34 protein-coding genes, 3 tRNA genes and 1 riboswitch are annotated in these 42,300 nt (G+C 47.1%); of the genes, 6 read left to right on the plus strand and 31 right to left on the minus strand.

Annotated features, from left to right (window positions below; translation table 11 throughout):
* From ACN08Z_RS07430 to ACN08Z_RS07510, 17 genes are all read right to left on the minus strand, one after another.
* A partial coding sequence (locus ACN08Z_RS07430) for a lipoate--protein ligase family protein (RefSeq protein ID WP_419103904.1) occupies positions 1 to 702 on the minus strand: 702 nt, incomplete at its 3' end.
* A 200-nt stretch (positions 703 to 902) separates the two neighbouring features.
* Positions 903 to 1,901, minus strand: a complete 999-nt coding sequence (nrdF, locus tag ACN08Z_RS07435; protein WP_419101638.1) for a class 1b ribonucleoside-diphosphate reductase subunit beta — start codon at positions 1,899 to 1,901, stop codon at positions 903 to 905.
* A gap of 106 nt (positions 1,902 to 2,007) precedes the next feature.
* Positions 2,008 to 4,161, minus strand: a complete 2,154-nt coding sequence (nrdE, locus tag ACN08Z_RS07440; RefSeq protein WP_419101639.1) for a class 1b ribonucleoside-diphosphate reductase subunit alpha — start codon at positions 4,159 to 4,161, stop codon at positions 2,008 to 2,010.
* A complete protein-coding gene (gene nrdI, locus ACN08Z_RS07445) occupies positions 4,158 to 4,625 on the minus strand; it encodes a class Ib ribonucleoside-diphosphate reductase assembly flavoprotein NrdI (RefSeq protein ID WP_419101332.1) in 468 nt (155 codons plus the stop codon). The genes nrdE and nrdI overlap by 4 nt, the downstream gene beginning before the upstream one ends.
* A gap of 70 nt (positions 4,626 to 4,695) precedes the next feature.
* The gene (nrdH, locus tag ACN08Z_RS07450) at positions 4,696 to 4,920 is read right to left on the minus strand and encodes a glutaredoxin-like protein NrdH (protein ID WP_419101333.1); all 225 of its coding nucleotides are present in this window, start codon (positions 4,918 to 4,920) and stop codon (positions 4,696 to 4,698) included.
* Positions 4,921 to 5,476: 556 nt separating this feature from the next.
* Positions 5,477 to 6,565, minus strand: a complete 1,089-nt coding sequence (locus ACN08Z_RS07455) for an App1 family protein (RefSeq protein ID WP_419103905.1) — start codon at positions 6,563 to 6,565, stop codon at positions 5,477 to 5,479.
* 83 nt (positions 6,566 to 6,648) lie between these two features.
* Positions 6,649 to 7,095, minus strand: a complete 447-nt coding sequence (locus ACN08Z_RS07460) for a hypothetical protein (protein WP_419103906.1) — start codon at positions 7,093 to 7,095, stop codon at positions 6,649 to 6,651.
* A 242-nt stretch (positions 7,096 to 7,337) separates the two neighbouring features.
* Positions 7,338 to 7,413: transfer RNA gene (locus tag ACN08Z_RS07465), tRNA-Ala, on the minus strand.
* A gap of 186 nt (positions 7,414 to 7,599) precedes the next feature.
* On the minus strand, positions 7,600 to 8,034 hold the full coding sequence (rsfS, locus tag ACN08Z_RS07470; protein WP_419103907.1) for a ribosome silencing factor: 435 nt from the start codon (positions 8,032 to 8,034) through the stop codon (positions 7,600 to 7,602).
* A gap of 64 nt (positions 8,035 to 8,098) precedes the next feature.
* On the minus strand, positions 8,099 to 9,349 hold the full coding sequence (locus tag ACN08Z_RS07475; protein ID WP_419103908.1) for a hypothetical protein: 1,251 nt from the start codon (positions 9,347 to 9,349) through the stop codon (positions 8,099 to 8,101).
* 242 nt (positions 9,350 to 9,591) lie between these two features.
* Positions 9,592 to 10,293, minus strand: coding sequence for a nicotinate-nucleotide adenylyltransferase (gene nadD / locus ACN08Z_RS07480; RefSeq protein ID WP_419103909.1), 702 nt, complete (start codon positions 10,291 to 10,293; stop codon positions 9,592 to 9,594).
* Positions 10,294 to 10,348: 55 nt separating this feature from the next.
* Positions 10,349 to 10,582, minus strand: a complete 234-nt coding sequence (locus ACN08Z_RS07485) for a hypothetical protein (RefSeq protein ID WP_419103910.1) — start codon at positions 10,580 to 10,582, stop codon at positions 10,349 to 10,351.
* 172 nt (positions 10,583 to 10,754) lie between these two features.
* Positions 10,755 to 12,308 carry a GTPase ObgE gene (gene obgE / locus ACN08Z_RS07490; protein WP_419103911.1) on the minus strand — a complete coding sequence of 518 codons (1,554 nt, stop codon included), beginning with the start codon at positions 12,306 to 12,308 and terminating at the stop codon, positions 10,755 to 10,757.
* Positions 12,309 to 12,482: 174 nt separating this feature from the next.
* Positions 12,483 to 12,740: a 50S ribosomal protein L27 gene (rpmA, locus tag ACN08Z_RS07495; RefSeq protein WP_419101340.1), complete on the minus strand. Its 258-nt coding sequence runs from the start codon at positions 12,738 to 12,740 to the stop codon at positions 12,483 to 12,485.
* A 51-nt stretch (positions 12,741 to 12,791) separates the two neighbouring features.
* Positions 12,792 to 13,103 carry a 50S ribosomal protein L21 gene (gene rplU / locus ACN08Z_RS07500; protein WP_419101641.1) on the minus strand — a complete coding sequence of 104 codons (312 nt, stop codon included), beginning with the start codon at positions 13,101 to 13,103 and terminating at the stop codon, positions 12,792 to 12,794.
* Positions 13,104 to 13,340: 237 nt separating this feature from the next.
* Complete coding sequence (locus ACN08Z_RS07505; RefSeq protein WP_419103912.1) at positions 13,341 to 14,942, minus strand: bifunctional hydroxymethylpyrimidine kinase/phosphomethylpyrimidine kinase; 1,602 nt, start codon at positions 14,940 to 14,942, stop codon at positions 13,341 to 13,343.
* A riboswitch (TPP riboswitch) is annotated at positions 14,936 to 15,030 on the minus strand. (Overlaps the previous gene by 7 nt.)
* A 168-nt stretch (positions 15,031 to 15,198) precedes the next feature.
* Positions 15,199 to 18,201: an Rne/Rng family ribonuclease gene (locus ACN08Z_RS07510; RefSeq protein WP_419103913.1), complete on the minus strand. Its 3,003-nt coding sequence runs from the start codon at positions 18,199 to 18,201 to the stop codon at positions 15,199 to 15,201.
* A 461-nt stretch (positions 18,202 to 18,662) separates the two neighbouring features.
* Here ACN08Z_RS07510 and ACN08Z_RS07515 point away from each other — a divergent pair, with 461 nt between their 5' ends.
* Positions 18,663 to 19,307: a vitamin K epoxide reductase family protein gene (locus ACN08Z_RS07515; RefSeq protein ID WP_419103914.1), complete on the plus strand. Its 645-nt coding sequence runs from the start codon at positions 18,663 to 18,665 to the stop codon at positions 19,305 to 19,307.
* Between the two features lie 93 nt (positions 19,308 to 19,400).
* Here ACN08Z_RS07515 and ndk read toward each other — a convergent pair whose 3' ends face one another.
* The 5 genes from ndk to ACN08Z_RS07540 all read right to left on the minus strand — a co-directional run bounded on the left by ndk (position 19,401) and on the right by ACN08Z_RS07540 (position 26,391).
* On the minus strand, positions 19,401 to 19,817 hold the full coding sequence (gene ndk / locus ACN08Z_RS07520; RefSeq protein ID WP_419103915.1) for a nucleoside-diphosphate kinase: 417 nt from the start codon (positions 19,815 to 19,817) through the stop codon (positions 19,401 to 19,403).
* A gap of 50 nt (positions 19,818 to 19,867) precedes the next feature.
* Positions 19,868 to 20,308 (minus strand): DUF4233 domain-containing protein, encoded by a 441-nt coding sequence (locus tag ACN08Z_RS07525; RefSeq protein ID WP_419103916.1) that lies wholly within the window; start codon positions 20,306 to 20,308, stop codon positions 19,868 to 19,870.
* Positions 20,308 to 21,732, minus strand: a complete 1,425-nt coding sequence (locus ACN08Z_RS07530; RefSeq protein WP_419103917.1) for a bifunctional folylpolyglutamate synthase/dihydrofolate synthase — start codon at positions 21,730 to 21,732, stop codon at positions 20,308 to 20,310. Before ACN08Z_RS07530 ends, ACN08Z_RS07525 begins: the two co-directional genes overlap by 1 nt.
* 14 nt (positions 21,733 to 21,746) lie before the next feature.
* Entirely contained in the window at positions 21,747 to 25,037 is a 3,291-nt protein-coding gene (ileS, locus tag ACN08Z_RS07535) for an isoleucine--tRNA ligase (RefSeq protein WP_419103918.1), read from the minus strand.
* A gap of 550 nt (positions 25,038 to 25,587) precedes the next feature.
* Complete coding sequence (locus ACN08Z_RS07540; protein ID WP_419103919.1) at positions 25,588 to 26,391, minus strand: SDR family oxidoreductase; 804 nt, start codon at positions 26,389 to 26,391, stop codon at positions 25,588 to 25,590.
* Positions 26,392 to 26,534: 143 nt separating this feature from the next.
* Here ACN08Z_RS07540 and valS point away from each other — a divergent pair, with 143 nt between their 5' ends.
* Positions 26,535 to 29,162 carry a valine--tRNA ligase gene (gene valS, locus ACN08Z_RS07545; RefSeq protein WP_419103920.1) on the plus strand — a complete coding sequence of 876 codons (2,628 nt, stop codon included), beginning with the start codon at positions 26,535 to 26,537 and terminating at the stop codon, positions 29,160 to 29,162.
* Between the two features lie 123 nt (positions 29,163 to 29,285).
* Entirely contained in the window at positions 29,286 to 30,689 is a 1,404-nt protein-coding gene (locus ACN08Z_RS07550) for an LssY C-terminal domain-containing protein (RefSeq protein ID WP_419103921.1), read from the plus strand.
* A gap of 69 nt (positions 30,690 to 30,758) precedes the next feature.
* Here the strand turns inward: ACN08Z_RS07550 and ACN08Z_RS07555 are convergent, their stop codons facing one another.
* The 6 genes from ACN08Z_RS07555 to ACN08Z_RS07580 all read right to left on the minus strand — a co-directional run bounded on the left by ACN08Z_RS07555 (position 30,759) and on the right by ACN08Z_RS07580 (position 36,077).
* Positions 30,759 to 31,385, minus strand: coding sequence for a DsbA family protein (locus ACN08Z_RS07555; RefSeq protein ID WP_419103931.1), 627 nt, complete (start codon positions 31,383 to 31,385; stop codon positions 30,759 to 30,761).
* An 82-nt stretch (positions 31,386 to 31,467) separates the two neighbouring features.
* Positions 31,468 to 32,757 (minus strand): ATP-dependent Clp protease ATP-binding subunit ClpX, encoded by a 1,290-nt coding sequence (clpX, locus tag ACN08Z_RS07560; RefSeq protein ID WP_419103922.1) that lies wholly within the window; start codon positions 32,755 to 32,757, stop codon positions 31,468 to 31,470.
* A gap of 244 nt (positions 32,758 to 33,001) precedes the next feature.
* Positions 33,002 to 33,679, minus strand: a complete 678-nt coding sequence (locus ACN08Z_RS07565; protein ID WP_419103923.1) for an ATP-dependent Clp protease proteolytic subunit — start codon at positions 33,677 to 33,679, stop codon at positions 33,002 to 33,004.
* 32 nt (positions 33,680 to 33,711) lie between these two features.
* Positions 33,712 to 34,344 carry an ATP-dependent Clp protease proteolytic subunit gene (locus tag ACN08Z_RS07570; protein ID WP_419103924.1) on the minus strand — a complete coding sequence of 211 codons (633 nt, stop codon included), beginning with the start codon at positions 34,342 to 34,344 and terminating at the stop codon, positions 33,712 to 33,714.
* Positions 34,345 to 34,575: 231 nt separating this feature from the next.
* The gene (gene tig / locus ACN08Z_RS07575) at positions 34,576 to 35,874 is read right to left on the minus strand and encodes a trigger factor (protein WP_419103925.1); all 1,299 of its coding nucleotides are present in this window, start codon (positions 35,872 to 35,874) and stop codon (positions 34,576 to 34,578) included.
* 128 nt (positions 35,875 to 36,002) lie between these two features.
* Positions 36,003 to 36,077, minus strand: a tRNA-Pro gene (locus ACN08Z_RS07580).
* Between the two features lie 273 nt (positions 36,078 to 36,350).
* On the opposite strand from ACN08Z_RS07580, the gene ACN08Z_RS07585 reads away from it, so the two are divergent.
* Positions 36,351 to 36,424, plus strand: a tRNA-Gly gene (locus tag ACN08Z_RS07585).
* 157 nt (positions 36,425 to 36,581) lie between these two features.
* On the opposite strand, the gene ACN08Z_RS07590 is transcribed toward ACN08Z_RS07585, so the two are convergent.
* On the minus strand, positions 36,582 to 37,460 hold the full coding sequence (locus tag ACN08Z_RS07590) for an Fpg/Nei family DNA glycosylase (RefSeq protein WP_419103926.1): 879 nt from the start codon (positions 37,458 to 37,460) through the stop codon (positions 36,582 to 36,584).
* 29 nt (positions 37,461 to 37,489) lie between these two features.
* Positions 37,490 to 37,978 (minus strand): ribose-5-phosphate isomerase, encoded by a 489-nt coding sequence (locus tag ACN08Z_RS07595; RefSeq protein WP_419103927.1) that lies wholly within the window; start codon positions 37,976 to 37,978, stop codon positions 37,490 to 37,492.
* A gap of 237 nt (positions 37,979 to 38,215) precedes the next feature.
* Here ACN08Z_RS07595 and pepN point away from each other — a divergent pair, with 237 nt between their 5' ends.
* A complete protein-coding gene (pepN, locus tag ACN08Z_RS07600; protein ID WP_419103928.1) occupies positions 38,216 to 40,762 on the plus strand; it encodes an aminopeptidase N in 2,547 nt (848 codons plus the stop codon).
* Between the two features lie 133 nt (positions 40,763 to 40,895).
* The gene (locus ACN08Z_RS07605; RefSeq protein WP_419103929.1) at positions 40,896 to 41,294 is read left to right on the plus strand and encodes a globin; all 399 of its coding nucleotides are present in this window, start codon (positions 40,896 to 40,898) and stop codon (positions 41,292 to 41,294) included.
* Positions 41,295 to 41,379: 85 nt separating this feature from the next.
* On the opposite strand, the gene ACN08Z_RS07610 is transcribed toward ACN08Z_RS07605, so the two are convergent.
* The gene (locus ACN08Z_RS07610; RefSeq protein WP_419103930.1) at positions 41,380 to 42,102 is read right to left on the minus strand and encodes a transcriptional regulator; all 723 of its coding nucleotides are present in this window, start codon (positions 42,100 to 42,102) and stop codon (positions 41,380 to 41,382) included.
* Positions 42,103 to 42,300 lie beyond the last annotated feature (198 nt).

A 42,300-nucleotide genomic window follows, 5' to 3' on the forward strand; every position in this document is an offset into this window, starting at 1 on the left:
ACGGGATTCAATAATGCTTTCTGTCCAGAACTTCTCGTACCCTTCAAGGACAGCGTCCTCAACATCTTCAACCTTGATTTGAGGAATAACATCGCTCAACGCCCCGACAGTATTCGGCTCTAAAGGTATCGCTAAATGCCGGTAGACTTCTGCGGTAACTTTTCTCAACGGAGCAGAATCTTCTACCACGATCCCTGTGCTAAACCACCATGCGCCAGAAACAACGCGCTGAGCTGTACCAACAATTTTGAGACGCTCTCCTTCTCCAGCATGGATAAACACTGAATATTCTCCAGGGCAATACTCCCCCGGTAACTCACCCACTTCTGCACAAAACCCTAAGGATGAAAGCACCTGAACAAAAAATTGTGCAAAAAACTCAAAACGACGATTGTTCCCACTAATAGCATCAGCAGAAGGAGCAAAATGATCAATAACTAACGAGCCCGCATGATAAGCAGCAGCATGACCGCCCACAGGTCGCACCTGCGGTAAAAACCCTAAACGGCGAGAGGCTTCAGCTGCATCCTCAAAAGAAGGATTATGTTTGTCTCGTCGCCCAAACGCCATATTGGGGGCAGGACGATACAAACGAAGCGTTTGTTCCTCTTGACCTCGAGCCACACGGCGCAAGAACTCCACAGACTCTGAGAACGGATGAATATGTTCTCCGGGGTGTTCGGTATCTAAAATAATATGCATGACAAAGCCCTCTTAACCTAGTACACCAGCAATCATCTCTTTCTATCATCGCTGATAGAAAGAGAACATGCATTGAGACATAACACAACAGATACGGTGTCTCTCTCCCCCCCCCATATATTAAGAAAAGTGGTGCGCCCTCTGCCCTTACCGGACAGAAAGCGCACCACCATCAACTTTTAAATGTTATTCAGAACGGTTTAGAAATCCCAGTCATCGTCTTCGGTGTTAACAGCTTTACCAATAACGTATGAAGAACCAGAACCAGAGAAGAAGTCATGGTTTTCATCAGCATTAGGAGACAGCGCCGAAAGGATAGCAGGAGAAACATTTGTTACCGATGCAGGGAACATTGCTTCGTACCCAAGGTTCATCAGCGCTTTATTAGCGTTGTAGTGCAAGAATTTCTTAACATCTTCGCTCAAGCCCACAGAATCGTAGAGAGAATGAGTGTATTGAACTTCGTTCTCGTACAGTTCATAGAGCAAGTCAAAGGTGTAGTCCTTGAGTTCTTGCTGACGTTCAGGAGTTTCTTTTTCTAGACCGCGCTGGAACTTGTAACCAATGTAGTATCCGTGAACAGCTTCATCACGAATAATCAGACGAATCAAATCAGCAGTGTTCGTGAGTTTCGCGTGAGAAGACCAGTACATCGGAAGGTAGAAACCAGAGTAGAACAAGAAAGATTCTAGCAATGTAGAAGCAACTTTCTTCTTCAAGGGGTCTTCGCCTTGATAGTAGTCCATCACAATATTTGCTTTTTTCTGCAAGTGTTCGTTCTCTGCAGACCAGCGGAATACCTCATCAATCTGCTTCGTTGAAGCAAGAGTGGAGAAAATTGAAGAATATGATTTCGCGTGGACAGATTCCATGAACGCGATGTTGGTGTATACAGCTTCTTCGTGGGAAGTCACAGCATCAGGTAGCAAAGAAACTGCACCAACAGTACCTTGAATGGTATCGAGCAAAGTCAAGCCTGTGAAGACTCGCATGGTGAGCTGTTGTTCTTCAGGAGTGAGCGTCTTCCACGACTGAACGTCGTTAGACAGTGGGACTTTCTCAGGCAACCAGAAATTAGCGGTTAGGCGATCCCACACTTCGAGGTCTTTTTCGTCTTCAATACGGTTCCAGTTAATAGCTTCAACGTGGTGAATCAGTTTCACCTTTTCGCTCATCATCATTGTGTTCTCCTTATCGATGAACTGTTCTTCACAATCTCATGTGATGTATGTGTTGTTGCTCTGGTGTGGGGCAGTTCGAGTGCTACTACCCCACACCATCATAGTTTATGCGCGCACAGCGACATTAGAGCATGCAGGAAACGCAACCTTCAACTTCTGTTCCTTCAAGAGCCATCTGTCGGATACGTGAGTAGTAGATGGTCTTAATGCCTTTACGCCATGCGTAGATTTGTGCCTTGTTCACGTCACGAGTGGTAGCTGTATCACGGAAGAACAGTGTTAACGAGAGACCCTGATCAACGTGTTGTGTTGCCACAGCATAGGTGTCAATAATCTTTTCGTACCCAATCTCGTATGCGTCCTCATAGTATTCGATATTCTCGTTTGAAAGGTAAGGAGCTGGGTAATAGACGCGCCCAAGCTTACCTTCTTTACGAATCTCGATTTTTGATGCGATGGGGTGGATAGAAGATGTTGAACCGTTGATATATGAGATAGAACCTGTAGGCGGAACAGCCTGAAGATTCTGGTTGTACATACCGTATTGTGCAACATCAGCTGCAAGAGCTTTCCAGTCCTCTTGGGTGGGGATGCTGTGTCCTGCAAAAAGTTCACGCACGCGTTCAGTTGCAGGTTCCCATTCTTGTTGGATGTACTTCTGGAAGAACTCTCCGCTAGCATATTTTGATTTCTCAAAGCCAACGAAGGTTTCTTGGCGTTCACGCGCAATTTCCATTGAGGCTCGAATCGCGTGGTATGTGACCGTATAGAAGTAGATATTGGTGAAGTCTAGAGCTTCTTCTGAACCATATTTGATGCGTTCACGACCAAGATAACCGTGCAAGTTCATCTGGCCAAGTCCCACGGCATGGCTCATCGAGTTACCGCGTTCAATAGAGGGCACGGAACGAATATCTGAAAGGTCAGATACTGCGGTAAGAGAACGAATTGCCGCGTTAACGGTTGAGCCGATGTCTTTGCCGTCCATCGTCAACGCAATGTTGAGAGAGCCAAGGTTACAAGAGATGTCTTTACCAATGGTCTCGTATCCTAGGTCAGCATTGTAATAGGACGGTTCTGATACCTGAAGAATCTCTGAGCAGAGGTTCGACATGATGACTTTACCGTCAATGGGATTTGCACGGTTAACGGTGTCTTCATACATGACATAGGGGTATCCGGATTCGAACTGTACTTCTGCGAGAGTTTGGAAGAATTCACGGGCGTTAATCTTGGTTTTCTTAATGCGGGCGTCATCGACCATCTCGTAGTACTTTTCGGTGACAGAAATATCAGAAAGTGGTTTGCCGTATACTCGTTCAACGTCGTACGGGGAGAAGAGGTACATGTCCTCGTTCTTCTTTGCCAGCTCAAAAGTGATATCGGGGATAACAACACCGAGAGAGAGCGTCTTAATACGAATTTTTTCGTCCGCGTTTTCACGCTTGGTGTCAAGGAACGAGTAGATGTCGGGGTGGTGAGCGTGCAGGTATACTGCACCAGCACCTTGACGAGCACCTAGCTGGTTTGCGTAGGAGAAAGAATCCTCAAGAAGTTTCATCACGGGGATGACACCAGAGGACTGGTTCTCAATCTTTTTGATAGGTGCGCCAGCTTCACGAAGGTTTGTCAAGGCGAAAGCAACACCGCCGCCACGTTTAGATAGTTGCAAAGCGGAGTTGATGGAACGTCCGATGGATTCCATATTGTCTTCAACACGAAGGAGGAAGCAAGAGACGAGTTCGCCACGCTGTTTTTTACCTGCGTTTAAGAAGGTTGGGGTTGCTGGTTGGAATCGTCCGGAGATGATTTCTTCAACAATTTTGACGGCTAGTTCTTCGTTACCTTCAGCAAGGAGCAATGAGACCATCACTACGCGGTCTTCGAAGCGTTCTAGGTAGCGCTGACCGTCAAAGGTTTTGAGAGCGTATGAGGTATAAAACTTGAATGCACCCAAGAAGGTAGGAAACCGAAACTTTTTGGAGTACGCCAATTTAGAAAGAGATTTAATGAACTCGAAGTCATACATCTCAAAGATGCGCTCTTCATAGTATTGGTGTTTGACGAGGTAATCCATTTTTTCTTCCAAGTCGTGGAAGAAAACGGTGTTGTTATTGACGTGCTGGAGAAAGTATTGGCGTGCGGCTTGACGATCAGCGTCAAACTGAATTTGTCCGTCTTCATCATAAAGGTTGAGAAGAGCGTTGAGTTCGTGGTATCCAAGTCCGCGGAACTTTTCTGGCACGGTGGGGTCTTCGTGTCCAGGTTCGTGGCTCATGCCGGGCACAGGGAGTTTTGAATCCAAAATTTTTCCAATCCTTCTTGAACGTTGGTGACGTCTTCGGGTGTTCCCATCAACTCAAATTTATAGAGGACAGGAACCTGACATTTTGCTGACACAATATCTGCGGCGACGCAGTAGAGTGAACCAAAGTTGGTGTTTCCGGCTCCTATGACTCCGCGCATTAGAGCACGGTTCTCGGGAACGTTAAGAAACTTTGTGGCTTGCGGTGGAACAGAGCCTGATCCGCCGGGTCTGCCATAGCTCGGAACACAGAGTACATACGGTTCGTGTACTCGTGGAGTTTCCTCGCTAGTTTTTAGGGGTAAGCGTATGGCTCGAACCCCCGTTTTAAGAATAAATTTATGAGTATTTTCAGAAACCGATGAGAAGTAAACAACCAGAGGGCTACCAGATGTGGTGGTCACGGTGGAGTCTGCTTCGCGTGTTTGTTGTTCCATGAGAAGCTCCAACCTTATCTATGCGGTTTAGGGTGCGGTGATGAGCCAGACTGATGCGAGGTTCAAAGGTTTATGCGCTCAAGGAGCTGATAAGGTCTGGGCGGAAGCCTGACCAGTGTTGGTCTCCAGCGATGACGACGGGGGCTTGGAGATAACCGAGTTTTTTGATGTCTTCGAGTGCTTGCTCGTTCTCGGTGATGTCTACGATGTTGTACTCGATACCGTTTTTCTCTAGTGCACGATATGTCATATTGCACTGCATACAAGCCGGTTTAGTGTACACCGTTACTGACATTGTTATCTCCTTGGTATCACCAGCAGGTGGCGATAGGTTCTCGTCGTAGGGCTATAGATTATGGGTTCGTTGTGGTGAGCTCTTTGAAGACCAGTGTTTATCAAGTCGGTGAGCAACGACCGGATTAATACTACATCTAGTGTGCGAGGAGTTCTAGATGCCCTAGATAGTGTGGTCTACTCACCATTTTTCTTAATCCACAGCATTTTTCGCTTATTTATAGGGCTTATGGCAGTTATCCACAATCCCATTTAAACACCTGTCTAGACACCCTCCTTTTGGAGGTCTCTAACACACCGGCAAAAAGGTGTCACCAATGCGCCCCGTATTCTCAACGGAGGAGATTCAACCCAAACCTGAACTTTGCTGTTACCAGCACTTCTGAGAGAAATTTTTAACGCTTTTTTTACTCTTGGTGTGTCGCCTAGAACGAAATATCACGTCACGTATTGAGGGTCAAGAAGGCTTTTACAGGAACTTCTTACACCCTCTTCTAAAGCCTTCAAATATGGCTCAAAGCATCAAAAATAGCAGGTAGCTCAAAATCCCCATGCTTCTAATCTTTGAGAATCCCTCTATTTTGCAATTCGCGGATAAGGCTCGCCCCATCATTAGCTTCAGACCAGCTCTTACCTTTAGTAATTTCTTGAGCGCGGCTATCTCCCCACACTCGTCCCGAGGCTAGAACGGACTCGCCAATCGTCAGATTACGGATCAAAATAGCAGCAACGTTCTGAGGGTAACGCACAGCAAACCCGTTATAAATTTCGGGGTCTCGCTGCCCATCGTCCCCAATAAGAATCCACCTCATCTCAGGGAATTCTGCAGCAAGACGCTTAAGCGACTCCACCTTATGTTCTGTACCGGAACGGAACCAATGTTGAGGGGTCGGCCCCCAGTCCGTTAAAAGAAACGTCCCTTTAGGGTAAGCATTACGTGATAGGAAACGTTGCAACGTAGGCGTTACATTCCACGCCCCTGTTGATAGGTACATGAAAGGGGCATAAGGATGTTCACGGTGTATACGGTCTAAAAGAACGGACATACCGGGAGTGGGAATACGCGCGTGCTCATTCAGAACAAAGGAGTTCCACGCAGCTAAGAGTGGACGAGGCAGAGCCGTTACCATGACGGTATCGTCAACATCGCAAATAACACCAATTTTTTGTTCTGGAGGAACAACATACACGGTTGTTTCTGCGCTCTCTCCCCCAAGAACTGACATGGTTACCCGATGTAAACCAGGCTCGAGAGAAATCTCTAATTGCGCATCAAGTACACCACCACGATCTGTCCTGAGTAAGAATATCTGTGAACCAATCTGAACCGACACTTCGGCATGAGCAATCGCTATCGCGGTGAAAGAACGCCAACCACGAATTTTTTGTTCGGGCGCATCATCATGCCCCGCATTAAAAAACTTTTCAAAGAGGTCAGTTTTGTAGAGCGCTCGCCCTAAGACACGAATCCAGCGTGTTGTGCCATAGCCAACGCTGGGAACGAATACGGGCTCTTTAGCTGCCTTGCGAGCTCGCTTTTCTCTCCATTGGTGGATATAACCCGCCACACGATATCCCAGATGAGCAGCACCATCAGCGGCTTCGGTGGCCATCTGGCGCAGATCTTGAGTACCTAATGAATCCATACCTCTAGTTTTTCACATTAACGAAACAATGGTGTGAAGATTCGTCTTATAACGAACCTTCACACCATTAAAAAGTTTTTCTTTTAGTGCATTGTCAGGACGCAATGAGCAGACCCTTTACCTTCTGCTTCAGCAGATTCTACAGGCTCAAAAATTCCCATCGATTTGATAGCGCACCGAACAGTCTCTTCAGGTGTTTTAGCATAAACAGATACCGCAATAACATGACCTGATAAGTCATGGATGTCGTCTGCGTTAACTCGGTAGAAGGTTGGCTCTGCGCCAAAAGAATGTTCGTTGCCAGAGAATTCTTTCTGATCGATAAAGAAACGCGCTGTACCAGGTTGTGGCTTTTCACCGATTTCTGCATTGCCAGTGACCACTTCTGTCTCAATAACCACAAAGTCGCGATTTTCTTCGAAACCTGAGGTCTTTTCGATGGTAAGACCAGGAACTGATCCTTCAGCGCAACCACTAAGTAGAGCCGTTGCGACCAATGCAATTGAAGCGAAAACTGATTTATTAGCCATACCCAAAAATATAGCGTGTTCCGAGTAAAAGACGGGGTATATTTCAGGTATTTTGCGACAGTTCGTCAATAAATTTTGTGGGGTAAAGTTTTCTCTTCAGGTATCCCCTAACATGCTATGCTCCGTAAACCTATCAGATTTGATGCTCGGTCTTGGCTCAAATGTGCACCAGCAAAGCTGCGCTGTCCCCTTCCTGAGGATAAAAAATGCTGGCTTGGATTGTATCCAAGCCAGCATCTCAGTGGTGGAGATAAGGGGACTCGAACCCCTGACCCCTTGCATGCCATGCAAGTGCGCTACCAGCTGCGCCATATCCCCATATATAAGTTTTTCTTGTACCAAAGTACTCATCCATCATACACGACAGAAAAGATAGGAGGCAAATATCTTGAGTAGATTTTTGCCATGATTCTTTTGACTCATCGTTTTTCTTACAGAAGCTAAACATCTCAAACTATGTGTTTGCGCTATGTTTAACCTCTGCAAGAAATACGGCCTCAGATGTTAGCCTTCGTCTTCACGAATCATTTGTTGATCTTTTTCTTGATCAATCGTTTCTTCTACCACGGGTGCTTCGCTCTCTAGTCCAAGAGTAATACGTGGAGCATCAGACCATAAACGATCAAGAGCATAGAAAGCACGGTCTTCTTCATGCTGAACATGAATCACGATATCTTCAAAATCTAGAAGAACCCAACGTCCGCCAGAACGACCTTCACGGCGAACGGGTTTCATATCCATTTTTTCACGAAGGTCATCTTCCACCGCGTCAACAATGGCGTTAACAAGACGCTCGTTATGCGCTGAGACAACGAGGAAGCCGTCAATAAGGCCCATTCTCTCGGCAGTATCTACAGCAAAGAGGTTTGTTCCTTGCTTATCCTCAGCAGCTTGAGCCGCAATTTTTAATGCTTCGACAGATCGAGGGGAAGCAGTCATCGTGTCCTTTCATGACACTTCGCATCCAGTGAAAATCTAGGACACGAATCATCTGAGATAAAAATTATTGAAAGAATACAAACCATACAGCAATAACAGCCGCAAGAACAAGAGCCAGCAAAATAAAGAGCCACACTTTAGAGGAAGACTCTACTTCATTCTCTGTATTCTCAGATGCTGATAACGCTGAATAGTCTGTGTTCTCATATTCTTCAGCATTTACTAACGAAGAAGAATCATTGTTGTATTTGGCGCTTGAAGCAGCAAGCTGTTCACGAATACTCATCGTTTCTTGTGTCATAGCAGAGCTATCGGCAACAGAATCTTGACTCTTAGCTGTTTTCTGGGCAATAGAGGCAACATCGTCAGCAAAATTCACTGATTCAAAGGAAGTATCTTTTGCAACAACAGGCAGAGCACCAAAGGATGTTTCACCCGTAGATTCTACGGTGTCTTGAGGTGCCACAGTATTTTCCGTGGTGCTTGAGGCTTCAGCAGTTGCGTCTTCTTCTGTTGCAGAGGTCAAACTACCCTCCCACGGAATAGCCGCAGTAGAGTCTACTGCTTGTTCAGCAGGTAAGGTTTCTTCTTCAGTATCAGCAAGGGTCTCTTCTGGGACATGGTAACCACAAGATTCCAAATCTAAGCCGTGAGCATCTACTGCCGCGACAGGCTTCGGCAAACTTTGCTCTTCAGGCTGTTCTTCTCGCTCGTTTTCAGACGCAGTTTCGATTGGAGTTTCTGATACGGAGGAGTTATCCGCCTCAGCTTCTGCTGTATCGACCGCTTCGCTCTCTTCAAATTCTTCTGCGCTCACCAGTTCATCTTCAGCAAAAGAATAGTCACTTGCAGAGACAGCATGCGCAGGAACGTCAGGAGCCTCTGCCTGCTCCCCATCTGAGGGCAAAGAAGAAACCTCTTCACCTAGAGCAGTAGCTATCACACCAACATCTGCACGTGTGTCGTTCTCACCAGTGAACTGTTCACCGCTTAAATCATCATGAGAGTGAATATCGCCTTGTTCAGCTAGTGCAGAGAAGCGTTGTTGAACAGACAAAGCCTCATCACTAATCGACGCTTCGCCTGACCCCACATGGGCAACTGGCATATATGCGACAGTCTCTTCAGGTAGTTCAGTCCCATCACGTAAAGCACGCAAATACGCTGCAGCATCAATACGATAACGCGCAAGACGGCGTGGCCCCATGGGGCGAGTAGGAGGCGGAACCTCAATTCCGTCTTCGGTCACAAAGGATTCGTAGAGGTAAGAGTCCTCCAATGAATCTTTCTGTTCCTCAGCGTTATGTTCTGTCACTGATTCCCCTCAAACTATTAGCATCGAATAAATCATATTCTTTTGAAGATTTTACCAACTAATACAGTGCGGCACGATCTTTATCTCATTATATGTTCATCTTAAAAGAACAACCGCTACTTTTGTGTTGGTGTCTTGTTTATTCTCTTACGTAATACTGAACTGTAAAAGGAACCAATAATATAAATCTTATGGCGACACAGCCCTTTTTTTATGGGATAGTACGCAGGTACGGTTCTTCTTTACCGCTCGGCGATGTTCTTCTCATCCAAAGATTTTCCATCATATAAATGATGTTTATCGATATAACGGACAACTCCATCAGGAACCAGATACCAAATAGGTGCTTGCGCCATCGCTCTATCCCTAATATCGGTTGAAGAAATCGCCAATGCAGGAACTTCCATCAAGATATAGTTTTCTTGGTCAATTTCTGGTTTTTCAAGTTCGTGACCAGGGCGTGTTACCCCCACAAAAAACGCGAGGTCCCACAACTTATCCGAATCTTTCCAGGTCAGAAGCTGATTCATAGCATCAGCACCAGTAATAAAGAACAAATCACAATCGGGGCGTTGTTCCTTCAACTCTGTTAGCGTATCAATCGTGTACGTAGGGCCCGCCCGGTCTATATCAATCCGGCTCACCGTAAACGTAGGATTAGAAGCGGTCGCAATAACCGTCATCAAATAACGATCCTCGGGAGGGGTTACCGTCCGCTGCTTACTTTTCTGAAGAGGTAACCCCGTCGGAACGAACATTACTTCATCTAAATCTAAACGAGCAGCAACCTCGCTAGCTGCCACCAAGTGACCATGATGAATGGGGTCGAAAGTACCACCCATAACTCCTAATCGGGTACGACCAGGAACACGAGAAAGCATATTTTTTGGGGCTGATTGACCAGTATTTTCCTGACGCACAGGACTCCTTGACGTGAACATCATGCCTCATCAGCTCCAGAGCTATATCCTTTATATCTCTTGAGCCAAAGATGCAGCTCTAATGACTATGCTTTGCGTGATAATCAGCGAGCGCTTCAACTTCATCGCTACCAATATGATTAGGTCCGTGCTCAGGGCGAACAATACCACGACCGCTAAAAGAAATGCAGATAAAGAACATCACGGTAAAAGCGATAACCGCCAATGCTAAATACACATAGGTTGGAATGCCGTATACAAGATGTTCCGCGTGTTCGCCGTGCTCACTCGCTAAAATTAGTGCCTCACGCATATTCGAAGTTCCTTCCATCAAAGTAATGATTGTGTGGTGCAGGCTCAAAGCCCACTCATATGCTACCTGTTATCTCACTCTTAATGTGAGATAACACCAATGAGAAAATAGAATCTTAGCCAATTCTCCGCTCAGAGATTGGACCCTGCGTACAGCAAAGAAAACTCAACGGCTAGTTGTTCTTTTTCTTAGCGTCCACGGATTCAGTCCAAACCCCTGCAACTCTTTCTGCTTCAAGCTCTGCACGAGCAGCAGCTTTAGCATCCATGCGGTCTTTATACTCAGCACGTTTTTCAGCTCGAGTCGGACGAACGATTTCTTCAAGACGTACGTCGGTTCCACGAGGAGATGTCAGAAGTTCTGCACCACCAACCATCGTAGGCTCCCAATCGAAGATAACAGAATCGTTCGATTCACCAATGACGACAGCGTCCCCGGCGCGGGCACCTTGTTTAAAGAGTTCTTCTTCAATGCCAAGACGAGCAAAACGGTCGGCAAGGTATCCGACAGCTTCATCATTGTTGAAATCTGTTTGCAGAATCCATTTTTCAGGTTTTTTGCCAATGACGCGGAAGAGAGGTTCAAGATTTCGTTCTTCACGACGAATCATAAATTCTTGCTGTTTACGGTGACGGAATCCTTTAGGACGAATAACCGCAACGTCTTCGCCCGCTTGTTCTTTTTCTGCAGCTCTGCGGTCTCTGTCTTCTTGTACGAGTTTTGCCATCGCAAAGGTAAGCTGACGTAGACCCTCGTGTGATGCCGTAGAAATCTCAAATACTTCGTAACCACGCTCTTCAAACTCAGGACGCACAAAATCAGCTAGTTCACGAGCTTCAGGTACATCAATTTTGTTGAGCACAATAATTTGAGGACGTTCATGCAAAGGAACTGTCACACCAGCGGTAGGATCAACTTCATAGTTTTCAAGTTCACCGCGAATAATGTCGAAGTCAGAGATGGGGTCACGTCCCGGTTCCAAGGTGGCACAGTCAATGACGTGGACGAGAGCAGAAGAACGTTCAACATGGCGTAGGAAACGGTGTCCTAGCCCTTTGCCATCTGAAGCGCCTTCGATAAGACCGGGAACGTCTGCTACCGTGTACCGCACGTCACCGGCTTGTACTACGCCCAAATTGGGAATCAAAGTAGTGAAAGGGTAGTCAGCAATTTTAGGACGTGCAGCAGAGATGGCTGCAATCAGAGAAGATTTTCCGGCAGAGGGGAATCCTACGAGGGCAATATCTGCAATTGATTTCAGTTCAAGAACAATATCGCGTTCTTCACCGGGGATACCTAATAGAGCGAAGCCTGGTGCTTTACGTTTTGCAGATGCTAAGGCAGCATTTCCCAGTCCGCCTTGTCCCCCACGAGCAGCAATAAACTCATCACCAATATGTAATAAGTCTGCAAGAACATTGCCATCTTTATCTTTGACGACGGTTCCTTCAGGTACTGATAGTACGAGATTTTCCCCGTTGAAACCGTGGTGCATATCTCCACGTCCAATATCTCCGTGAGGGGCACGCTGGTGTGGGGTGTGATGATATTCCAATAAGGTGGTGGACTGCCCGTCAACGGTGAGAATGACGTCTCCGCCGTTACCGCCGTTACCGCCGTTCGGTCCGCCTAATGGTTTGAATTTCTCGCGACGAACAGATACGCAACCGTTGCCACCATGGCCACCAGATACATGCAGTACAACGCGGTCAACAAATTCTGCCACGAAAAAATTCTCCTTATTTCTTTGAGCGGCTATTTCTTATATATTTCATCGGTTGGGGAAATAGTCTCTCGGTATTGGACGCTATACCTCTAAAGGTTAATAGCTTACTATATGCAAAAGAGGGCAAACACAAGCTGTGCATGCCCTCTTTTATTCATTCCGTAATAGTTAAGATTACTCAGCTACTTCGAGAATGTTGACAACTTTACGGCCCTTACGGGTACCGAACTCAACCTGACCTGCTGCCAAAGCAAACAGAGTGTCATCTCCGCCGCGGCCAACATTGTTGCCGGGGTGGAAATGGGTGCCACGCTGGCGGACGATAATTTCGCCTGCATTGACGGTTTGACCGCCATAGCGCTTAACACCGAGGTACTGGGGGTTAGAGTCACGGCCGTTGCGGGTGGAGCTTGCGCCCTTCTTATGTGCCATCTGTGCCTACCTTAGGTAAAAGATTATGTGAAAATCCGGGACGTTCTGAACTTACGCGTTAATCGCAGTGATTTTAACGGTAGTAAGCTCTGCGCGGAAGCCCTGACGCTTCTTATAACCGGTCTTATTCTTGTACTTCTGAATAACGATTTTAGGACCGCGAAGGTCTTCAATCTTTTCAGCAGTTACCTTGGCGGAAGCCAGGGTCTTTGCATCTGCAGTGACCTTGTCCCCATCTACCAGCAGCAGTACAGGTAGCTCAATGGTGCTACCGGGCTCGCCAGCGACGCGGTCAAGGGTAACGAGGTCTCCTACGGAAACCTTTTCCTGGCGGCCGCCAGCGCGGACAATCGCGTATGCCACTTGGGAACTCACTTCTCTCGACGTCTTTATATTGAACAATTTTTCGAAAGAGCGCAGATCCTGGTACCAAAACATGTAGTGCAACAAGACTCTGAGAAGATTTCTCGTTGAATCTTGAGCTTTCTAAGGATTCGCGCTCATCGAGCTATATCTAGTAGTTTCCTACCAGTGGTAGCTATCTTAGGCTCGAACGTGTAAAACGAACTTAAGAAGCACCGAAAGACAAGACTACGACAACTACCCCCGCAAGGGCAAGTGACACGCCGAAATTGGTTCTTCAAAGAAACGAAGCTCTAGCCAACAAGCTCTCAAAAAGGCATTTTTCATGGAAATCAGCTCGCCATCCGACACCATTCTAGCTATTTTATTGACGAAGTTCACAGCCTGATGGGCTGATGTTTGAAACTCTTCTGAAGAATACGCCTCAAGCCATTCACCATAGGGGTGCTCCCCCACATACTCTTGATAGGCAGAGTATAGGTTTTTTCCAATCTCAGCGTATAACCAATAACACGGGAGAACAGCAGCGGCACCCACACCATAACTTTCCATGGTGCGCGCTAAAAGAAAATCAGTATAGGCCTCTGTTGTCGTACTGGGTATCCCCGTAACATACGCAGAATCCCTAAAACGACTCACCCACCGGCGATGCAACTCAGATTCAACCTCAACAGCTTCAACTGCACCGTGAGCAAAGAACATCCGTGACTCAGTGTCCGTTGCACGAATACTAACCTGCCCTAGAGCACGAGAATATTCCTTAAGATATAAACCATCTTGGTCTAAATAATAGATAAAAGCATCCTGAGGTAGAGAGCCGTCACCAAGACCTTCAACAAAAGGACAGCTGTTAACCTGTTCTCTGATAGAGGTACTCAACTCCCAGACGTATTCAGAAAAGCTCTCACGCAAACGCACCATGTCAAGGTCTTGAGCCTGTAGCAAATATTTATCGACATCGCTAACTCGTGCACTTTGTTCAGATATCACAGAATGAACATGATAAAAATGATCAATCGGCCCGTTCCCGCCACCAACCTCAAGTCTTTGACCGTTGTTAATAGCTCCCGTAATCCACCGTTTAACGCGTTCTAGAGAAGTCTGCCAGCACCTTGTACGCGCAAGCTCAGTCGCTAAAGCAGCAGAAAAAGAACACCCCGTACCATGTGTGGTACGAACCTGTGCACGTTCAGAAGAACCAACCCATACTGGTTCACTATGACCTGGCATCATCAGCGCATCAGAAGTTCTCTCCCCTGAACAATGTCCACCTTTAACAAGAACCGCGACTTTATAACAATCAGCTAGACGCTGCCCCTGCTCACATAAAACTGACCATTGTTCAGTAGATTCTTCACCTAGCAGAACAGCCATCTCATGCGCATTAGGGGTGATGACATCAGCATAAGGAAACAATGAAGAAAGCTCTGCTACCGAGTCTTCTTCAGCTAAAGAATCTCCACTTGTAGCAACCATAACAGGGTCTAGAACCACAACGGGAGGACGATATTTTTGCAACCATGAACGCACAGCAGCAATGACGTCAGAAGTGCCTAACATGCCAATTTTGACAGCGTCAATATCGATATCAGAGCTGAGTGCCTCTAATTGTTGAGATAAGAACTGTGCCGGAGGAAAAAAAGCCTGTTGCACACCACGAGTGTTTTGAGCAGTCAAAGCAGTAATAGCGCTCATACCATACCCACCATGCGCTGCAATAGATTTCAAGTCGGCTTGGATTCCCGCACCACCACCAGAATCAGACCCCGCGATGGTCAGCACTCTCGGATATTCGCGTGTTTGAATAGAAAGTTGATGCGGTGTTAAAGTGTCGCCCATAAAATCGACATCCCTTCGCTTGTACTAACAAGAGCAGGTTCTGCGGGTTTTTCTCAGCTCTTATGAAAGAGCACCCCGTGTCCTGATATTCATGCACCTATGGTAGAAGTGCTTAAACCAGCCTAGGAAAAATAGACTCTGACGGCTAGAGTTTTCAGCAAAGACAGCGATTATGACTCTTCTTTACAGCAAAACAAAAGATGGTGTGCTCTGTATAGAACACACCATCTTTTATCACACCGCGGAGACGATGAGATTATCGTCCTTCACGTTTAATCTGGTCGGCAGAAACCCCAACACCGAGCATGACCGTATGCTCCTCATGTTCTGAGATTGTTGGTACTTCTGCAACAGAAGCAACAATACTTTTAGCAGCATGCCCTTCTGAAAGTTCTTGACGCTGCACCTCAGAACCCACACCAGTGCTCACTGCTCGACGCGAACGACGTTTACGAGGTGCTGGTGTATGCTCGGGAGTGGTTACTTCCTGAACAGTTTTTTCTTCGATACTCTGCTGACGTCCAGGTTGTGCAACACCAGTTACGAGAGACTGCTGGGCTTCTTGTTCTTTAGAGATGTCAGAAACGCTCACCGCTACCGAAGAACCAGCAGACGAAACCGGTGCAGATGCCCGACGAGAACGACGACGCTTGACGGGAGTCTCCTCTTTCTGAGATGAGTCTTGCTCATCTTTACGTTGGACATCTCGACCAGCTTTTTGCGCTGCTCTCGCTCGAGCTTCTCCAGCTCGAATCGCCGCTAAACGTTCAGAGTTCTGAGTGAATCGAGAAGAAAGATTTTCATCATATTCTTGTTCAGCAGTGTCCTCAGAAACAGAGCTCTGTCTTTCTTTAGAATCAAAGATTTGTTCTAAAGATTCTAAAGTAAACGAAGAATCTTCAGTTGACGATTCTTGTTCCTCTACCTGCTCATGAGCATGAGGAAGTTCAACAACTTCACCACCGATAGTAAGTACTAGCTCTGATGAGGAGTCTTCTACCTGCTCAACGTTCTTCACTTCTACATCACGACGTGATGGTTTACGACGCTTTCGCTTACGAGAGCTCTTAGACTCTGTAACGTCCTCAGAAGCTTCATGCTCGTGCGTTGCAGCAGCGATAGACGCAACGGCAGCGCGACGAGACTCTTCACGATGATCGTGTTCGAGGTTGGACTCTTCTGCAGGGGCCTCAGCATGAGATTCACGAATACGTGCTGATTTCTGATGACGAGCACGGCGACGATCTTCACGATCAGTACGCTCATAACGGTGGATATAATCTGAAGCACCGCCAGAACGTCCTTTAAGAGGTTGGTCATGAACAAGTAGTCCACGTCCAGAGCAGTTCTCGCAGGCTTCGGAGAACACTTCAAGTAACCCAGTTCCCATGCGTTTACGTGTCATCTGAACCAGACCCAAAGATGTCACTTCAGCAACTTGGTGTTTGGTGCGGTCACGGCCAAGGCACTCTACCAGACGACGCAAAACCAATTCACGGTTTGATTCTAGAACCATGTCGATGAAGTCAATGACGATGATTCCGCCGATATCACGCAAACGTAGCTGACGAACAATCTCTTCAGCTGCTTCAAGGTTATTTTTTGTAACGGTTTCTTCGAGGTTTCCGCCAGAGCCGATGAACTTTCCGGTGTTAACGTCAACAACCGTCATCGCTTCGGTACGGTCAATGACCAAAGAACCGCCAGAAGGTAAGAAAACTTTACGATCGAGAGCTTTATGAAGTTGTTCTTCAATACGGTAGTGCTCAAAAACGTCTTCTTCGTTATCCCAGCGTTGTAGACGGTCCACAAGGTCTGGTGCCATGTAGGTTAAGTACGCTTCAATAGAGTCCCATGCGGAGTCTCCCTGTACAACCATGGCGCTGAAGTCTTCGTTAAAGACATCACGAACAGTCTTAATGGTGAGGTCTGGTTCTTGATACAGCATTTCAGGAGCCAGAGTCTTAGGCGCTTCAGCAAGCTTCTTGATGTCTTCCCATTGGGCGCGTAGACGGTTGATATCGTGGGTGAGCTCATCTTCAGAAGCTCCCTCCGCTGCAGTTCGGACGATTACGCCGGCACCTTCAGGGAGTTTATCCTTGAGAATTTTCTTAAGACGAGCGCGTTCGGTGTCCGGTAGTTTACGGGAAATGCCGGTCATAGAGCCGCCAGGAACGTACACCAAGAAACGTCCTGGTAACGATACCTGACTTGTTAGGCGAGCGCCCTTATGGCCTACAGGGTCTTTCGTAACTTGTACGAGTACGGAGTCGCCTGATTTGAGGGCGTTTTCAATTTTTCGTGGAGTACCTTCTAATCCGGAGACATCCCAGTTAACTTCGCCGGCGTAGAGCACTGCGTTTCGTCCACGTCCGATGTCGATGAAGGCTGCTTCCATGGAAGGAAGAACGTTCTGAACCTTACCAAGGTAGACGTTGCCAATGAGAGAATCTTGTTGAGTTTTTGAGACAAAGTGCTCTGCTAGTACGCCGTCTTCGAGAACACCAATTTGGATTCTGTCGTCTTTTTGTCGAACAATCATCTGTCGTTCAACAGATTCACGGCGTGCGAGGAATTCTGCTTCGGTGATGCCGCGCTGACGGCGCCCTGAATGGCGTGATTCACGGCGACGAATTTTCTTAGCTTCAAGACGGGTAGAGCCACGTACTCCGGTGACACGGTTTGTAGTGTGTGAGTCTGATAGGCGTGGGGTGCGTACCTTGGTGACGGTATTTTCTGGATCGCCCTCGGTGCCACCTTCAATTTCGATGTCTTGTTCTCCGCGGCGACGGCGGCGACGGCGACGTGAGGTGACTTCGTCATCGTCAAGAGTGATTTCTGCGAGTCGGCGTTGACGGCGTTCTGCTTCGAGTGCTTCGCGGCGAGCTTCACGTTCTGCACGAGCTTTTTCAGCGATTTCTTCAAGGTTTGGTGAGAAGAATAAGAGGTTTGAGGTTGAAGCTGCAGCGGTAAGGTTTTTGAGTTCTTCTGCGAGAATTTCTTTTTGTGTTTTAGGCTGAGGTTTTTCTTCTGGCTCAGGTTCTGTTTCAGAAGAATCTTCTTCAGGGGTCTTAGCAGGTTCTGAGCTGTTTTCGTCCTCAGTCTCGTGGTTTTCCGTTTCAGTTTCTGAGGTCTCTTCTACTGTTGAAGTCTCTTCTGTTTCCGGTGTTAACGAGTTGTCTTCTGGGGTGGTTTGTGATGATGGTGAATCCGCTTCGGTTTCGTTCACCTCAACATCATGTTTGATGTTTTCACTCATAGTATGTACGTTCTCCTGCATAAGGAACTAACCGCATTTAGCTCTTACGCTTCAGGTGAGAAAATCTCACAAAAGCTTATTCTTGCTCGGCTCGTTTCAAACGCTATAGCAACGCTATTGTTCGTTGTCTGATACAAGTTCTAGCGTGTTGTTTCTTTACCTTAGAACACGTCTGAAGGCATATTGCAGGTTTTCACGCGATGAGCTGAGCCAGTAGTTTCCCCGAGTCTGTGCGTTACGCACTGAACTTTTATTGCGCTATGTCTCATCTGATTAACGCGGTGTCGGTACCACCTACTGGATAGCTACTTCTGTATGCGGGCAGAAGACTACCAATGTTCATTCTCTCATATACTTCCTAAAATCGGTGCCCTTAAAGCATTCTTTCGAGAAAAGAAAAGCCAATACTTAGCTTCACACAGTAGGATAGTTAACGTTTTGTACCCCGTGTGGAGAATCCCATGACCTATACTCCAGAAGAAAAACTCATCGACGACGGCCCCATAACAATGAGCGACGCAGAGCAGGCAAGTTTTGACCGTCGCCTTGCCTTTTTGGTGCTTGTTGCTGGTGCTATTGCTTTCGTGTCTTCGTGCATGCTTGTTTTTGAACGTCTACAAATTTATATTGACGCTTCGCATGTTTCTTCATGTGATGTTAATGCCTTGCTCAATTGTGGTACGGTCATGCGCACCCCCTATGCTGAGGCTTTTGGGTTTCCTAATCCGTTTATTGGGTTAGTAGGTTATGCCATTGTTCTGACGATTAGCACCGCTATTTTGGCTGGTGCTCGTTTTAGTCGCTGGTATTGGTTAGCAATGAACATCGGGCATTTGTTAGCAACAGTCTTCGTTTTTTGGCTCTGGTATAACACCACGTTCAAAATCAATGCTTTGTGTCTTTTCTGTATGTTTGTGTGGGTTACCCAAATCATTATGATGGGGAAGATTACTGCACGAAATATTATTGCGGGAATTATACCGGCGCCTTTTCACCTGCGTGAGACGGTAGCTGGGTGGTCATGGTTTGCTATTGTTTTAGTTTTTGTTCTCATCTTCGGAATTATCTTTATCCGATTCTCCGACATCATTCTCGGGATGTTCTAAAACTTCTTGATCAACACCGACAGACAAGAGCGGGTGGGGAGAACCAAAATTTGGTTCTCCCCACCCGCTCTTAGGTGTTAGCACAATACTGGTTTAGGAATTAAACCAGATAGCAATCTCGCGTTCTGCAGATGCTACGGAGTCTGAGCCGTGAATGAGGTTCTGTTGCACGGAGGTGCTCCATGCGCGTCCATAATCTCCACGAATCGTTCCGGCAGGGGCACTGACGGGGTTAGACGGTCCCATGATAGTTCGGATAGCTTCTACGACGTCCTCACCTTCAAAGACCGCTGCTACCACTGGGCCAGAGAGCATGAACTCTAAAAGCGCTGGGTAAAACGGTTTTTCAAGGTGTTCACTATAGTGCTGCGCCAAAAGACTTTCAGTGGGCGTGATCATTTTCATCTGAGCTAGAGTGTATCCTTTTCGCTCAATACGATGAAGAATCTCCCCCACTAATTGACGTTTGACACCGTCAGGTTTAATCAGAATCAGAGTACGTTCGCTCATGAACGGAACCTTCCTTGTGAAGCAACATCTTGCACCTAGTGTAACAGGGGTTACAGGTTTTTCTGTTGTTTCTCCCATTCAAGCTGTTCACGTTCACGCTCTTTATTCTCGCGGTCAAGACGTTCACCGGTACGTACCGCATACCAATACGCAGCCGTAAAGCACAACCCGATGAACACTAATGACGGTAACGCCACACCAGCAAGAATCAATAAACCTTGCAAGGCCCACCCAAAGGTATAGCCCCATGGTTTACGCAAAAATGCTGGCGCAGCTAAAAACGCACCAATTAAGGCAAGCCCTAACACCCAAATCATGATTTTATAGAGGAGAGGGCTATTGAAATTCAATCCAAAAATTGCCAATGTTGCAAAGAACGCTACAAAAGCCTCCAATGTTAGCACGGTAGAAGAAAACATCACCTTGATAGAGCTTGGTTTCTTCACCTGCCCTGGGCGCCACTGACGCTGAGCCTTCGTCAAACGAACCATTATAATCCTTCCCCATCAGGCAACCACGAAGAACGCACTTGCCCGATGACCGTAATGGAACCAGTAATCAGGATGGCTGAAGCGTGTTCTTCATGTTCTAGGCTCTGATCGACAGCAGCGCTCAAAGCATCGTCAAGACGCTCATAGGTCTGAAGATCGAACTCTGAAAGCCCAGCATCAAGAGCCATATCTTTAAGAGTGTCTACGTCAATGGCCCGAGCAGAGTCAGATGCAGTGAGGTATAGCTTCGTCTGAAAATCAGCAGAATCAAAGTATTCTTCACGAATTGTTTCAAAGATGCCCACGGCATCCTTCTCCCCCAAAACACCAATCACGATGCCCAAAGAACCGACAGCAAAAGATTCTTTAAAAGCGTGGGCAGAAGCCCGAATACCGTGAGGGTTATGGGCGGCATCAAGAATAATTGTCGGAGCAGTCTTGAGAACTTCTAAACGTCCGGGAGAAGTTAATTCCTCCCATCCTTGGCGAATCAGCTCAACGTTGAGAGGTTTTTCCGCCCCTCCTAAAAATGCTTCAACCGCAGCGATAGCTACCGCAGCATTTTGACTTTGGTGTTCACCAAAGAGAGGAACAGGAACATCAGTATAGGTATCCGCTAATCCACGAATATCGACCATCTGACCGCCAACACCTGGACGACGGTCAAGAACACCGAATTCAACACCCTCAAAACGATACCCAGCAGAAACTGCTTGCGCCCGTTCTAAGAGAACCTGAGCAGCTTCTGGGTCTTGCACAGCGCTAATGAGCATCCCATGCTCTTTGATGATCCCTGATTTTTCAGCAGCAATCTCAGCTAATGTTTGCCCCAAAATATCAGTATGGTCATAGGAGATAGGTGTTACAACAGAAACTTGAGCTTGCGCAACATTCGTAGCATCCCACACTCCACCAATACCAACTTCAAGAACAACAACGTCTACTGGCTCATCAGCAAAAATGGCGAAGGCAAGAATCGTAAGTGCCTCAAAATAGGTGATACGAGGCTCACCAGCAGCACTCAACTGTGCATCCACTATATCCAGATAAGGACGAATCTCTTGCCAGATGCGCACGAACGTCTCATCAGATACCGGATGCCCATCAATACTGATACGCTCTGTTACTTTACTCAGATGCGGGCTAGTGTACCGCCCTGTTCGTAAATCATGAGCCATCAATAAACGCTCAATCATACGTGCTGTTGAGGTTTTACCGTTCGTGCCGGTGATATGAATAACGGGAGCCGCCTGATGAGGCGCACCCAAAATATCTAAAGCGTCCTGAACCGCATTAAGCCTCGGCGCCATCGCATTTTCAGGGGCGCGAGAGAGTAACTCTTGATAAACGCCCTCAACGCCGTAGGTATCTTCAGTAGAAGTATCTACGGCGTTTGAGGTGTTCAACAAGGATTGAGAATCCATGTTTTCTGACAAAATTAGGCCTTCTTCACAGTAATAGAAAGTTCTGAAGCGTCCTGATAGTGTACCGAAGTTGCAAGAGTCTCACCAGCAACGAGCTGTTCAAAACCTTGCACAGCTTGACGAATCTGCTCAGGTGCAGCGACCGTCAACTCAATACGGTCAGAGACAACCAACTGAGCGTCTTTACGAGCCTGCTGAATTGCGCGAATCACGTCACGAGCGATTCCTTCTGCTTCAAGCTCTGCCGTCAACTGAGTATCAAGGACTAAGAACCCTCCACCAGGAAGAACAGAAACTGCCTGATGAGCCTGTCCAGCAGATTCATCAACGGTAGTTTGCAGTTCGTACTCATGAGGTTCCAGAGCAATAGAACCTCCAGCAACACTCACTGTGCCGTCTTCGGCAACAGACCAGTCTCCGGTCTTTGTCGCTTTGATAGCTTGCTGAACATTTTTTCCGAGACGAGGTCCAGCCGCGCGTGCGTTAACCTTTAGCTGCTGTGAAATACCAAAATCTGCAGGCTTCACATCGGCAGCATCAAGAAGCTGTACCTTTTTCAGGTTAAGTTCATCAGCAATAATATTCTCGTATACCCCAGACAACGCCGCACCATGAGCAACAGCAACAGTAAGAGAGCTCAAAGGTTGACGCACACGTAGTTTATGGGTTTTACGAAGAGACGAACCTGCAGAGCAAATCGAACGAGTTGTCTCCATCAGAGCAATAAGGTCGCTCTCGTCAGTAAATGATTCAACATCTGGCCAGTCAGTAAGGTGCACAGAACGCTCACCGGTTAGACCGCGGTAAATTTCTTCGCTCACAAGAGGAAGTAAAGGAGCTGCTACTTTTACAACGGTCGTCAACGCTGTGTAGAGCACGTCGAAAGCAACGGTATCTTCTTCAAAGAAACGTTCACGAGAACGACGCACATACCAGTTGGTTAAGGTGTCTGTGTAATGACGTAACGCTTCTGTTGCACCGCTGACGTCGTAGGAGTCCATGGCTTCAGTTACGGCAGTGATGAGTTCACGCGTTTTGCCGAGGATAAAACGGTCCATCACGTGCTCAGAGGTGTAACGTAGTTGAGCTTGGTATCCGGCACCTTGGTGAGCGGCGTTCGTATATAGAGCAAAGAAATGATAGACGTTCCATAACGGAAGCATCACTTGACGGACACCTTCACGGATTCCTTCTTCTGTCACGATGAGGTTTCCGCCACGCAAAATAGGTGAAGAAACTAGGAACCAGCGCATTGCGTCAGAACCATCACGGTCAAGAACTTCAGAGACATCCGGATAGTTTCGTAGAGACTTCGACATTTTCTGGCCATCGGAGCCAAGTACAATGCCGTGCGAGATGACGTTTGTAAAGGCGGGACGGTCAAAGAGTGCAGTAGCAAGGATGTGAAGGGTGTAGAACCATCCGCGAGTCTGTCCGATGTATTCTACGATGAAGTCAGCTGGATTATGATTTTCGAACCATTCTTTATTCTCGAAAGGATAATGCACCTGTGCGTAGGGCATAGAACCAGAATCGAACCATACGTCAAGGACATCTTCTACACGACGCATCGTCGATTTTCCGGTGGGATCATCGGGGTTAGGTCGAGTCAATTCATCGATGTAGGGGCGGTGTAGGTCTGGTTCGCCATCTTTGTTCAAAGGTAGACGCCCAAAGTCAGCTTCAAGTTCAGCTAAGGAACCGTACACATCCATGCGAGGGTAGTTCGGGTCGTCAGAGACCCAGACAGGAATGGGTGAACCCCAGAAACGGTTTCGGGAGATGGACCAATCACGGGCGTTCTCTACCCATTTACCGAATTGTCCGTCTTTAACATTTTCAGGAATCCAGTTAATCTGCTGGTTTAATTCGCTCATACGGTCTTTAAAGTCGGTGACTTTGACATACCAAGAGGTGATAGCACGGTAGACCAATGGTGTGCGGCAACGCCAGCAGTGTGGGTAGGAGTGCACGTAAGATTTTTCACGTAGTAAAGTACCCTGCGCTTTGAGTGCGTTGATGATGGTGCGGTTTGCATCAAAAATTTGTACGCCAGCAATGTCAGCAAGCTCGTTCTGACCGCTTGGAGTCTTTTCGCTAAAGAGCGGTAAGAATTTTGCGCCTTCGTCGATGGAAAGGATAACGGGGATGCCGTATTCTTCACAGACTTTTTGGTCATCTTCACCGTAGGCAGGTGCTTGATGAACGAGGCCGGTACCATCGCTTGTGGTGACGTATTCAGCGACAAGAATTTGCCAGGCTTTGTGGGTATTCCACTTTTCGGTATCAGTAAAGTAATCCCATAGTGGAGCGTATCGTAGACCTTCTAAATCACGACCTTGATAACGGCTGATAATAGCGTTTTGTACTTCTTGAGCCTCATCGTAGCCGAGGTCTTTAGCGTAGTTGTTTAGTAGGTCTTCGGCGATGAGGAAACGACGTTCTGCATAGTTGCCAGCACCAGCGACTACTACGTACGTGATGTCCGGTCCGACGGCGAGCGCTTGGTTCGTTGGCAGGGTCCATGGTGTGGTTGTCCATGCCATGGCTTCTACACCAGCGAGTTCTCGTGCGATGGCAGGATTTTTTGCCAGTGAGGTGTCGTTGGTAATGGTGAACGCTACAGTCACGGATGGGTCTTGGCGGTCTTTGTAGACGTCGTCGTCCATGCGGAGTTCGTGGTTGGAGAGGGGTGTTTCGTCTTTCCAGCAGTAAGGCAGGACGCGGAAGCCTTGGTAGGTGAGACCTTTGTTGTAGAGTTGTTTGAACGCCCAAATCACCGATTCCATGTATTCGATGTTGAGGGTTTTATAGTCGTTTTCGAAGTCTACCCAGCGGGCCTGACGGGTGACGTAGTTTTGCCATTCATTGGTGTATTTGAGCACGGAGCTTCGTGCGGCGTCGTTGAAGCTGTCAATTCCCATGTCGAGAATTTCTTGTTTGTCGGTCATTCCCAACTGTTTCATTGCTTCAAGTTCGGCGGGAAGTCCGTGGGTGTCCCAGCCAAATCTGCGTTCAACTTTGTGGCCTCGTTGGGTTTGGTAGCGGGCAACGAGATCTTTAACGTAGCCGGTGAGTAGGTGTCCGTAGTGTGGTAGCCCGTTAGCGAAGGGAGGTCCATCGTAGAAGACAAATTCGTTGGAACCGTTTTCTCCTGCTTCACGGTATGCCACTGATTCAGCGAAGGTTCCGTCGTTCTTCCAGTATTCGAGGATGGATTCTTCAAGTTTCGGGAAGGACGGTGATGATTCGACGTTTTGCGCTCCGGATGCGCTAACGCGTGGGTAGATGTTGTTCGTGGTCACGAATGATCCCTTGAGTTTTGTCAGTTGTATGGGTCATGCAAGGACGCCGTTCAAGGTGTCTTGATATGGCGCGGTACCACCTTGCTTACTGATTCTACTTAACGTGCATTGTCTCCCCAGCAGCATAGTGTTGGGGAGACAATGCAGTCGAGCGTTATCAGTCGCTTCGTGACTGCTATGACGGGCTTACCCGTCCGGTTCTACTAAGGCTGTATCTATTCCGCAGTCTATCCTCGTCGCAACGATACAGTGGACAGGTGCAGGTACGGCCTGTTCTTCCGGATTGCTCGCCGGTGATGGCCGGGTCTTTGCAACTACCTCAATTTTAGGCAGGTTTTGGGAGTCTGTCTAACAGGGTGTTTTCTGTAGTGTTCACCCCGTGAGAAGTTATCCACAGTGAAACAGTGCTTTTGAGGTCTTTTAACCCCATATCTTGTGTCAAAGTTATGTTCGAACCCTAGATAGTGGTGGTTAAGGAGTTTTTTGTGGCGAGCAGACTCACCAAAATTACAATTTTATTCTGGCGCGTTGAACACCATTTTATGGTGTTTTAGGAGGGGCGCCGACGAATTACTTTATATTGTGCAGCTTGAGCTACTGGGCGCATCACTACTCGGTCTAGGTTGATATGGTGTGGAACGTTGACAGCAAAGGTGACAGTTTGTGCAACGTCTGCTGCAGTCAGAGGGTGTTCAACTCCTTCATAGACTTTTTGTGCAGCTTCAGCAGAGCCAAGACGATTCGCTGAGAACTCTTCCGTGTGAACCATCCCTGGGCTAATTTCAATGACTCGAATATTATGTTCTGCTTCTTCTAGACGGAGCGCTTCGGTCAGCCCTCGCTGACCAAACTTTGCAGCGTTATACCCTCCCCCGCCTTCATATCCAGCTTCAGCAGCAGTAGAGGTGAGGTTCAGTATGGTTCCTTCTGCAGATTGGCGCAATGCGGGTAGGAAGGCTTGAATCATGTTCAAAGTACCCAAAACGTTGAGTCGATACATAAAAGCCCAATCATCAGGCTTTCCATCAGCTACGTGATCGACGCCTACAGCACCACCAGAGATATTGACGAGGGCGTGTAAGGTGCCTCCAGCTTGTTCGAGAACCTGCGCACTGGCAGCTTGTACTGCGTTAATGTCGGTGATATCTATCGGTGTAGGAATAGCACCAGTGCGTTGGGCAAGTTCTTCAAGACGTTCGACACGACGTGCTACAGCATATACAGTCCACCCGCTAGCGCACATCTGTTCGACGGTGGCTCTACCAATGCCGGAAGAAGCACCAGTGACGACAGCAATTTTTCCGGCGTGGGCTTGGGCGTCAAAAGGATTTTGAGGAATATAAGTCTCTACCATGGTTCCAACTTACCGATAGATGGCTAAGCAGCGGAAGATATTCCTTAAAAATGACAGAGCATTTTCTCTATCTGGGCGTTCACCTGCCGATATCACCTCAGATTTCCCCCAGAACAGAAGCAGAGCATGAGAGAATAACCAGCATGGCTGAAAATAACCAGGGCACAGACACGCCCGTAACAATTAATGTTCCTGACCGTCCCGGCTTAGAAGGTCTCGAAAAGAAACTTTCTGAACGTTGGGCTAACGAAAAAACGTATGCTTTCAATCGTGAGACAACGCGTGAAGAAGTGTATTCTATTGATACCCCGCCACCGACCGCATCGGGTTCTTTGCATGTAGGGCACATGTTCTCTTATACCCAGACTGACGTAATCGCCCGTTACCAGCGTATGCGTGGGAAAAATGTCTTTTACCCATTGGGTTGGGACGATAATGGTCTGCCAACTGAACGTCGTGTTCAAAATTATTATGGTGTTCTTTGTGACCCAGCTATCCCCTATGACCCAGAGTTTGTAGCACCAGAGAAGCCCGCTAAAAATCAGCGTGACTGGCCGCGTATTTCGCGCCAAAACTTTATTGAATTATGTGAGACTCTAGCTACTGAAGACGAAAAGGTCTTTGAGCAGCTTTTCACCACATTGGGGCTTTCTGTTGATTGGTCTCATACATATCGAACTATTGATGCTCACTCACGTAAGGTCTCTCAACTTGCGTTTCTCAACGACCTCAAAAATGGCGATGCCTATATGGCAGAGGCACCTACGATGTGGGATGTCACGTTCCGCACGGCAGTTGCACAGGCAGAGTTAGAAGATAAAGAACGTGAAGGTGCATATCATCGTATTTCTTTCCACCGTCCTAATGGTGAAAAAGTGTGGATTGAAACGACACGCCCCGAATTGTTGCCTTCCTGTGTAGCTCTTGTAGCTCACCCTGATGATGAACGGTACCAAGAACTTTTCGGTACTACTGTTACTTCACCGCTATTTGGCGTCAGTGTGGAGGTTAAGGCTCACCCGTTGGCTCAGCCCGATAAAGGTGCTGGTATTGCGATGGTCTGTACTTTTGGTGATACCACAGACGTCACCTGGTGGCGTGAACTACAGCTTCCTACTCGTGCTCTGATTGGTCGTGATGGTCGTTTCAGCCGTGACACCCCCGAGTGGATTACTGACGAGCAAGGACGAACTAACTACGAACGTATGGCCGGCGCCACCGTCTTCACCGCTCAGAAAACCGTTGTTGAGATGCTTGTTGAAGCTCAAGAAATGGATGGAGAGCCACGAAAGATTACCCATCCGGTCAAGTTCTATGAAAAAGGCGACAAGCCTCTTGAAATTGTGGCAAGCCGTCAATGGTATATCCGCAATGGTGGACGTGACGTATCACGTAGAGAAGAACTACTCGAACGCGGCCGTGCGATGACGTGGTACCCCTCGTTCATGCGTTCACGGTATGAGAACTGGGTTGAAGGTCTTAACGGTGACTGGTTGATTTCTCGCCAACGATTCTTCGGTGTGCCGTTCCCTATCTGGTACACGCTTGATGAAGAGGGCGAACCAAACTACGACGAGCCCATTATTCCTGATGAGCAGATGCTTCCGGTCGATCCTGCCGCAGAGCCTGCCCCTGGATTCACTGAAAATCAGCGTGGTGTACCCGGAGGATTCGTTGCAGACCCCGATGTACTGGATACATGGGCGACTTCATCATTGACTCCGCAGATTGCTACGGGTTGGGCAGTAGATGAACAGCTTCATCAGGTAACGTTCCCGATGGATTTGCGCCCTCAAGGTCATGACATTATCCGCACCTGGTTGTTCTCTACTGTAGTACGTTCACACTCTTTGGAGAACTCTGTTCCGTGGGCAAATACTGCTCTATCAGGGTGGATTCTTGACCCAGACCGTAAGAAGATGTCTAAGTCTAAGGGCAATGTTGTTGTCCCCAATGAAGTCCTCGAAAAGTATGGTTCTGATGCGGTGCGTTATTGGGCTGCTTCGGCTCGTCTTGGTGCAGATACCGCCTATGACGAAGGACAAATGAAAATTGGTCGCCGTCTTGCTATTAAACTGTTGAACGCTTCAAAGTTTGTGCTCGGACTTGGCGCTACACAAGATTCTGTATTGACTACTGCAGAACAAACAAGTGTTCTGACCAACGCTTTGGACCGTTCTCTTCTGGCAAAACTTGCACAGGTCGTAGAAGAAGCCACTCTTGCTTTTGAAAAGTATGAGTATGCTCGCGCTCTTCAGCTTTGTGAGACGTTCTTCTGGTCTTTCACCGATGATTTCGTAGAACTCATTAAAGATCGTGCCTATGGTTCTCGCGGTGAAGAAGAACAAGCATCTGTCCTAGCGGCTTTGGCAACAACTCTCGATGCACTCTTGCGTCTTTTTGCACCGTTCTTGCCATTTGCTACTGATGAGGTGTGGAGCTGGTGGCGTTCAGGTTCAGTTCACCGTGCTTCATGGCCAACCTCTGAGGGGTATAAGGCGGTACTCGAGAACGCAGATGTTCAGGTTCTGCCTACCGTAGGTCTAGCCTTAGGTGGTTTACGCAAGGCAAAGTCTGAAGCTCAAGTTAAACAGCGTACCGAAGTGGCTACCGCAACTATTTCTGCATCGCAAGAAGTTCTAGAACAGGTTAAAGCTGGTGTCGAAGATCTTAAGGCTGCTGGAAATGTGCGAGAGCTTCAATTTGTTGTCGCCGACGTTGAGCTCTCTGTCTCAGAAGTTGAGCTTCTTACAGAAGAGACCGAAGCATAAAATGTCTCTCACGTTACCGCACCTATCCGGTTAACGAGAAGATGGGGAGAACACTGCGTTTTAGCAGGTGGTGTTCTCCCCATCTTTGTTTTCTTAGTTCTTTTCAAAATTTTGGATTTTCTTATGTCGGATTCTTCTCCCCGCCCTTTTGATGCGCAGTACCCCAAATATCGTGGAGATCCCAATAACGTCAGCAAACAACGCTATTTTATGATGAATATGGGAAAGCGAGTTCTGGAAGGGTGGGCCGATAAACTTTATTTTGTGTTTGCTGGAATCGCCTCTATCTGGCTTGCGGTGGTAGCGCTGATTGATTCGTGGTATCACAGCTGGTGGGGTATTCTCATCGCCTTTGGTTTTTGGTTCTTCTCTGCTTATCTCACGTTGCCTCGTTTTCATCGCATCATGACAGACCTGTATGTTCCCGACTATTTTATTGGACGCACCCGCACAGGTGATGGTCTTCTCGGAGACCCCGTCAATATCGGACTCCGTGGAACAGCAGAAGAGATTCATACTGCGATGAAAAAAGCAGGATGGGTCAAGGCAGACCCCGTTACGTTGGCATCCTCATGGCGTATTATCGTCAATACGCTCAGGAAGCGTCCTTACCCAACGGCTCCGGTTTCACCTCTTTATTTATTTCATCGTTCTGAGAATTTTGCCTATCAGCAAGAGGTAGATGGCTCCCCTAGCAAACGTCACCATGTTCGTTTTTGGAAAGCACCTGAAGGGTGGAAATTGCCAGGTGGCGAACCCGTTGATTGGCTTGCTGCAGCAACTTTTGACAGAGCAGTAGGACTCTCCCTATTCACTTTTCAAATTACTCATAAGATTGACGCTGAGACAGATAAAGAACGTGACTATGTCGTTGAAACAGTGTTGTACTGTAATCAGAAGGCACGCTCTGATCTGATCGAGGATTTCTCTTCTGGGTATCATTCCCGTAACGGTGGCGGAGACACTATTCTTACCGATGGGGATTTACCTATCCTCGATTTGACGTCGGTATGCAATCGTCAAGATGAACGTCACAACGCCCAACGATATGAGCGCATGCATCGTCGTAGGCCTTGGGAATTAGTAGAACAAGCGCCGTTGAGTGTGTGGCTTGCTTCTGCATTTACATCTTTAGTGATTCTTCTACAAGCGTTCTTGAGCGTTACGCATTTAGGTGTTCTGGTTAACCCAAAAGATTCCTTTGAAGTAGATGTTCAAAGGTTCTGGCAGATGTACATTGCACCGGTTGTTATTGTTGTTGTCCTAGTCATCACGATTATTCAAATTTTTCTCGTGGTGTGGACGATTCGCGGAAGCCAGCTAGCACGTAAAATTCTGTTAGCGTTATTGTCTTTTTCTTTTATATCTAATGCACTTAGCCTTGTATTTGGTACGGAGCAAGATATTAGCACTACCTATACCATCTATGTGCTCATGGCCTCTCAAGTGTATGCGCTCTTAGAGTTCACCTCCGATGGTGCAGTGAACTATACCTTCAACATGACTCGGCAGAAATCTCGCCGTTAGGACAAAAAGTGAGGGGTTGGGGCACAATATCTTTTGTGTCCCAACCCCTCTATCTTTTAAGGGTCTTTTTTATTGGTGGTTAAAGATTGGCCCAACAGTACGGGGCCGTTTCAGCTCAAAGAAACCGGGATAGGAAGCTAAACCGAGAGCAGCATCAAAGAGCTTTCCAGCTTCTTCTCCCGTTGGGGCGGGACTAATGACAGGGCCAAAGAAGGTGACACCGTTAATGCTCATTAGCGGAACACCAATATCGTCTCCCCCAGCTTGTTCTAAACCACGACGAGTAGAAGAACGCATCTGCTCATCGTATTCGTCCTGATGGGCGTACTGCGCATATTCTTCAGGTAAACCGACCACGGCTAAAGCAGCAACAATAGCTTCTTCGTAGCGGGTACCGCCATGGTTCTGTTGGTGATGGATTTGTTCACCTAAAGCGGTGTATAGTGCATCAATTTCTTTTTGTGAATAGTTTTCAGCTACCGCAGTAACAACACGAGCTGGACCCCAGACCTGTTCCATATGTTCACGATATTTTTCAGGCAGGTCACGTCCCTCGTTCAATACGGATAGTGAGAAAGGATTCCACACGACGTCAATATCACGAACTTTCTCAACTTCTTTAATCCAGCGTGAGGTAATCCAACACCAAGGGCAAGTTGGATCAAACCAAAATTCTACGGATGCTTTATCTGCCATCATGGCTCCTTAATATTGAGAGATAAGGTTTTAAGTCCCTATACTATCTTCTTCGTGTTTTCAGAGAAAGGTTCTTTAACGTTTAGGCCGATTTCTGAGAATTATCCCCTGCATCCAGTACCATAATGGGATCTTTATGCCCCTGAACGACCTCCGCGTCGATGATAACAATAGATACGTCTTGACGTGATGGGATATCAAACATGACAGGAAGTAAAATCTCTTCCATAATTGCTCGTAACCCACGCGCACCGGTCTCACGTTCAATAGCAAGTCTCGCAATAGCTGACAAAGCGGAGTCTTCAAAGACAAGCTCTACACCATCCATAGAAAACATCCGCTTATATTGCTTCACCAAAGCATTTTTGGGTTCGGTAAGGATTCTTGTGAGGTCTTCTTCGCTCAAGGTATTCAACGTAGCAAGAACCGGTAAACGACCAATAAACTCAGGAATCAAACCAAATTTGAGCAGATCCTCTGGCATCAGTTTTTGAAGGATATCGGTGTCCTGCCCAGCATTATCAATGCGTGCACCAAAACCAATACCTTTTCGTCCAACACGCCCGCTCACAATCTCTTCAAGACCGGCAAACGCACCCGCAACGATAAACAAGATATTCGTTGTATCGATATGCATAAAATCTTGTTGAGGGTGTTTGCGCCCTCCTTGCGGAGAGACCGCCGCTACCGTTCCTTCAAGAATTTTCAGTAACGCTTGCTGTACGCCTTCGCCTGAAACGTCTCGAGTAATTGACGGGTTATCAGCTTTTCGTGAGATTTTATCGATTTCATCAATGTAGACAATGCCTTTTTGAGCTTTTTTGATGTCTCCATCCGCAGCTTGGATAAGTTTAAGCAGAATATTCTCAACGTCTTCACCAACATATCCAGCTTCAGTCAAAGAGGTAGCATCAGCCACGGCAAAAGGAACGTTCAGTTTTTTAGCAAGAGTCTGAGCGAGATAAGTTTTTCCAGAACCCGTAGACCCCACGAGAAGGATGTTAGATTTCGCAATATCAACATCTTCCCCGTCAGCGGCAAGGAGTGCGCTCGCCTCGGTGATGGGGTTTTCCATCATGCGAATACGTTTGTAATGGTTGTAGACAGCAACGGAGAGAACTCTTTTCGCGGCTTCTTGTCCGACGACGTATTCTTGAAGGTGTGCAAAGATTTCTCGTGGTGTAGGCAACTCTAGAGGTTCGTTGTTTTTACGAGTTTCTGCTAGTTCTTCTTCAAGTATTTCGTTACACAGTTCGATACATTCATCACAGATGTAGATGTTTGGCCCCATGATGAGTTTACGGACTTGTTTTTGGTTTTTGCCACAGAAGGAGCATTTGAGAAGGTTGGTTGCCTCGCCGATTCTCGCCACGCTGCTATTCCTTTCCGTCGGATTCTGTCAGTCTCTAGGCTACCTTGATTCTCTCAGAGTCCAAATTACACACAGTTTTAAGTCTTAACTACGGTTGTGTTACAGAGTTTTGACTTCTATCATAACGGCATTTGAGGTGTTTGAGATAAGACTATACTATTTGTTTTCTTTTTATCGTAAATATACAAGTGAGCCCCTTGAACACTCATCTTGACAGGAGCGTTCAAGGGGCTCACCACGATTTTTAGCTATAGTCTTCTGCAGTGTTAAATTTTGGTTTTACCGCTTTACGTGATTCAAGCACTTGGTCGACAAGGCCATATTCAAGAGCAGCTTGTGCTGTCATAATGTTATCTCGTTCGATGGAACGATCTACTTCTTCAGGATCTTTATCGCAGTGTAGCGCTAGGGTGTTTGCAAGCCATTGACGCATACGCATCACTTCATTAGCATGAATTTCGATATCGGAAGCCTGCCCGCCTTGTTGTCCACCCAACGCTGGCTGATGAATTAGCACACGGGCGTTGGGAAGAGCCAAACGTTTACCGGGCGTTCCCGCTGCTAAGAGCACAGCTGCAGCAGAAGCTGCTTGACCGAGGCAAACGGTTTGAACCTCAGGGCGAATGTACTGCATAGTGTCATAAATTGCTGTCATCGCGGTGAAAGAACCACCCGGTGAGTTGATGTATAGGGTGATGTCACGATCTGGATCTTGAGATTCGAGCACGAGTAGCTGCGCCATAATGTCATCTGCTGAGGCGTCATCTACTTGAGTTCCAAGGAAGATAATACGGTCTTCGAAGAGTTTAGCGTAGGGGTCTTGACGCTTGTACCCGTAGGGGGTGCGTTCTTCAAAATTTGGTAGTACGTAACGGTTAGTAGGCATTCCGTAAGCAGGCATTGATGTGGGGTTATAGTTCATTATTATTCTCCTCAAACTTTGTCAATACACAATTATTTTTGTGCTGAGACGTGCGTTCCTGCACTGGTAGCGATGTGGTCAAAGAAGCCGTAGGCAAGGCCTTCTTCTGCAGTAAACCAGTTGTCTCGGTCGTTATCTTTGAGGATAGTTTCCAAGGTTTGTCCGGTACGTTCTGCGGTAATCTGCGATAGACGTTTTTTCATATCTAAGATGAGTTCTGCTTGGATACGAATATCAGAAGCGGTACCACCTAAACCGCCAGAAGGCTGATGCATGAGGATTCGGGCGTTAGGAGTTGCGTAGCGTTTCCCTGGCGCTCCTGCGGTGAGGAGGAACTGTCCCATGGATGCAGCCATACCGGTTACGACGGTTACAACATCGTTAGGGATAAGTTGCATCGTGTCATAGATTGCCATACCTGCAGTGACTGAGCCACCAGGTGAGTTGATGTATAGGTAGATATCAGCTTCAGGATCTTCTGCAGAGAGTAGAAGCATCTGGGAGCAGATACGGTTTGCGTTGGAGTCGCGAACTTCAGATCCAAGCCAGATAATACGTTCTTTGAGCAGACGGTTATATACATAATCGTCTTGTCCCCCAGCGGGAGTTTCTGCGTGTGAAGCAACTCCAGCAGAGAACGATGGTAGAGGCAAAATATCAGACATAAGTTCTTTTTCCTTACTCGCTGATACCGAACGGGGGTCGGTTCATTGAAAATATCGGTTACTTAGAAGACTAGCGAACTTTTCATCGCTTCGGGTGTGAGTTCACGTTCAACGAAACACCTCGTGTCACCCCTGCACTATTTAATGGCGATGTTTTGGTCATAATGTTCAGATAGTATGACGGTGGGGCACACTCCCCAAGGAGTGTGCCCCACCGTCATATCAGAAAATTTATTCTGCGTCTTTTGCAGTTCCTAGGTAGGAAGACAAGTCAACAATGTTGCCCTTAGCGTCTTTAACCTCTGCCTTTTCAAGAACAGAAGCAAGAGCCTTAGAACGGCGTACTTCGCCGACCATGAGACCAGCCTGTCCAGAGCCTTCTAACATCTGAGCGAACTGGTTTGGATCCATACCGTACTGAGAAGACATGGTAATGATGTAGTCAATAATTTCAGACTGTTCAACACCAATTTCTTCAGCTTCAGCAATAGCATCGAGAACCATTTCGTTCTTGAAAGCTTCGGTTGCATTCTTGCGGATTTCTTCGCGGTGTTCTTCACTATCGTGGTCAGCTTCAGTACCAGCGGACTTGAAGTGCTGTTCTAGCTGATCTTCGATAACTTTCTCAGGAACAGGAACTTCGGTCATTTCTACGAGCTGAGCAAGAACTTTGTCGCGAGCTTGCGCGCCTTGTTCTGCAACTTTAGACTCGAGAGCCTGCTTTTTGAGATCTTCTTTGAGCTCTTCAATGGTGTCGAACTCTGAAGCTAGCTGAGCGAACTCATCATCAGCTTCTGGAAGTTCGCGTTCCTTGACTGCGGTAAGTTCAACCTTAACAACAGCGTCTTTGCCAGCGTGTTCTCCGCCAGCAAGCTTGGTTTCGAAAGTTGCGTCTTCGCCAGCAGAAAGTGCAGTGAGAGCTTCGTCTAGACCTTCAAGCATAGTACCCGCACCAACCTGGTAAGAGAGGTCGTTTGCAGCGTCTACTTCTTCACCATCGATAGAAGCAGTGAGGTTGATCGTCACGAAGTCTTTATCTGCGGCGGGGCGATCAACAGCTTTAAGGGTTCCAAAGCGTGCACGAAGGTCGTCAAGAGCTTTCTGTTCATCTTCTGCAGAAACAGTTGCTTCTTCAACTTCTACACTCAAACCAGAGTAGTCAGGAAGTTCAATTTCAGGGCGAACAGTAACCTGAATGGAAAGTTTTACATCATTTTCACGCGCAGATTCTTCTGGCTTGCTAAGGATTTCCAGTTCTGGTTGCGCAAGAGGAATAAGACCGTTCTCAGCGAGTGCTTTCTGGTAGAACTCGTTGAGTCCTTCGTTGAGAGCGTTCTCTACAACAAAGTCGAATCCGGCGCGCTGTTCAATAAGCGCACGAGGAGTTTTACCTTTGCGGAAGCCGGGAACCTGGATCTGCTGAGCCAGAGACTTGTAGGTACGGTCAAGGTAAGTCTTGAACTCTGCGAAAGGAACCTCGACCTCAATTTTTGCGAGGGTCGGGTTGATCTTCTCGACGGCAGTTTTCACGTCCGCTGATCTCCTGAATATTTAGTCGGTTATCCGCAAGCGTTGTTAACTCGCAGATTCTTGTAATGGTTCTTATGATAAAGCAAAACCCGTCGAAAGAATACTTCGACGGGTTCTGCTAACTCATGTCGGGGTGACAGGATTCGAACCTGCGATCTCCTGCTCCCAAAGCAGGCGCGTTAGCCAAGCTACGCCACACCCCGTTCAGCACAAGGCGTTATCCAGTGTATAACAGTTTTTTCATCCTCGCTACTCGAAAAATATTTTTTGAGCAATTTTCAACTCAAAAAACAGCGTTACAACCGTTGAAAAAATAACATTTAACCTAGTGAAAACTGTTTTTTATAACACGAGAAAAAATCTCAAAAATTTTTCCAAGAACCCCTAAAAACCCCCTTTTGGCAGAAAAATCAAAAAAATTCTCTTTTTCGAGTTGACACGGCACCAAAACTAGTGTTTACTTGATTGAGTCCCACGGGGATGTAGCTTAATGGTAAAGCCTCAGTCTTCCAAACTGATTACGCGGGTTCGATTCCCGTCATCCCCTCCAAATATAGAAAATCTCCCAGACAGTACAGTCTGGGAGATTTTTTTATACCCTCAGGTACAACAATACGGCGCTACCTAACAATCCCAATTCGTAGAGAAGTGTAGATAGCGCCGTACGCCTTATAAAAATTAAGTTCAGCTCACCGTATGCGCAAAGATTATTGCTGACATTGAGGGCACCAATATAACTTACGCCCAGCAAGTTCTTTCATCAGAATATGAGAAGAGCATAAAAGACAAGGCTGCCCCTGACGTTGGTACACATAATACGCAGCATCAGGCCAAGCATCTTCTAAAGAAATACCAACACGATGCTCACCACGAGTTGTCACAATCTTCCCCAAACGAACACCAATATGCAATAGTTCGCAAAGATCATCCCACAGCTGCACAGCTTCTTCTTCAGAGACTTCCCGCGCCGGACGCATCGGGTCAATACCTAACCTGAATAATGATTCTGCTCTAAAAATATTTCCAACACCAGAAATAATCTTTTGGTCCATTAAGACAACAGCAATGGGACGAGCCGTACGACACAGAGAACTATAGAACCTTTCTGCAGATCCCTCCATAGAAAGGGGGTCCTCCCCTAGGTCGCCTCGCACTTTTTGCACTTGCGCAGGTGTTAGCACACGGCAAGTCATTGCACCAACTAAATCAGCCCAACATGTGTCAGCGATAATCCTCGCGCGCGTAGTTGGAGCCACCTTAGGCGGAGCAGTAGCTACTACATGCTGTCCGCTCTGCTCTCTTTCGTGAGCTTTACGAGGGGCACCAATGGCAGTAGAACCAATAAAATGTTCACCACCAAAAGTCCAAGCACCATAAATCCCCAAATGAACGTTAAGAGTCAGCTCGTGGTCAAACCCCACAAAAAGATGTTTCCCATGAGCATATGCATCGATAATAGTCTGCCCGTCAAGGAGCTGAGCACCATCACTAAAACGCCCCTGAGGGCTGGTGACAGAAACAGTTTTTCCTGAAAATAGCTCCGTAAATTGATGAGCAAGACGATGGATAGAGTGACCTTCTGGCATAACTATCGTATTGGCTTCTCAAAAAACTTTTAAGAGTTAATCTCTTGGCCAGTAATAGCACCAGTTGCCTCGTACTCTGCCATCTGATGAATGCGTCGCTGATGACGTTCTTCACCAGTCCAAACAGTCGTGAGAAAAACACGAATAATTTCCCACGCTTCTTCAAGGCTATGTTGACGGCCACCAATAGCCACCACATGAGCATTATTATGTTCACGCGCCAAGGCAGCAGTATCGTGATTCCACGCCAAAGCAGCACGGATACCAGTTACTTTATTTGCAGCCATCTGCTCACCATTTCCCGAACCTCCCAGAACAATGCCAAGAGAGTCTAGCCCCTCTTCCCTATCTTTCCGGACGCCAAGAGCAGCATTAATACAGAAGCTGGGATAATCATCTAATGGGTCATATTCACGGGGACCATGATCAATCACCTCATACCCATTCTCAGTTAACTTCTGAACAAAATACTGACTCATCTCTAAACCAGCATGGTCAGTAGCAATATGTACGCGCATAATAAAGCTCCTTGAAAGCAATAACGCCAGCAGAGACGGGGAGTTCTTCTGCTATGTGCAGTGGTTATTCAGGTAGCGCCTATTTCATCTTTGTGAACTAGGGCATTAGACTTTGAGAGAAGAGCTACTTGCTCATAGTTCTGCTAGGTCTTGTCTAATGATTCTAGTAACGATTGAGGAGTAACGCATTCTACGCGTCTGCGTTGCACCCGTATTTTTAGAAAAAGAGAGGGCTATATGCCGGGAATGAACCTTACACGCGCTGAGGCAACTGAACGTGCAAACGTCGTAACTCACGTTGATTCTTACACCATCACACTGGATTTGACGCAAGGCGAAAGAATTTTCAGCACCCACACAACCATCACCTTTGATGCAGTAGCTGGCACCTCAACCTTTATTGATGCCATTACCGACACTGTCCGTTCCATCAACCTCAATGGTGTTGAACTTCCAGTAGACCTCGCTGATGGAGTGCGTATTCAGCTACCAGAACTCGCAGAGAAGAACACCCTCATCATTGATGCAGATTTCCTCTACACCAACACCGGCGAAGGTCTGCACCGTTTCGTTGACCCAGCTGACCAAGAAGTCTATCTCTATTCCCAATTTGAGGTTCCAGATTCTCGCAGAGTCTACCCCGTCTTTGAACAGCCAGACCTCAAAGCGTCCTTTACGTTCTCCGTTAAAGCACCGGAGCATTGGACAGTTATCTCAAACCAGCCCGAAACATCTGTTCAAAAACAAGCAGATAGCATGCTGTGGAATTTCAAGCCCACTCCCCGTATCTCCTCATATATCACCGCAATCATTGCCGGCCCCTATGAGAAGGTCACAAGCTCTTTAGTTAATGCTGAGGGACGTACCATCGCCTTAGGTGCCTTCGCCCGCAAATCTCTCATGCCATACCTAGACGCTGAAGAGATTTTCACCTTGACACGTCAAGGATTCGAATTCTACGAAAAGATGTTTAACACCCCATATCCTTTCGAGAAATACGACCAACTATTTGTACCAGAGTTCAATGCTGGTGCCATGGAAAATGCTGGTGCAGTCACCTTCTTAGAAAACTACATCTTCCGTTCAAAACCCACTGAAGCTCTTGTCGAGCGCCGTGCCATTACGATTCTTCACGAGCTAGCGCACATGTGGTTTGGCGACCTCGTCACCATGAAATGGTGGAACGACCTCTGGCTCAACGAATCATTCGCTGAGTTTATGTGCACTCTCGCAGCGGCGGAAAATACTCGTTTCTCCTCTCAAGCGTGGGCAACCTTCGCCGCATCAGGAAAAACTTGGGCATACCGTCAAGACCAGCTTTCATCAACACACCCCATTGTTGCGCCTATTCGTGACCTCAACGATGTGCAAGTGAACTTCGACGGTATCACCTACGCCAAAGGTGCTTCTGTTTTACGTCAACTTGTTGCATGGGTTGGACAAGAGAACTTTATGTCCGCACTCACCCAATATTTTGCAAAACATTCTTGGGGTAATACTGTCCTCGATGATTTACTCGTTGAATTAGAGGCTACCTCCGGACGTGACGTTCGCTCATGGTCTGCACTATGGTTAGAAACCGCTGGTGTTAATACGCTAACTAGCGAAGTTGAAGAAGATGAAAACGGTAACATCTCATCGTTGAAGATTCGTCAAAGCTATGCGGAAGGATATGAGACGTTACGTCCGCATCGCCTTGTCGTCGGGTTCTATTCTTTGAGTGAAGGAAAACTAACACGTACCAAGCGTATTGAGTTAGACGTTAATGGTGAACTTACAGACGTGGCTGAAGCCTCCGGCGTTGAACGACCTGATTTGATTCTTCTCAATGATGAAGATTTAGCTTATGCAAAGATTCGTCTAGACGAACGCTCTTTGCAAACAGCTATTGACCATCTTGGTGATATCGACTCCCCCACGGCTCGTAGCGTTGTATGGGGCTCATTGTGGGATACTACCCGTGATGCGCAAATGCCCGCACACCAGTTTGTTGAGCTCGTTCTCAATAATATTGGTGCTGAGACAAACTCGACATCGATGCGTGTGCAGTTGCTCAATCTTGAGCATGCTCTCTCCTTCTATGTCTCTCGTTCTCAGGCACAAGAGCTTCGTATCCGTGTTGCAGATCGTCTATGGGATATCACTCAAGCAGCTCAGCCTTATTCTGATCAGCAGCTACAGCTTGTACGTGCTTTTGCGCGTCTTGCAAAATCTGATCAACAGCTTGATTGCGTTCAATCATTAATGAATGGTTCAACTGTTCTTGAAGGTATCGTCGTAGACACGGACTTGCGATGGTCTTTTATTCAATCTCTAGCTGCCGGTGGGCGATACAGCGCAGAAGAAATTGCGCAAGCTCTCGAACAAGACCGCACATCAAATGGTCAGCAGGCTGCTGCTACTGCTGAAGCGTCTATTCCTACAGCTGAAGCTAAAGCTAAGATGTGGCATGACATCGTAGAAACCGGTGAGCTCTCGAATATTGTTCAGCGCTCTGCTATTGCAGGATTCTTTACCGGTGCAGACGAACAGCTCATGGAACCCTATGCTGAACGATATTTTGATGCGATTGAGCAGGTTTGGCGTTCTCGTAGCCATGAGATTTCTCAGCAAATTATCGGCGGGCTATTCCCCCAGAATTATTCTGCACAGTTATTGGAACGTACCGAACAGTATTTAGCATCGTTACCAGAAGATGCCGGTTCCTTGTACCGGCAAGTTGCTGAATGTCGAGATTCTATGGTACGTGCGTTGAAGGCTCAAGAAGCAGACGTTCGTTCATAAATTCCAATGTTTTATTGATAAAACGTTGGGTCAAGAAAAGCCCCTTAGCGAATAGAAGTTGTTTTACTCCTATATTCGTTGAGGGGTCTTTTGATGTTTCAACCTCTCTTTTTCTCTTGGTAGGCTAGTGAACGTGAGTTCCCTTAATCATCCAGCAGAACAACAGTCTTTTTATGATCAAGTTGGAGGCGCCCCAACTTTTGAAAAGCTTTGTTCAGAGTTTTATCAAAGAGTTGCCTCAGACCCCGAGTTTCGCGCTATGTATCCGGAAGAGGACCTTGCTCCAGCGGAAAAGCGTCTTCGGATGTTTTTAGAACAGTATTGGGGTGGTCCTAGCACCTATCAGCAAGAACGGGGTCATCCTCGTTTAAGAATGAGGCATTTCCCTTTTGCTATTGGAGCCAAAGAACGAGACACTTGGTTGCAGTATATGCGGGAGTCGGTCAAGACGCTTGGGCTATCTCCTCTTCACGAAACAGTGATGCTTGACTATTTAGAACGTGCAGCCCACGCTATGCAAAACCGCACATAGAGGTATTTATCTCTCTGTATGTGTATACCAGTTTAAAAGTCGCTACCTGCTTGTTGTTTTAGTCCGGCAGCAAGGAGATAAAAAGTTATTCTGTAGCTGAAGATTTTTTACATAATACGTGTCCCATGGGGCAAGATAGTCTAATCCACCCCTGAGAATAGTAAATATAGACTGGCATATGCGCCACCGGTGGCAAAAAGCCTAGCACCTCTGCGGCAAACGCAATGCCGCTAGGAAGCGTGTAGTTCTCTGGGGTGTAATGATGTTGTGGATGTGGTGTTGCTTCCCATGGCATAGGAGATGACCAGATACGGGAACGAACGGTGGCCAAAACAGCATGCCCAGGGTTATTGGGAAGGGCACTATCTACCGCGTTCATTCCGTCAAGAGCTATTTTTTTAAGCTCTCCTACTGTGATGTGTCCAATTCTTTCCCACTGACTAAAGGGCGGTAGTTGCCCGCTCCATGATGCTGTTGTGACCACAGGCGGTATAAAAAGATAATTTTTCTGTTGGTCGATACGAGCAAGACGATCTAGCACAGCGCTGATTTCTACTGTTGTGTCAAGTGTCTGGGCAGAGGCGATGTTAAGTGCTCTGAGCCCAAGGATGGTAGGGGTGGTATCGATGAGTGTTTCAGGTGACAACGCACAGACATAGGCGCCGACAGACATACCACGAGTAATGAGCCGTACTGAAGCTTGTGTATCTAAAGATTTTGCGCGGGCGAGATAGGTTTTGAAGTCTTTAATTTGGTTAACATCTACCAGCTGAAGGTACGAAGCATTTTCTGCTGTTTTGTTAAGCACTCTTCGGTCCTACCTATTCGTCGTATATTTTTAGGTGATATGGCCTTATATCTGCACCATAGTTTTAGTGCAAGTCGTTATATAAGAATATCGTGTACAGAAGATAAAGAACGAGAGCACTGATAATTCTCTCAGCTTTTCTTGAGGGAGACCGTTAAAGGAGGGGTGGCCCAACACCAAAAAATTTTTTTGAACCCC

Source organism: Rothia sp. P7181 (assembly GCF_048513015.1).
Taxonomy (GTDB): Bacteria; Actinomycetota; Actinomycetes; order Actinomycetales; family Micrococcaceae; genus Rothia.

What these genes read in the sequence shown, in the direction of transcription:
- nrdE (WP_419101639.1), bottom strand. Translation starts at nt 4,161, where the DNA reads ATGAGCCACGAACCTGGACACGAAGACCCCACCGTGCCAGAAAAGTTC.
- nrdI (WP_419101332.1), bottom strand. Translation starts at nt 4,625, where the DNA reads ATGGAACAACAAACACGCGAAGCAGACTCCACCGTGACCACCACATCT.
- nrdH (WP_419101333.1), bottom strand. Translation starts at nt 4,920, where the DNA reads ATGTCAGTAACGGTGTACACTAAACCGGCTTGTATGCAGTGCAATATG.
- ACN08Z_RS07455 (WP_419103905.1), bottom strand. Translation starts at nt 6,565, where the DNA reads ATGGATTCATTAGGTACTCAAGATCTGCGCCAGATGGCCACCGAAGCC.
- ACN08Z_RS07460 (WP_419103906.1), bottom strand. Translation starts at nt 7,095, where the DNA reads ATGGCTAATAAATCAGTTTTCGCTTCAATTGCATTGGTCGCAACGGCT.
- rsfS (WP_419103907.1), bottom strand. Translation starts at nt 8,034, where the DNA reads ATGACTGCTTCCCCTCGATCTGTCGAAGCATTAAAAATTGCGGCTCAA.
- nadD (WP_419103909.1), bottom strand. Translation starts at nt 10,293, where the DNA reads ATGATGTTCACGTCAAGGAGTCCTGTGCGTCAGGAAAATACTGGTCAA.
- ACN08Z_RS07485 (WP_419103910.1), bottom strand. Translation starts at nt 10,582, where the DNA reads ATGCGTGAGGCACTAATTTTAGCGAGTGAGCACGGCGAACACGCGGAA.
- rpmA (WP_419101340.1), bottom strand. Translation starts at nt 12,740, where the DNA reads ATGGCACATAAGAAGGGCGCAAGCTCCACCCGCAACGGCCGTGACTCT.
- ACN08Z_RS07505 (WP_419103912.1), bottom strand. Translation starts at nt 14,942, where the DNA reads ATGGGCGACACTTTAACACCGCATCAACTTTCTATTCAAACACGCGAA.
- ACN08Z_RS07510 (WP_419103913.1), bottom strand. Translation starts at nt 18,201, where the DNA reads ATGAGTGAAAACATCAAACATGATGTTGAGGTGAACGAAACCGAAGCG.
- ACN08Z_RS07515 (WP_419103914.1), top strand. Translation starts at nt 18,663, where the DNA reads ATGACCTATACTCCAGAAGAAAAACTCATCGACGACGGCCCCATAACA.
- ndk (WP_419103915.1), bottom strand. Translation starts at nt 19,817, where the DNA reads ATGAGCGAACGTACTCTGATTCTGATTAAACCTGACGGTGTCAAACGT.
- ACN08Z_RS07525 (WP_419103916.1), bottom strand. Translation starts at nt 20,308, where the DNA reads ATGGTTCGTTTGACGAAGGCTCAGCGTCAGTGGCGCCCAGGGCAGGTG.
- ACN08Z_RS07530 (WP_419103917.1), bottom strand. Translation starts at nt 21,732, where the DNA reads ATGGATTCTCAATCCTTGTTGAACACCTCAAACGCCGTAGATACTTCT.
- ACN08Z_RS07540 (WP_419103919.1), bottom strand. Translation starts at nt 26,391, where the DNA reads ATGGTAGAGACTTATATTCCTCAAAATCCTTTTGACGCCCAAGCCCAC.
- valS (WP_419103920.1), top strand. Translation starts at nt 26,535, where the DNA reads ATGGCTGAAAATAACCAGGGCACAGACACGCCCGTAACAATTAATGTT.
- ACN08Z_RS07550 (WP_419103921.1), top strand. Translation starts at nt 29,286, where the DNA reads ATGTCGGATTCTTCTCCCCGCCCTTTTGATGCGCAGTACCCCAAATAT.
- ACN08Z_RS07555 (WP_419103931.1), bottom strand. Translation starts at nt 31,385, where the DNA reads ATGGCAGATAAAGCATCCGTAGAATTTTGGTTTGATCCAACTTGCCCT.
- ACN08Z_RS07565 (WP_419103923.1), bottom strand. Translation starts at nt 33,679, where the DNA reads ATGAACTATAACCCCACATCAATGCCTGCTTACGGAATGCCTACTAAC.
- ACN08Z_RS07570 (WP_419103924.1), bottom strand. Translation starts at nt 34,344, where the DNA reads ATGTCTGATATTTTGCCTCTACCATCGTTCTCTGCTGGAGTTGCTTCA.
- ACN08Z_RS07590 (WP_419103926.1), bottom strand. Translation starts at nt 37,460, where the DNA reads ATGCCAGAAGGTCACTCTATCCATCGTCTTGCTCATCAATTTACGGAG.
- ACN08Z_RS07595 (WP_419103927.1), bottom strand. Translation starts at nt 37,978, where the DNA reads ATGCGCGTACATATTGCTACTGACCATGCTGGTTTAGAGATGAGTCAG.
- pepN (WP_419103928.1), top strand. Translation starts at nt 38,216, where the DNA reads ATGCCGGGAATGAACCTTACACGCGCTGAGGCAACTGAACGTGCAAAC.